Below are 57,671 nucleotides of genomic sequence, written 5' to 3' on the forward strand. Positions count from 1 at the left end.
AAGATCAAATTAAAATGAGTGGTTCTTCTTATATAATCGCGACGTCACAATCTATTTTGACTAATTATTTAAGTAAGCGCATTAAAGAAAATTTCAGGAATTATCAAATATATGTAGAAAATAGTAGTCATTTGCAAAAATTACTGCAGCAACAAAAAGTTGATATGGTCATTACTTATGAGGATTACCCGGACACAGCGTTTAAAAAAGTATTTTCCACTTCAATTTCTATAGGCTTATTAAAAGCGAAAGAAAAGTGTACCATTGACTTTTCAAAGGAACTCTTCTTCGTTAGCAATGACAAAAAGTGCCCTTTTAGAAATAGAACGATACAATTTCTAAAAGAAAATAATCTATCTCAGCATCAACTTCAACAATTAGATTCTTATTCACTCATTGAAGATTTTATAAACGATGGCAATGGAATAGCCTTTTTACCGATTAGAAAGGATAAATTGGAACCAATTGAAGATATTCCAGTTGAGAAATTAGCTGTTTATTTTTTTACAAATCATAACTCTTTAAAACAAATCCCTGATGAACTATTTGATTAATAGAAGAGCTATCAAATTAACTAATTACATACGCCAATAAAAATCCCTCCTTTACGAATCTAAAAGAGGGATTTTCATAATCTATACAATTGATTTTTCACACATTTTGCTCCACTTCTGCACTTTTCTCCTTCTTATTCCGTTTCATACTCTTCAGTCCCTTAACCGTGCCAACTAATCCTTTCGGGAAAACTAGCAATACGATAATGTACAATAAACCGAGAATAATCGTCCATCGTTCAAAAATCGGAAACTCTGTGGCTAGTTCTGATAAATAATATTTCAGTGATTCAATAATTCCAGCTCCAGCAATCGCTCCAATTAACGTTCCAACTCCGCCAATCATCGCCATCAACAATGCATTTAATGTCATTTCAATTGAAAATACTGTCGTATTAACAAAACGCAATGTGATAACAAATAAACCACCGCTAATCGCAGCTACTACTCCTGCAACAATGCTAGCAATAATTTTATAATGAAGCACTTTATATCCTAGAGCTTCAACACGTTGTTCATTTTGTGAAATTGCCTTTAATACTTTTCCAATAGAAGATTTGGTGAAAAGACGTAACAGAATAAAAATGACAATTAAACATATAAGGGTTACATAATAAAAGTTAAAACGATCACGGAATAAGTCTGGTACACCAAATGTAAAACCATCCCCTCCATGAGTAAGCCCGCGCCACTTTTCAGCAAGTACGAAAAATAACTGTGAAATAGCAAGTGTTAACATTGCATAAAAATGACTTTTCAGCCGTAAAGAAAGCAAACCGATTATATAACTAACAATGGCTGAAATGATAATTGCAGCTACTATCCCTATAAAAAAATTCGTTATGGATACTCCTTGCCGATCAAATAAAAGCGCTACGCCATATGCTCCTATTCCAAAGAACATACAGTGACCGAACGATACAATTCCTGTATATCCAAGCAATACATCAAAACTCATTGCAAAAATAGCAAAGATGAAGATTTGAGTGAACAAAATTAACAAGCTCCGTGAATCATTTACGAATGGAAATACACTTAAACAAATGAGCATAAATACTCCGAAGTATACTTTAATTCGATTTGATGTGCTGTTCACCATTTCACCCCTTTTCACCAACAAGACCAGTTGGCTTCACTATTAAGAAAAATAGTAACATTAACATATTGATTGCAAGTGATAAATCCGGTATAAAATACGCTGTAAAAGCACCCGCTAATCCGACAATTAAAGAAGCGATTGCTGAACCTTGTACGCTTCCTAACCCTCCAATGATTACTACTATGAAAGCCAAAATCGCATACTGCATACCCATCTCGGCGAAAATAACGCCTGAATACGGTGCTAATAAGAAGCCTCCCAACGCTGCCATTCCTGCGCCTAATAAAAAGACGAAAGAAAATATCGCTTTTACGTTAATACCGAGGGCTTGAACCATCTCTTTATCCATTACGCCTGCGCGTATCATAAGACCTACCTTTGTTCTTTTGAGCAATAATAGTAAGGCAATATAAATGATAATCCCAATTAAAATAACGAATAGACGGTATTTAATTAATATAACGCCTCCAAATGTAAAACTTCCTTGTAGCCATAACGGTAACTTTGCACCAATTGGATTCGGTCCCCAAAATACTTTAATACATTCACTAAGTACAAGCATTCCTCCAAGCGTAACAAGAAGCTGGCGAACGTGATTTCCATATACCGGTCTAATAAGGAATCTTTCTAAAATGAATCCAAGGAACATTCCCATAGCTATTGCTCCAATTAAAGCTAATACGTAACTACCTGTCATATTGAATAGCCAAACACCTGTAAACGCTCCCCACGCAAATAAACCACCATGTGCGAAGTTTAGAACACTCATCAAACCGAAAATAAGCGAAAGACCTGATGCTAATAAAAAAATGAGCATCCCTGTTGAAATCCCATTTACAAATAAATTGATTAACACATCCATCCTTCTCACCCCGGATTCATGTTAAGAGATCCCTAAATATTTATGACACATTTCCTTATCCTCTTTTAATTCATGCATAAAACCGTTATGAACAATTTTTCCGTTATCCATAATATAAAAGTAATCACCAATTTGACTAGCCATTATAAAATTTTGTTCAACGAGTAAAACTGTTGTTTTCTCCTTCATTTTCAAAATAGCTATCATTAATTTTTCTATCATAATGGGGGACAAGCCTTTACTCGGCTCATCAATAAGTAGTAAACCATCACTATTAATAAATGCTCTTGAAATTGCTAACATTTGCTTTTGTCCTCCACTTAGGAGTCCGCTTTTTTTGTGCCAAAATTGCTTTAAATCTGGAAATAGTTCAAGCATCCATTCTATTTTTTCTTCCGCTTCTTCACCCTTACCTCTAGCAAGAGCGAATGTTTCTTCTACTGTCAGATCGTGAAAAATACCTTGATTTTCTGGTACATACCCTATTCCTTTCCTTGAAATTAAATGTGTAGATAATCCATTTACTTGTGTACTATCGTAATAAATTTCACCATGTGCGATATGATGAAATCCCATAACCGAACGTAATGTCGTAGTCTTCCCTGCCCCATTTCTTCCAAACAGTACAGTAATCGTTCCTTTTTCAACAGCAAGAGATACCCCTTGTAAAATATGAAACTGATCTAAATACGTCTCTATATTATTCACTTGTAATAGTGCCACTATATAATCCCCCTAAATAAGCACTTTGTACACGCTCATCTTTCATCATTTCTTCTGGCAATCCTTCAGCCAATAACTCTCCATGAAATAAAACGATAAGATGGTCTGACAAACCTAGTACCATATCCATTTTGTGTTCAATAAGTACAATTGTACTCTCTGGATGTTTCTTAATGTTTTCAATCACTTGTAAAATAGCCGGTACCTCTTCAACTGATATACCTGCCGTCGGCTCATCAAGTAGTAACACATCCGTTTTTAAAGCTAATAACATCGCAAGCTCTAGCTTTCGTTTTTCTCCATGTGCTAAATCTTTCGCTAATACATGTTCTTTCTCCTGAAGTAATACTGTTTTTAAGAAACGTCTCGCCTCTCCAACTTGTTGCTTAAATTTTGCCGAACTTGGAAAAAAACTATAGTAATCTTGCACGAATGATTGAACACTTAAACGCACATTTTCAAGTACCGTTAACTCTGGAAATATATTTGTAAGTTGAAAAGAACGACCAATTCCTAATCGAGTTCGATCTGAAATTGATAAATTTGTAATCTCTTGTCCTTTAAAATATACTTCACCCTTCGTTGGAGAAATTTGTCCACTTAGTAAATTAAATAACGTTGTCTTTCCTGCACCATTTGGTCCAATAATGGAAATTAGCTTTCCTTTTTGTACTGTCAAATTCACACCCTTAATAACATGATGCTCGCCAAAAGATACGCTAAGATTTTTCGTTTCAAGCAAATGTGTCACAAAATCCCTCCCTTTAAAGCTTTAAGTATGAAAGAAATACGTATAAAGAGGGTGTGCCCCTCTTTATACAAAAACAACAGAAAATTCAGTCTATTTATTTTGAACTGGTGGTTCTGTCTCTTTCATCGTTAATTCTCGCTCTAATACTGGCACTGGATAATCAACACCACCCTGCTTTTTCAATGTGATAGAATACAGTGTCTGCATCGCTTGGTGATCCTTTTCTCTAAACTTCATCTTTCCTTTCGGTGTATCAAATTCCATTCCTTCCATTTTCTTAATTAATGTATCTACATCTGTATCACCTTTTGATTTCTTTAAAGCTTCTACAATAGAAATTGCCGCTGACATTCCTCCTGCTGTAAATAAATCTGGCACCGCACCATTAAATCGTTTTTTATGTTCTTCCACTAACCAATCATTCACCTTATTTTTCGGGAGTGTATGATAATAAACAGAAAAACCTTGCATTCCTACTAACGCATCCATCGTTTTTAATGCCGGTATATCTGGTGCACCTGTAGAAATTTTAATACCTTGCGCTTCCACATTCATATCCTTCAACTGTTTCCAAGGTGAATTTGCCCCTGCCCAAACGATAAATAAATAATCCGGTTTTGAGCTAATGATATTTTGAATATTTGCAGTGAAGTCAGTCGAATTCGTATCAGCATATTGCTCGTTTACAATATTCGCACCTAATTTCTTCGCTCCCGCTTTAAATGCCGCAATTCCCTCACGGCCGTAAGCATTATCTTGTGCTAACGTTGCTATTTTCACATCTTTTTTAGCAATTGCCGCCGCACCAGCGACTGCATCTTGAGATGAATTTCTACCTGTTCTAAAAATATATTTATTCCAGTTCTTCCCGGTAATACTATCAGCTACTGCTGGTTCTACAACCATTATTTTTTCATATTCTTCAGCTAGTGGTAGAACAGCTAATGTATCACTTGAACTAGACGATCCGACTAAAAAATCGACCTTCTCTTCTTCTAATAACTTCGTAGCTTTTTTAACCGCTACATCAGCTTTCGTTTCCGTATCTTCTACAACAAACTTAATCTTCTTCCCTTCAACTTTGCCAGTTCCACCAGTTGCATAGTCTAACCCTAATTCAAATCCGTTCACTGTTTGTTTTCCATATGATTCTAATGGACCTGTTAATGAAGCAAGAACCCCTACCTTAATCGTCTTTTCATCCTCAGTACTTGTTTTCTTTCCTGAACAAGCTGCCGTTATTAATAACGAACCTAACACACAACCAGTAGCCACCATTCTTAGCCATTTACGTTTTTTCATCGACATTGTGATCCTCCCCATACTTTACTTTCTGATAGAGTCAAACACGCCAAAGTTACCCATCCGTAATTATGACTTTTCCTTTAAATCATACAAACAAATCTGTTAAAAAAATTTAGTGAAGTACCTTTACATTCGCCGCCTCTTTCCAAACACCTCCATTTATCATGTATCCATCTAGTATTTTTCACCACCTAATTACAGTCGCTGCCCACGTATACCCAGTCCCTGCACTAACTACTACTGCAATATCTCCGGCCTTTAATTTTCCCTGTTCATTTGCAAAGTGAAGACCAATACAAGGATCAAGCGCTGACATATGTCCATAATGATCTAAATATACAACTTGTTCTTCTTCTAGCCCTAGCCCCTGTATCAATTCTATTAGCATAGAACGTTTTGTATGCAGTGGTAACAATACTTTAATATCTTTAGGAGTAAATCCACTTTTTCTTAACGCCTCCCGAATCACCTTGTCAAAATTAGAGATTGAAACCCGGTCTAGACGTTCTTTCATACTATTAGGATCTATTACATCAATATAATGTTGTCGATTCTCAACTGTCTCATAGCTCGCAACCTGCTTTGATCCACCTGCTGGAATACGTACATCTTCATGAAATGAACCATCTGTTTTAATCGCACTTCCTAATATTTCACCGTTTTTAGCGTCCTTTTTCACTAAAGCTGCGCTTCCGCCATCAGCGAAATTAAACATAAAACGTGAGCGTGGATTATCATAATCTACAATTTGAGATTCTTTACATCCACCTACTAATAATATATTTTCAATTGAGTTATCGGAGTAAAGCATATCTTTTGCGACTTTGAGAGCAATAGGAAAGCAAGAACTAACATTCATAATTTCAAAAGCATAAGCATTTTTCAATCCAAGTTCATGCTGAATTTTTGGGGCACTTGACCATACGTGGTAATCTTTATGTGGACTGCCAAAATAAATGACTACATCAATAGATTGAGGCTCTACTTGTAATAATATTGGCTTTGCAGCAGCAATAGCTAAATCTGATGCATGCATCGTTTCATCTGCGACATGTTTTTCATATAATCCAAACTTTTCTATAATAATATTCTCAGGGATACCTGTTTTTTGAGATAGGTCTGCCGCCGTCTCTACGTCTTTTGGGAAGAAAACACCAGTCGCTTCAATCCCAATATTCATTAGACTACTCCTCCTTCTTTTGGTACCATCATAGTTGCTACACCAGTTAATACTAAAGCTCCTTTTTGGTTATGACACTCCGTTAACAATTTCAAAACTCTCTTTTCTATCATAAATTCTTGTACTGTTGCCGTAGCTGTAACCGTATCTCCTATAAAGACTGGTGCTGTAAATTTAATAGTTTGTTCCATATAAACGGATCCTTTTCCAGGTAAATGAATCCCAAGTAATTGTGATAATAGACTAGAAGTTAGTAAACCATGTGCTATTCTTTGATTAAATCTAGTTTGTTTCGCATACTCATGATCAATATGAATTGGATTAAAATCTCCACTCAAACCTGCAAATAATACAAAATCTGTTTCTGTTATTGTTTTACTACATGATGCCTGTTGACCAGCGCTATACATCGTCATCTCTTCACCTGCTTTTCAATTGATTTGCTAACTGTGCTTTTTGAATTTTACCAGTTGCATTTTTAGGCAATTCCTCTAGAAACACAATTTCTTTTGGAAGTTTATATTTTGCTAGAAATAAACGACAATGTTCAATGACTTCTTTTTCAGTTAATTCACTGCTACTATTTTTCACAATAAAGGCGATTGGAATCTCCCCCCACTTTACATGTTGCCTACCAACGACCGCTACCTCATATACCTCCGAAATCTTATTAATGACCTGCTCTACTTCAAGTGGATAAATATTTTCACCACCGGAAATTATCATATCTTTTTTTCTACCGACAATGTATACAAAACCATCTTCATCAACTTTAGCTAAATCTCCCGTATATAACCAACCATCTTGAATCGTTTCTTCTGTTGCATCTGGCCGATTCCAATACTCTTTCATTACATTCGGCCCTCTTATAAGTAATCCTCCAACTTCACCAACCTCAACTTTATTTTTGTTTTCATCAATAAGTACATACTCACAAAACAGAACTGGTTTCCCAATTGATCCTACTTTACGTCTTGCATCTTCTTCTGAAAGCATAAATACGGTTGGTGATGTCTCAGTCATACCAAAGCCTTGCCCAAATAAAAATCCTCTATCTATAAATTCTCTCATCAACTCTTCTGGACATGGAGCACCACCGTTATAAAACCAGCGAACTGATTGTAAATTTGTAGTTTCAAACTTTGCGCAATTAATTAATGCTTGATGAATTGTAGGTACACCCATCACTACAGTTACTTTATGTTTTTCTATCATGGAAAGAGCTGTGGTTGGTTCGAATTTTCTTGGAATAATGATTACGCCACCTGCAAATAAAGTTGGAAATGCGAATAAACCAATCCCACCAATATGAAATAAAGGTAATAATACAATGGAGCGGTCGTGAATAGTTAAGTCAATCGCAAATGTATTATTAAGCGCATTCCAAAACATATTTTCTTGTGTAAGTACGGCTCCTTTCGGTTTTCCAGTTGTCCCTGATGTATAACATATAATAAAGGATGCGCTTTCATTTATCTCTTCAAAGTTGTCAATTTTTCTATCTTCTATTTCTTTTAAACTTGTAATCGAAATAACTCTTTGTACATACGATACCTTCTGCATTGACAATGCCATATTGTGAAATGTTTCCTCTACAAATAAAACTATAGTTCCACTATCTTTCAACTGAAATATAAGTTCATTTTCTGTTAACCTTATATTTAGTGGAACAGCAATACATTCTACCTTTGCTATAGCAAACAAAAGCACAATATATTCCAAGCTATTTTGCGATAAAATAGCAATCCTTTCTCCTTTTTTCACATTTAATTCGTAAATTAAATATGCGGCTACTTTACTTACATACTCATGTAACTGTTTATATGTCATTTCCTCCTCTTCTGTAATAATGGCAATGCGATCTGGATGTAAATAGGACCGTTTTTCAATCCAATAAGCAATGCCTTGCATATTTTCCCCACTCCCTTATCTCTTTCTCAATCCTTCAAATATTAATGACATCGCTGCTTCAAATACATCTTCCGGAACATCTTTCTCTTCCCAATAACCCCATCGCATTCCGAGAAATTGCCCAATTGACATAAGACAATACGCAATTGTTTCTTTATCAAGTTGTTTAAACTCTCCCGCTTCCATACCCGCGGATAAACTTTTTAAAAATCCATTTGCGAGCTTTGCATAATACCATCTATATAAGTTATCATCAACAACTACTGCCTGTTGTACAATGTTATATAGATTAGGTCGATCTTTCACCCACCGAAAAAAAGCCTGAAAACCTCTTCTTTGTGCCTCTTCATAACTTGATATTCTCTTCATTTCTTCTTTAATAATTAAGCGTAACTCACGGTTCAATCTGCGAATCAATTCATCAAATATATCTTTTTTAGATGGAAAGTAATTATAGAAAGTTCCGTGCGCTACCTTTGCTTCTTGTGTAATATTCACAATAGAAGCCTCGTAATATCCTTTACTACCAAACACCTCTTCTGCAGCACACAATAATTTCTCTCTCGTCTCTAACCCTTTTGTTGTTAGATTTTTTACATCCATTATTATTTTTTCTGACACCTGAATCACCTCTTAGATTTGATTATAAATATATTTCTGAATTTTGCAATTATTGTCGTTAGACAAAATCTGCAAGTGTTTTTCTACACACAAAAAGGCCTAACTTAAAAATAAGTTAGGCCTTTAATCTTAATTAGAATTAAGTTCCACTTTCTCTAACCCTTCAGCTAATTGTTTCTTATCTAGCCCTTCTCCTATTACTACCAAATTCGTCGGGAAACCGAAATCTTGTTCCAGTAAAGTTGGTACCCCAAATGAATATTGGAATAAGTGCGGGTATTTATCTCCATGGAATTTCACAAATCCTTTTACACGATAAATACTATCTGGTAAATTCGAAAGCCATTCGTATAATTTAACTTGATCAATCGATTTCGTAAATTGATATGTCATCGTTTGTATATGTAAATGCTGTTTTACATGTAGTGTCTCATGTTCTCCATCATTCGTAAATTCAGCTTCTTCTATGTCTTCTAAAGATATATTACAATATTTTGTTTCAAACAATTTCGCATGATTATTTATTGCTTTCACTTCTTCAATTACTTTGTTCTTATCCGCATCTGTTAGTAAATCTGATTTATTAATTAAAATGTGGCTACCAAACTTCAGTTGCTCATGCAATAATTGCTGAACGTTTGCACTTAATACACTTCGATTTAACCACCTTACTGCATCTAAAACGACGACAATTGATTTCACTTCTAAGAAAGGTGCTAAAATTGGTGATACACACGCATCTAACACTTCAATTGGATGTGCAACACCTGTCGTTTCTATATAAATGACATCTGGTCTTTCTTGCTGATATAACGAGTGTAATTGTATTTCAAGCTCTTCTTTTAGCGTACAACAAATACATCCTTTCAGAAGTTCCCTTAAAACATTCTCTTTTCCAATAATATCTGTATCTACCGAGTATTCACCAATTTCATTCATTAATACTACAACTTTTCTATTCTTCTTTTTTTCCGCTAACAATAAATTTTGTAATAATGTTGATTTTCCACTTCCTAAAAAGCCACCTAATATATGAATTTCTACTTTTTTCATTTGATCGACCATCCATTTCTTTATTTCAAACGTATTCAAAGCGTAATAATTACGATTTATATTAATCATTTTATAAAAAGAATAGTGATTTGTAAATATATCTTCACTGTTCGTTTACTTCATAAGCAACTCGAATTCCAGACTCTATTGCTCCTTGCATCCATCCATGTGTTAATGTCGTATGCTCTCCTGCAAAGTGTACTTTGCCAGCTGGCGGCGTAATATACGGAAATAACTCTAACTCTTGACCTGGTTCGAAAGCCGTAAATGCGCCGCAAGAATACGGATTTTGGCTCCAGCTAAAAGATGTTCCAGTAACAAACTCACTATAGACGATGTCACCGTATATTTCCGCTAAATTTTTTAATGCGTAACGTATACGATCTCTTTGCGGGAGACTATCCCACGTTAACGCCTCATCTGCCCACGTATAACTCGCTAAAACGATAGCCGCCCCTGGTGTATGAATGCCATAACTCGGATAATATGTAAATCGTATAGGTAAATCTGTAATAGATTTACCGCCACACTGTCTCGCTTTTTCCCAAAATCTACTTTTAAACTCTATCGCAATTTTAGTCGAAGCTATATAGTTTAATTCACGAATTGCCCGTCTTTTAAAATAAGAGAATAAATGATATGGCTGAACTTCTACAAATCGTAACGCTGAAAATGGAATTGTGATAATAGCAATGTCGCCTGTTACCATAAATGGATGTAACGTTTGTCCATTTGTTACTTGCATCATCACTTTACTATCTTCCTGTATAATTTTTTCTACTTTATACGACATAAAAATATTATCTTTTAACTCAGGTAAAAATGAATTTGGTAATGTATCCATTCCGCCCGTTATCTCATAATATTTTGTCGTTGAAGTAAAAAAGATCATTTCACGTAATACTTCAATTAAAGACATTCCCATATATGCTTCCATATCTAGAAGTACCCCAATCATATCTATTGCTCCATCTGAATAATACTCGCTTAAAAATGATCCAAGCGAATATGTTTTATACTTTTTTTCAACGATGATCCAGTTTTTATTAGGATCTTTTTTTATAAAATTAAGTATTGGTTCTATTACTACTAACATTAACTCTTCTGCTGTTTTTCCTTTTTCGTTCTCTACAATGGGATATCCAAGTATACTTGGATTTTTTTCAAACACGCTCAATCTCGTTTTAATATTATTCGTATAAATAATATCTGAAGCGGTTTTATTTATAAAAAGATTTAATGGTAATTTAAATTTACGAATGTAAGCTAAAGTTAACTCGTGTGTTTCAGGAATTCGCATTGGCCCTGCATTAAAATATAAGCCTCTGCTAAACGGTTCACGGATCGTATATATTCTTCCGCCTATTCGGTTATTCGCTTCTAAAATTGTTATGCTATGCCCTGATTCTTTCAATAACGATGCTGCAACTAATCCTGAAATTCCTGCACCAGCAATAATAATTTGCTTTGGATTCTTCGTTTTTACGAGCCCCACATTAATAATATGGAGCATTCTTTCCATCGTTAATGGCTGCATCATGCCCTTTTCCCCTTCGATAAAGGATTTTATTGCATTATATTCGGTTCACTGACTTCCTATGTTTCGTGCAAGAAATTGCACGGATACATTTTCAAATACTTGAATATCTTTTATAAAATGTAATAAACTAGATATGAATCTATAGAAGTAAGACGTATTATCTTACATAATAAAATCAATGAAATTGCGAGGAATTTTAAAATGAAAAAAGGGATTAACCGTGTAGTATTAGTAGGAACAGGAGCAGTTGGATGTAGTTATGCTTACTGCATGATTAACCAAGCTGTAGCTGAAGAATTTGTTTTAGTTGATGTAAACGAGGCAAAAGCTGAAGGAGAAGCAATGGATTTAAGTCATGCTGTTCCATTCGCTCCAGCTCCAACTAGAGTATGGAAAGGTAGCTACGAAGATTGTAAAGATGCTGATCTTGTAGTCATTACGGCTGGATTACCACAAAAACCAGGCGAAACACGTTTAGATTTAGTTGAGAAAAACGCGAAAATCTTTAAACAAATCGTTCGTAGTATTATGGATAGCGGATTTGATGGTATCTTCTTAATCGCAACTAATCCTGTCGATATTTTAACTTACGTAACTTGGAAAGAATCTGGTTTACCAAAAGAACGCGTAATCGGTTCTGGTACAACTCTTGATTCTGCTCGTTTCCGCTATATGTTAGGTGAGTATTTCGATATTGGTCCACACAACATTCATGCTTATATTATCGGTGAACATGGTGATACGGAACTTCCTGTTTGGAGTCACGTATCAGTCGGTATTCAAAAACTACAAACGCTTCTTGATAAAGACAACACATACACGCAAGAAGATTTAGACAAAATCTTCATAAACGTTCGTGATGCAGCTTACCATATTATCGAGCGAAAAGGGGCAACTTACTATGGTATTGGTATGTCACTTCTACGTGTTACAAAGGCGATTTTAAACGACGAAAATAGTGTATTAACAGTATCAGCTTACTTAGAAGGCCAATACGGTCAAAAAGATGTTTATATCGGTGTACCTGCTGTTTTAAATCGCGGCGGTGTTCGTGAAATTTTAGAAGTGGAATTAAGTGAAGAAGAAGAATTAAAATTCGATCACTCTGTTCAAGTATTGAAAGAAACAATGGCACCTGTTCTTTAATCGTGTATGCAAAAAAGCAATCCAATTTATTTTGGATTGCTTTTTCATTGCTCGCTCATTGAAAACATCAGTTATTTTCTATTTTTTAATTGATTCCTCATTATTTACATTAAGTACATCTAATAAGAAGATGAAGATTGGTATACCAATAATAAGCCCCCATATTCCAAGGAAATGCTCTGAAAAGATGAGAATCATAAATGTATAAAAGATTGGTAAATTCGTTTTCGCAGACATGAACTTCGGGTTTAAAAAATAACTTTCAAGAGCATGGATTACTGTAATGAACACAAGTATGTATACAACGTACATAACTCCACCTACGTTATAAGCAATAATACATAGCGGGAACAAGGAAATGATTACACCGGCAACAGGAATCAAACCGAGTAGAAAGACCATGACAGCCAATACAAGAAGCTGAGGAAACCCTAAAATCACAAGTGCAATTACAGTGAGTACACAATTGACAACTGCAATTAAAAACTGTGCTTCAATTACTTTACCGAACGATCTTGCAAACCTTTCGCCAAAATATGCAATCTCCTCATAAAAAACCTTCAGACTACTATCTTTAAATTTCGAAGTAAATGATATTATGCGCTCTTTTTCTAACAAGAAAAATAAACTTAAAATAAGAGAGAGTAGTATTTGCAAACTGACTTTTCCTATATTTGCAATCGATTGATATATGACATCTACACCTTGTTCTATATATTTTGATACTTCCATCCCATTAATTGTTGAGAGTGCATATTTAATGATTTCATTATCAGGTGGATTTTGAAAAAACAACTTAAATTGATAAATTAATTGAGAAATTTGTATCGTTAGCACAGGTAAATATTTATACAATGTCGTGCCAATAAAGGAAACTAATATGATATACAAACATGCGATAACAATTTTCCGATTCACTTTCAACTTCTTTGAAATAAAACGTTGAAACCGATCCATTAAAAACGTCAGTATAAACGTAATCAATATTAAATTAATCATACTTTTTAATCCGTATAATACAAGCGCTACTATTATTAAAACGAGAAACCGTTGAAACCCTCTGCTTCGAAAGAAATTTTTCACTTCATTCATTAAGTTTTAACCTCCCCCTTCAATGGATGGAAATTGAATATATTACATTTTATGAGCTTCTATAGACAATCTTTCTTACTAATTGAGCAGAATCCTTTTTTTCTTTTTATATTGTTAGATTCTTTTTATATTAGCCGATCAACATAATTTAGCGGCGCTCTTTTTTTCGTTTACCCTTTTACAGTTTTGGTGATCTTCTATTTTTAGACTGTTGTTCATACGCATATCCAATATTGAACAGATCCTTTTCACCGAATTGCCTCCCGACAAACACTGCACCTACTGGCTCTCCATTGTTATCATATCCTGCTGGCACAGCTAATTCTGGATAGCCAGCTACAGCTGATAGAAGAACTTCATCGTTGCTAATCATAACTAAAGCATCCAAACCTTTTTCTACTAAATACCTATCTAGCTCTTTTCTAGTATTTTCTTGACTCGTTTGCACTACTTTTTGAACCTCATCTTTTGTTATAGCAGATTTTTCAGATCCCTCAATTAATGTTTGTCCATATTTTATTCGTCTATTACTATCCTTTTTATTAAACGTTATAATCTCTTCTAGCGATTTTACCGGTACATTTTTTTGCTTTGAAAGATAATCGTTAACATTATGTTTGAACTCATATTCTAACGTTTGCAAATTATCTACACCCTCAGCGTTTAACTGAATATCATCAGTCAAGATCGCACCTGCATCTTGAAGGTCTTTTCTAATCTTTTCTACTACTTCTTTTCTATTTTCATCTTGTCGGTCTATTGAAAATAGAACTCCTACTTTTTTCCCTTTCAATCCGTCTATTGATAAGTCCTTCGTATAATCAATTCTTTCTTTATCTTTCATTTTTTCTGTCATAGCATCTTTTTCATCAAAACTTACCATTATGTTAAATAACGTTGCCGCATCCTTTACCGTTTGTACATTATCTTTTACGATAACTGGCATGCCGTATAAGTTCGACTTCTTATTGAAAGATCTTTCTTTATCTAGCTTTCGCGCTTCTTCCATTGCATTTGGATTAATCTCTGTAACAGCATTTAATGATATTCCATTTTGGTCATGTTCTTGTATTCTAAAAAGATAAATACTCGTTAATTCTTCATATGATAATTTCTCATCATCAATCATTTTTTGAAGCTCATCTACAGTCGCATTTACGACTTCTTTTTCTTTTATCTTTACATTTTCTATATTAATTCCTTTCAACTGATTATGTATCGGTTTTAACACTCTATCTTTATCATATACGATACGCTCCGGTTCCTTTGGAAAATAATTTTTATACACGTAATATCCTCCGGCACATGCCAATAGGACAATACCTCCAGCGATCGACAACGTTACCTTTACCCACTTTTTCATGTTGTTTCCTCCACTCTAAAAGTTGCTCCAATGTATTGAAAAAGAGAGTTATCCTCATAACTCTCTCTAATTAGGATGCTAAATGAAAAAATGAAGAATTTCAATTTCATTATTTCTTTTTTTGCATTTGCTTCGCTAATAATTCTTTCACTTGATTATACGATAATCCCGAATTTTCATTTAAACGTTTTACCTCCTCAACATCAGTACCTACCACTGTATATTTTTTCTCATCATTCATTTTTCCACTTCCCTTTCTACTGCATTATTTCTAATATTTTTCCCCTAAACTCTTATAAATTAATACAAATAAGGAAACTGTACGAAATTCAATAGCTAAAAGGGATTCAGTTACATAAGAGGAAAAGATAAAAAAATGTCGAATGTATATACTTGTTAAATTTAAGGGCTTGGAGGATACATTTTGAAAACATATGAGTTTAAACATAACATCCCAACATTAGAAGAGTACAAATATTTGTGTGATTCTGTTGGATGGACTGATTATATGAATTTTGATGTAGCAGATATTTCACTGAAGAATTCTATTCACTGCATCACAGTGAAAGATAATGAACAAATGATCGGCATGGGGAGAATTGTTGGTGATGAATCTATCTATTTCTATATTCAAGATATAGTGGTGCATCCAGAGTATCAGAAACACGGTATCGGGAAAGAAATCATGCATCGTTTAGTTGCATACTTACATGAGAATGCCCCTGATAAGGCGTTTGTCGGTTTGTTTGCATCACAAGATAAAGAATCATTCTATGAAAAATTTGATTTTAAGGATTACTCACCAAACATGACGGGGATGTTTACTGTCATTTCAAAATAATAAACATAATAGATTTTTAATTGTAAGGAAAGACTTCGATTCATATGAAGGAAATCGTTCTTGCAGTAAGAGTTTAACATTGCATACGAAAGGAGAGTACATATATGGCTAATATGTACTCTCCTTTTATTTAACTTTTTACATATTAAATTTCTTAATAAAATTTCACTACATCTTCAGTAGGTAAGAAAGTTCTTTCTCCTGGTTGTTCATTTGGCTCACCAAATGGCATTTGTCCTACTAAGCTCCACTCTGCTGGAATGTTCCAAGTTTCTTTCACTTCAGCATCTACGATTGGATTGTAGTGTTGCAGGGATGCGCCAATTCCTTCAGCCGATAATAACATCCATACAGTATGTTGTAACATTGCATTTCCTTGATGAGACCAGAATGGGAACTGATCTTTATATAATGGTGCATTTTCTTGCATTTTTTCTACTGTTGCTTGATCTTCAAAGAATAACACAGTCCCAACACCTGTATGGAAACCTTTTAATCTTTCTACAGTCGCTTCAAAGTTTTCTGCTGGTACGCGGGCTCTTAGTGTTTCTTTAACAATATCCCAAAACTTTTCATGTTCTCCATCCATTAATACAACCATACGACCACTTTGCATATTGAAAGATGTTGGTGCGTGTAAAGCTGTTTTTAAAACTTCTTCAATTCTTTCTTTCGTAATTGCATCGTTTTTTGTTACTTTACGAATAGAACGACGGTTCACGATTGCTTCTTTTAATTTTGTTGTAGTTGCTGACATTTTAATTCCTCCAAATATTTGTTTTATAATTTATTTTGTTATTTCATAACAAGCGAATTAGCAATATCCATCTGTATTACATTGCATACCTTCAAATGAATTTGTTTTATCCTTTTCAATTTCTTTATCGATGACTCTTTGTAGCGTTTCTTTACTAGCAAGCCCTTGAATGACTTCATCTCCAATCATGACAGTTGGAACAGCCATAATATTTGCTTCATCATATGCATGCTGAATTGCTTCTTGATGCTTTTCTTTATATTTACGAGTTACTAAAGCATCTTTAAATTCAGCTTCAGGAAGACCTACTTCTACCGCTAATTTTGTTAAAACATCAATATCTTCAATGTTTTGCTCTTCTTGGAAAAATGCTGTGAATACGCGGTGATGATACTCATTTCCTAGTCCACGTTCTTTCGCAAATTGACATCCTTCGAAAGCTAAATGTGTATATGGATGCGGTGAAACACGTGGCAAACGCATATCGATTCCTAACTTCTTCGCAGTTGGAAGAATAAAAGCATCCCATGAGCCTAATTTTTCTGGCTCATTCCATGGATCTATTTTTGAATATGGACTTGGACGTAATTCAAATGGCATCCATTCAATTTCTACATCTTTCTCTTTCGCTACTTCATCTAATGGACCTTTTGCTAAAAAACAAAATGGACATATAAAATCTGAGTATACTTTCATTTTTACAGTCATACTTTTACACCTTACCTTTACAGTTGTAATCAAATCAGTTACATTAATAATAAAAAATATAAATATGATTTAAGCATTCATTTTTTCTTGCAAAGTTTCAAACAAATGCCCCATCGTAATATTTCTCAAAATTTCTTCCATCGCGGATTGCGCTTGTATTAATATAACTTCTAACACCGCTTGAATATTTGCTCCGATTGGACAATCTGGATTTGGTTGCTCGTGAATATGAAATAGTTTGTCTTCTTCGACTACATTTACTGCATGGTATACATCTAACAATGTGATTTCATGTAAATCCTTTAATAATCCCGCACCACCTGGACCGCGATTTACATATACAAAACCAGCTTGTTTCAAGTACGACATCATTTTACGAATGACTACTGGATTTGTGTTTACACTTTCAGCTATATAGTCTGAAGTACAAAGTGAAGATGGATTGTTTTTCAAAATAGATAAAATATGAACAGCTATAGAAAAGCGGCTACTAATTTTCATCGTGATCACCACCTCGATGTAATCATTATAGTTACAACAAAAAGATAAGTCAATCCTTTTCATAGATTTTTTATAAGTAAATTAAAAAGTGTCCCATTATGATATATGAGACACCTCTTTTTATTCTGCAAATAGCGCTTGAAATTCTTCAATAAATAGCTGCACAGCGATGGAGGAATCCTTTAATGAAGGAACAGCTAAAGCAATTTCTCTCCATACTTGTGGTTCCAATTCTCTCGTTTGCACATTCTGTGGTAAATTCGTTAAAGATAATTCGGCTAATATTGCAATACCTAGCCCTTCTTGAATCATGTTTAAAGCTGTAGTAACGGTTGATATTACATACTCAGCCCGAAGTGGTACGTTTGCTTGTTTAAACATATCAATAATGGGTGGTTCGTATCCACCCTTACATAATATGATCGGTTCATTCTCTAAATCACTAATTGCAATAGAATCCTTCTTACAAAGAGGATGATCCTCTCTTAAGATAGCAACCATTTTCCCCTTCGTTAATGGGACAATCTCCATATCTTTATTAGGCAAAATAACAATTCCTATATCAACAACCCTCGATACTAACCAATCTTCAACTTCTTTAATCGTTCCTTCACAAAGAACGACTTCTAAGTTCGGATACTTCTCCTTAAAAAGGTTTATCATTTTGGGTAAGAAATGTGCAGAGGCACTCGGAAAACTCCCAATTCGAATCGTCCCAACTTCGTGTCCTTTCTCCATCGCAACTTCTTGTTCAATCTTCTCTACACCGTTCAAAATCTCTCTAATATGCACAAGAATTCTGTTTCCTACATCCGTAACGATTAGCCCTTTTCGTTTATCACGTATAAGAATCGTAACTCCTAACTCTGACTCAATACTTGAAATTGCATGACTTACAGCTGGCTGCGTCATATTTAACACCCGAGCAGCCTTCGTAAAACTACCTAACTCAACAGTTTTTATTAATACTTGCAGTTGTGTAATGGTCATAACTAATCACTTATACTCCTTATAAAAAAGATTCATTTTATTTATTACAGTCGATATCATATCATAGTGAAATGAATAACAACAAGGAGGTCTTACCGTGACACAGCTTTCTCGAACTAAGACGGCCATAATCCTTACCTTTCTCGTTTTCATGTGGGGAATCAATTGGCCTTTATCTAAGTTTGCCCTGCATTATACACCACCCGTTTTATTTGCAGGCGTTCGAACTTTAATTGGAGGTTTCATTTTACTCCTTTTCGCATTACCGAAATACAAAGAGTTACACTTAAAAGAAACTTGGCATTTATACGTTATTTCTTCTTTACTTAACATCATTATATTTTACGGATTACAAACTGTAGGCCTTCAATATATGCCCGCTGGGTTATTTTCCGCCATTGTATTTCTACAACCTGTTTTACTCGGCATTTTCTCATGGATTTGGCTTGAAGAATCTATGTACGGCTTAAAAATTTTTGGGCTTGTTCTTGGATTTATTGGCGTAGGTGTCATTAGCTCTAGTAGTTTAACTGGACATATTTCTATTATTGGAATCCTTCTCGCGATAGGATGCGCTATTGGCTGGGCACTTGGCACAGTATTTATTAAGAAGACTGGGCACCGCGTTAATTCCATTTGGATGGTAACACTTCAGCTTATTATTGGCGGACTTTGCTTAATTGGATTTGGTTCAGAGTTTGAAAGCTGGTCTAGTATCGCTTGGAGTATACCATTTGTTAGTGTACTACTCTTTATTTCATTCTTTGTTATTGCAATGGGATGGCTTGCATACTTCACTCTTGTTGGAGCTGGTGAAGCAAGTAAAGTTGGGGCTTATACATTTCTTATTCCACTAATCGCTATTATTGTAAGTTCAATTTTCTTACATGAGGCCATTACTATTAGCTTATTCATCGGACTATTATTTATTGTGGTGAGTATTTGTTTCGTAAATATAAAGCCGAAAACACTTACTGTAAGGCAGCAGGTTGAAGTGAAATAAAAATGAAAAAGAGCCTGCTGTGTGTAGGCTCTTTCTTATATCTTACTTTTTACGACGCACTACAAAAACACACGCCCCTACCGACGATACAATCGCCAAAATAGATAAGACAATCGCTATTACTTGCATATTACTAGTACCTTTATTCTGTTCTACACTAGACACTTCACCATGTTCTCCTGTTAATGACGTACCTTTTGCAATTGTAGTAAGTGAATGTGGTTTTTCAGCTTTTTCATCGCCTGTCCATTCAACAATTTCTCCGCCTTTATATTGTTGATATGCATCCCAAGCTATTTTTTGTTCTTTATCCGGATTTTTAGCGACGAAAGTAAATCGCTGGAACTGGCCAGGTAAAATCCCTTCTCCTGTTGCTTCCCATACTACAGTTTTCACTTTTCCAGCATTATCTTTTTGCTCTTCCACTTTCCATCCTGGTACTGGTTCATACTGTTGGAATTCCACTCCAGACGGTATTTTCAATGTAACTTTTGTCGTTGCTACATTCTTTTCAACTGGTACTTTTATCGTGTAAGTCTCCCAAGAATTAACGTCCGAAGTTGCTGGTTTCACAGTGACGTGCGCACTAACAGGTAACGAAAAAATGCCCATTGCAATAATTGTTGCGATCATTGTTGTGCCAATTTTTTTTATACGTTTCATTTTCTATTAACTCCTTTTTATTTATACCTTCTCTTTATCTGCCGCCTACTATAAATTTATAATCCGCATCAAAGCTATCAAGAAATTTTGTTAATCCGTGCACTTGTATATTCCAGTTTCCTGTCATGTTAATATACATACCTTCCGCTTCATATTCTCCTGGTGACACGGCCGAAACTTTAAATGAACCTTTCCCCATGTTCATATCCAATGATTGCGTAGTTAAAATAATTTGCTCCATATCAGTAACAGGTTGGCCATTTTCATCCCTTAAAGTAATATGGAATGTATTTTGTCCTACTTTATTAGGACTTACATGTAAAGTAAGTTCATACCCATTATCTAATTGCTTACTCTCTGTAAAAGGTCCAGTAGGAGGCATCGGTGGTGTTTGTACGTTTGTCATAAAAGCTACGATGACAAAGATGATAATTCCTATGATAAACTCTACTTTCACCGTAGCGCCTAATCCTTGCTCCGCTCTCATTTTCCCTTTCACATAGTGAACAATTCCCAATATCCCCATGAAAATGAATAAAAGTATCTTCGCTAATAAAGCTAAACCATACTTCGTATCAAATAACGAATGAATTGTTGGTATAAAGAATGTACTGTTAAAAAGACCTGTTATTAAAATCACGATGACAGCACCTGTTGCCCACGGTGAAAAACGCTTAATCATATCCCAATACATATTCCACTTGTCTTCCTCTTTACGTAAAAGAAGAATAATGGATGATAGACCTCCAACCCATAACGAAGCTGCGAATAAATGTAGAAAGTCCATAACGACCGCAATCTCTTTAAACTTTAAACCAAATGCATGACTATTAAAGGCTTTCATAACAAGTATCCCGATAAACAATAGTATTGGAATGCTCCATACTTTAAACGACGACAGCTTCTCACACTTCATCGCAAAATAAGTAACAATGATAAGCGAACTAATAAGAACCATTTGAGTAATCCACACATATCCAAAAACAGAAAGCTGTAATGTTTCTTTTAATAGTAATGGATCGAATGCTTCTAACCATGAAACATCAGCATTTATTTTCGCTTGCAATGGCAGATTGAATAATAAGCTAATCAATATACCCAATAATGAGATCCATATTATGTTCTTACTCCTTGATCGAACCGAGGTTGCATTCCCTTTATACATAATAAGATTAAAGAATAGCACTCCTATAAATAGTGAGAAACTTGTATATAAAACTCCACGTTCCATAATCATATCTATTTTCGGGACATACCCCATCTCTTCTACTTGTATATCGTCTGCTCCCGCTTCTGCTGACCCAATTCGGAACGGAATCACTCCTTGAATGGGATGCCCATCAGCAGAAATCACTTTCCACTGAATAGAGTAGAGTCCGTTTTTTAAATTTTCTTTTAACCCTACTTCTAATAATTTTTTATTTTCTTTATCAATATGAGCATCTTTTAAATCTACTCTTGTACCTGAGGTATCTCTTACAAACAATGTATTAAAATGCGAAACTTGTATATCCTCATCAAATTCAATTTTCACTGCAGATGGTGCTTTCTTCAACGTTTCATTTTCAGTAGGGTTTGATTTCACAATGTACGCATGAGCAGATGCGCTTTTCGGCATCGATATAATAAGCATACATACAATTAATAACCATGCCCCTAACCTTCTCATTACTTTCACACTCATTTCACTTCTTTCTTCCTCATCGCTCTATTTTCATTACATCTACTTACCAAGTCGATTACTTGAATAAATATTAACCTGATTAAATATAAACTTCTATACAGTAAAACTCTTTATTTCTCTTCCACCTCAAAACTTCTAATATAATAGTAACTACCTTCACAGATACAACTTACATTTTTAAAGTCGATTGTTATTATATCATAAAATATATTTATGTAAGTTCCTAAAGAAGAAAGGTTATCGTGAATTATTTGTGAAGAAAGTGTGAAATACATAAATAAAAAAGGCATTACGTTATTACGTAATACCCTTCTTCAATCATAAAATTTCTTTACTTCTCTTCTGGATAATCACAATACTCAATGATTGTTCCCTCTGTATCCGCTGGGTTAAGATATATTAATCTTCTACCGTGCTTATTAATCCGAAGTGTGTGCTCTAATGTCCGAATACCTTGTTCTTTTAAATCTTCTAGAGCCACATCTAAATCATCGACACGATACGCAACGTGATGAACACCTTTACCTTTTTGTTTAATAAAACGGGCAATTGGAGATGTCTTATTATTCGTCGGTGCAAGTAATTCAATTCTATCTCCATCCACTTCAAGAATGGCTACTTCGCTTTCCACACCAGGAGCTTCACTTACGTAACGATCTATTAAAGTTCCTAGTAACACATTTTCATAAAAACGTATCGTACTATCTATATCTCGAACTGCGATGCCGATATGATCAATTGTTTTTTTCATTTTATTTCCCCTACTACTTTATTTTTTCTATCCTTATCAATAGTAACAAAAAAAGTTATAGAAACAAGTTCTATAACTTTTTTATTTAACCTATTTTCTTATTCGCACTAGCTGGTTGAACTTGATTTTTTGCTTTTAAAACGCTACTGCCATATCCGATAAATCCACCGATAATCGCTGGGAAAATCCATCCTAATCCTACTTCTTGCATCGGAAGGAATTTAGTGAACACTCGGCTTACTACTTCAATGTTAACTCCAGCTGCACTTAATCCATCGAATAAGCTGATGATAAATGTTACGATTAAGCTCACTTGATAAACTTCAGCTCTTCCTTTGAATAATGAATGGAAGAATGTTAAGAAAATCAATACGATTGCTAGTGGATAAATTGCTGTTAGTACTGGAACAGAAACTGCGATTAATTGTGTTAATCCTACGTTTGCAACAATTGCACTAAATACACATAGCGTGATGGCAATCGCTTTGTAAGGAACATTTGGGAATAACTTATGGAAGAATGAAGAACATGCTGATACAAGTCCCACACTAGTTGTTAAACACGCTACTGTAATCATTAATCCTAATAATATTCCGCCATATGATCCAAAATAATAGTTAGAAACTTTCGCTAATACTTCTCCACCATTCTCTAAATGTCCAAGCTTTGCAACACTTGAAGCACCCATATAAGAAAGAGCTGTATAGATAATTGCTAAAATAGATGCTGCAATGATTGTCGCTTTTGCACAAACGACCATAATTTGCGTTTTCGTTTTCGCACCTTTTTCTTTAATTGCATTAATGATGATGATTCCGAATACGAATGATGCAAGCGTGTCCATCGTTAAGTATCCTTCTTGGAACCCTTTAAAGAATGCGTGTGATGTATAAGCTTCAACTGGTGCTTGCATTTCTCCAATCGGGTGAATAAAAGCAACGATTACTAAAATACCGATGAATGTTAATTTAATTGGCGTTAAGATTTTTCCAACAATATCGACAATTTTCGCGGGATTTAGCGAAAAAAAACAAGTGATGCTAAAGAATACAATTGTGAAAAGAATTAAAGGTGTAGAACCTAATCCTTCTGGCATAAACGGTTTAAGACCAATTTCATAAGAAACATTTCCTGTTCTTGGTATTGCAAATAACGGGCCAATCGCTAAGTATAAAACTGTTGTAAACACAATCCCGAATACTGGGTGAGCACGACTTGCTAATGACTGTAAATCATCTTTACCCGAAAAACCAAATGCTAGTACACCTAGTAGTGGTAATCCAACACCCGTTACTAAAAATCCAGCGTTAGCAATCCATACATTCTCTCCTGCCGATTGACCGAGCATTGCCGGGAATATTAAATTTCCTGCTCCAAAAAATAGTGCAAATAACATTAATCCAATAACTACTATGAACGAAAACGGTACTTTATTCGCCATAATATAACCCCCATTCAAATTTCCTTATCTCATTTTCCATTTTTAACTAATTGAATTTTCTGAATATTAAATTCGACTATCAACTATTCTTGAACTTATTATAATTTGTCATATAATATTTTGCAATACTATTTTCAAACTTTTCATTCATTTTATAAATATACATTTTTTAACATAGAAATAGACTAAAAAACCAACATGGTCATCCATGTTGGTTTTTTACATTTACTATCAATTAAAATTTCGCCGCTACTTTCTTAACGTTCTCTAAACCTTCTTCAACAATTTGTTGTGAACGATCTGGATATTGATTGTGCCCTTCAATTACAACAGTCTCTGGATTTGTAATTCCCCAGAACCCAAGCACATTCGTTACATAATTAACCGCCATTTCCATAGGAGCCATTTGTTCTGAAGAATAATCCGAACCACGCGCCCCTAATACAACGACTTTCTTATCACCAACTAAACCTACTGGGCCATTTGCTGTATATTTAAATGTTTTTCCAGCTTGAGATAAGTATGAAATATATGTGATTAATGGTGCTGGTACTGTGAAGTTCCAAAGTGGGAACGCAAATACAACTTTATCAGCTTCTAAAAACTGATTTAAATATTGATCTACTGTTGCTACAGCCTTCTCTTCTTCTGCTGTTAATTCCATTCCTTGACTACGTTTGTATCCACCTGAAATAGCGATGTTTCCGTAGTACGGAAGATCTAATGCAAATAAATCTAACTCTGTAATTTCTGTATTTGGGTTCGCTTCTCTATAAGTACTTACAAATGTTTCATACATTTTTGAACTAATTGCTTGCTCCGCTGGACGATCGTTTGCTTTTACAAATAATACTTTTGACATTGTTTTATTCCCCTCTACTTTTGTATTTTCTTCTTTTTTACCAAATAACGAGCTAAATAATCCCACTTTCTTCACCTAAACTTTCTTATCATATTCATTATTCATCATCATAAAAATTCTTATTCTAGTAAAAAGTTCCAATAGATACCTTAAGTAAAAACATAAAAAACTTTTTGTTATTTAATTACCTTATGTAAGTGATTGTAATACAGTAACTTACTTTAGTCAAGTAACTTTAAATAAAAAATAATATCTCAAATTAAAAATAATATCCCCAATACAATTAAAACACCCATTATAACTTTATTATTTGTATAATGGATTTAGAGAGGGCAATTCATATTTAGAAAGGATTTACTCATGAGCACTATAGAAAAGATTCAAACTTTTATTATTCTTTTTGCTGTTACATGCGGCATCGTACTCGGACAATTTAATTTGATACATATGTATTCAGAGCACTTTATTGTCCCCTTCTTATTTTTCATGCTGTACGGATTATTCCTCATCATCCCATTGAAAGAGATAAAAAATGGATTCCGTAATTTAAAATTTGCTGGAACGAGTCTTACTATTAATTTTTTATGGACACCTTTACTCGCTTGGGGATTAGGTGCACTATTTTTTTCAGATCATCCAGCACTTTGGGTTGGATTTATTATGTTAATGGTTACTCCATGTACAGACTGGTACTTAATCTTTACTGAAATAGCGAAAGGAAATGTAGCACTTTCTACTGCAATTTTGCCTGTAAATTTAATTTTGCAAGTACTACTCCTTCCCATTTATTTATTTTTATTTGCTGGTGTCATGAAGACTGTAGCGGTTTCTGTTTTAGTAAAAAGTATTGTTATTGTAATCGTCTTGCCATTTGTACTTGCACACGCTACAAAATTCATTATGTATAAAATGAAAGAAGCTGAAACACTTGAGAATAAACTCATTCCGTTTTTCAACTCTGCGCAAATTGTATTTTTAAGTTTAGCGATAGTAGCGATGTTTGCATCACAAGGTAAATATTTACTACAAAATATGAATGTCGTTTTACTATTACTCATTCCTGTTCTATTGTTCTTCATCATTAATTTCGTACTCGGACAATTTATCGGACGCATTATGCGTTTATCTTATAAAGATACAGTAAGTTTAAACTTAACAACATTAGCAAGAAACTCACCTGTTGCACTTGCTATTGCTGTAACAGCTTTTCCAGACGAGCCTCTTATCGCACTTGCACTCGTTATTGGACCGTTGATTGAACTGCCAGTACTTGCTTGTGTTTCACAAGTGTTGTTACTTATTAAGACAAAACGGCAATACACATAATAAAAAACGTCCTATTTTAGGACGTTTTTTATTTTTGAAAAATCTCATACAACACTTATTTCTTATTTATCATTACAAATGAAATAACCGAAACTAAAAACGTAATAATACCAATTATAATAAATAAAATAGAAGCTGAAATTGACTCTAAGAAATATCCTGTTATTGCAATTCCAACTGGAGTAGATACTAATAATAACGAACTTAAAAAACCGAAAAATCTTCCTTACACTTCATTTGGAATTAACTTTCTATACAACACTCCAAAATATACATTACTTACCCCAAATGCAATTCCTGACAGAAAATAATAAACTGAAAATAATACCGGATTTAACGTCGTACCCATTGCAGCATTAAAAATCCCCATAATAGCAGTACATATAAAAGCAGTCGTAATCGTTTTATATGTACGAATCTTTTTCGTAATAAATGCTCCTATTAAAATCCCTATCGGTGATGCCGCAAAAACTATACTATACCACTGCATAGATAGATCCATCTCTCTAACAACGATTACTTGCAGTGATAGCATACACGCCGCTCCAAGCAAATTAATGATTGCAGCGTAAGCAACATTTTCAATGATTGATTACTTTTTAAAAGTGAGAACCCCTCTTTAAATTCTTCATAAAAAGGCTTTTTCTTTTCTATTTTCAGTTCACGTGGAAATTTAATTTTCATTAAAATTAAAAACGATATAAAGAATGTAAGTGCATCTAACATAAATACTCCATGAAAATTAAAAATACTAATTAAAAAGCTAGCCATTAAAGGAATGGCTACCGATATGATTTGTATTGAGATTTGTCTCAGCGTAATCGCCTGTTGAACATGCTTTTCTTCCACATATGTTACTAATGCTGCATTTGAAGCTGGAGTAAATAAAGCACTCCCAATTGAACGTATAATAAGTAACAGTAGTAACGGAATGTACAACATTTTATTATAAAATGCTATTACCGCGATTGATAATCATAACGATACATCTCATAACATCCGCCATTATCATAAGCTTTCTTCGCGACATTCGATCTGCTAACGTTCCTGTTACAGGTGCAAACAGAATTGCCGTCGTTGCTATTGCAATGTTTACCCCAGAAACAAGTATTGGAGAATTCGTTAATTTCATTACCCATAACGGTAAAACGAGCGTAGCCATTGAATTGCCTATCAAAGAAATACAACTTGCTAAGAAAAAATACGAAAAAACTTTATTGCTCCAAATACTATCACTAGTGCTATCCTCTTTTAAACTTCCAACTTGATTATTCACTACGCCCTCCGGTTTCTTCTTCTATATTTTCTTTAATTCTTTCGCTTCTGTATCACCACCTTTCTAATTCTCCATTTATATGACAAAAAACCTTCTTCAAAATCAGAAGAAGGTTTACTTATACCCATTTTCTTATCTATTAGGACTTTTAGATCCTACAGGATTTAGCACCTTTATATAACATTAGGTTGCTGAGGTTTCAAAGGGCCAGTCCCTCCACCTCTCTTAATAAGAAGTTTTTATTAAAATATCTGAATTTATTATATATTACATCAAAATAATTTCAATATGTTTTTCTATACAGTTAAAAGAGGATGACATCCATCATCCTCTTTTAACAAATTTATCATTACATTAACAAAGCCTTCCTAATTAAAAATTATCGGAAACGTAAATATAACGAAAGCTGCCCAAAGTCCGTAGATTGGTAAATACTTCGTAACGGCATTTTGGATAGCTATTGGTCCTGATTTGTTTTGCAAGAAACGCATATAGGAAAACATAATCCAAATTAGATTTGCCCAGATCAGTATGTTTACCCCTAACACAGCAAGTCTATTAGGTGTAATCCCGTAAGAAGAAAGTCTGAATATGATGGCTGACAAAGCCACAGTGTCAATAATAAGCGCCAGAACAATTAAGGCAAAATTTATATAATCTGAAATGTTCTTTTTCTCATCTGAGTCACTCTCAACAATAGAAAATATAGTAACAGCCAATACACCAAGGAGTATTCCGTTGAAGACCATTAAGAAATTGCGGTCCAAGAACGGATTTTTTCCGACCCATATAACTGTTATAAGATAGATCAACAATGTGATCAGGACAAGAGGACTAAAAATTTTAGATATGTATGGTGTAATATTTTTAGCAAGTTTAAGATTCATTGATACTAAATATGCAGCCACAATAGCGAGAGCAGCAGCACCAAATAACACAACATTACTAAAATAGAATTCTCCTATATCCAAGTCAACGAAGCTAAATAACTTCATGGTGAATACTGCTAATACCATTCCGCTCACTGCCATACTCGCGTAGAGAAGACAATATTCTAAATTAAATTTAATATAAGCTAATCTTGTACTACCTTTTGAATATTCATTTCCTGTAAACGCAATCCCTACTAAAACCCATAACATTATAGGAAAATGTAAATAAGCAAGGATACTGCTGTCTTTATAATTTAATGGCAACATATTAAGATACAATCCGGAAATTAGTAACAACGCCGCAAGGAAATAAATAATACTTTTTTTCGGAGTATTATTGTAAATAAAATAAGCAACAATAAAAGGAATTACACCAAAAGCTAGGTTAATGGGAGCAATTGCTTCCTGCTCGACAAAGTGGAAAATGATTCTGGTGCTTAGTCCAGCTAGAATAGCTAACATACCCATGAATAAGAAACCTTTTTGAAACAGCGATATTTTTTCTTTATTTGCCGTCTCCTTGAAATGCAATCTTTCGTACCAAGCAGCTAGTACCTGAGAATCAGGTTTTTCATCCCATGCTTGTGAGAATGACTTTTTAAAAACTTTCGGGTCTTTTCTATACATTCTCTCCAACTCATGAGGGTTATCCATATTTTCAATAATCAAATTGTTAATGTCCATATTTATACCTCCTCTAATTAAAAAAACAACATTTTTATCTTTTTCATAAAAAGCACCACACTTATTTATTCTGATTTCGATTTTATTATAAATCTTATCGTTTTACAATAATTTTTTATTATTTTAGGTGATATTTTTATTGTGCATTTTTACAAACACCAGTGTAAGTAATTTTGTTTTTTATTGACATGAGTAAATTAATAATTTCTTAAGAATCTATTAAGAAATAAGTGAGTTTTAGGAAATAGAATAGATTTGTGAGAAGAGAATTGATGATTCAAACAGATGCTCTTAGAACATGTCAAAAAACTAATAAAAGAATCAATTTAATAATTGTTTCTTTTCCTCAGTTGAAGTGGCAGAATTTTAGAAGTATGTTTTTGAAAGTGGGAGCGAAGTGTCCCTCAAACCCAAGAAACTCTCCTTCGTTTCGCTTGTTATAGGCAATGATTTCTTTAGCTTTCACACGATAAAGTTGTGTATAAATTGCTTCATAATCGTAGCCCGCATCCAATGTACCATATTGAATCGTCAATGACGAAAGCCACTCTTGAAAGCCCTTTAATAAAGGAATCGCGGCTTTTCCATCGTTTAAACTTGAGGATTATGAAATTGATTCAAATAAATATTTTAGGAGGTTTTTATGAAAAAAATGACTACTACAATTCCTACGTCTACTATATTATCGACTAATTTTACAGAAAATACTTATGTAGCTTCAGACACAGAAGTTTCCTTTACAAGTCCCTACAATATTAATCCAATAGCCAAATGGTTAGAAGAGCATGCAAAGCCTTTAAAAACAACTAATCCAACTGCATCTCTTAATGATTTAAAACCACTGAAGGATATGGTAGGATCAGCTTCAATCGTGGGTTTAGGTGAAACTACGCATGGGGCTCATGAAGTTTTTACAATGAAACATCGCATTGTTCATTATTTAGTATCTGAAAAAGGCTTTACCAACTTAGTTTTAGAAGAGGGGTGGGACAGAGCTTTAAAACTTGATCGTTATGTTCTTACTGGTAAAGGGAACCCAAACCAACATCTATCACCTGAATTTAACACGAAAGAGATAGTAGATCTTATTAATTGGATACAAGAATATAATGCTGATCCAAAACATAAATCCAAAGTGCGTGTCATTGGGATGGATATACAATCAGTAAGCAAAAATATTTATAATAATATAATAGAATATGTACGCAGAAACAATCAAAAGCTTTTGCCTAGTTTAGAAGAGAAGATAAAAGACCTTATTCCTGTAACAAAGGATATTAATATCTTTAGCGGCCTTACGAAAGAAAATAAAGAAAAATATATTTCAAATGCTAAACAAATCAATGCTTTATTAGAACAAAATAAAAATACTCTAAATGGAAATTCCAAAGAGTTTGCATGGATAAAACAAACTGCCCGTATTATCGAGCAGTTTACTACAATGGCAGCATCATTTCCTGATAACCCATCGGATTTTTTTTTGAAACATGATATTGCAATGTATGAAAATGTGAAGTGGACAGAAGAACACCTAGGAAAAACAATTGTATGGGCACATAATGGACACGTTTCGAAAACAAATATGATACCTTTTATATACCCTAAAGTAGCAGGGCAACATTTAGCAGAACATTATAGAAAACGGTATGTATCTATTGGAACCTCTGTTTCTGAAGGCCGATATAATGTTTATAATAGTAACCGTGAATTTGGTCCATATGGAATATTAAAATCAGATGATCCAAACAGCTATAACTATACCTTTGGACAAGTAAAAAATGACCAATTTTTACTTGATTTACGTAAAGCAAACGGAATAACAAATACTTGGTTAAACGAAAAACATCCAATTTTTTCCGGAATAACTACCGAAGGCCCTGACATACCGAAAACTGTTGATATATCATTAGGTAAATCGTTTGACATACTTGTTCAAATTCAAAAAGTGAGTCCATCTCAACTAAATCATTAAATCTTTAATAATGTGGCTCACAAGGTATAGTATCGATGGTAGTGTGAGTGACAATCAAGTCATTTAAAACATACTAGCGTTGTTTAAAAATGTCAGTCACGTTATTTCATTAAGGGGTCACTTAATGGAATAACGGTTACAAAGCTAATCAAACATTTTTATAAAAAATGATTCAGTTGAATATATTAAAAGCGTGTTTTAATCAATCTTTTTTCAAAACACACTTTTCTATTTGCTCTTTTATCATCGTTTATAGAGTTAGTTTAATTAAACTTTATTTCAGGGCTACATCAAAAAAGCACCCCCTTCTAGCAAGGCGACTGAAAAAGTGAAAGCTTTGAAAAAATATCATATATCTTTTCAATATATCTAAAAAGAAAAAGAGGTAACCGCCTGTATATAGTAGATGGTTACCTTCTTTTTCTTATGAAGTGGACTTTTTCAGTGCCCTCCTTCTAACTAAGGAGTTTTTTATCCGCAAAGGTTCATTTTTTCGAATAATCGAATCTTTTATGTTAATAGGAAATTGTATTGTACAAGAAAATACATTTTTTTCAGGAATATAAATATTAATATCTTATATCCCCTTATCTATCATTCATAGAGGAAAAATAATCTGATAATCCTATTTCATTTTTTAAATCTAAATATATTAACTCTAATTGTTCCATAGCAGAATTTCCACATACACTTATATAATATTCTTCATTTATTTTTGATGATGTAACAAATGCCTCTTTTGATTCTTTTTCATACAACGTTTTAACAAAATTCTCATTTTCAGATATCGGTACACTAAATGATTCTAACGGAATTACCATACCTAACCCCTTATATTTTATATAACTCTCTTTCGCTGTCCAAATTCTAAAAAACTCCATCTCAAGAACCTTTGAATCCAATTTTGTTAAATATTCTTTTTCTTCCTTACTAAAATAGCTAGCAATATTTAAGAAATCCAAAGATTCTATTTTTTCAACATCTACACCTATTTCAGATTCTGCAATACCTATAAATACCCATTCTCCTGAATGAGAAATGTTAAAACAATACCCAACATGATTTACTATTTTTTTCTTACCAAATTCATCTTCCTCTAATTTTATATCTTCTATATTGGCATTTACTTTTTTTGCGATAAAATATTTCACAAGGAAATTTCCTAATACTGTCCTCTGTCTATCCTCATACTTTCTCATTTCATCCACTTTTACCTTTATAAAATCATCCATAACAGAATATAACCTTTGGTAATTTGCTTTGTTCATATTTAATATATTTGCTAAATAAAGTTCTAACATGTTTTATAAACCTTTCATTAATTATATTCTTACTCAAAAGTTTTACGTATATATCATTCTTCAAAAATTAAGATCATACCATCTCCTCAAAGTGCAAAGAGAATAGTATGACCTTAAATTCATGTTACTAACCATGATAGATGATAAAATACATTCTACTATGTTTTAAAAATAATAGAATCCCTCTACTTCAATTTAATAAACTCAGCAATCATCTATTTAGCGGTCTCATATTATCATTTTTTAATGTTTAATTACTACTTTTTCAAATTGCTCACTTTCAACTTTCTTATTTAGTAAGTCTTCCAATTGATTTAATTCATTTTGAATAACTTCTTCTATATCTCCTGAACAACCACTAAAAATTGGATACGACAAGATTAAATAATTAGAATAGCTATTTACAAAAACTTCTGTACTCTTATTATAATCATCATTTTTTAGTATCTCTTGCATCTCCTCATACTCAATACTAAACCCACCTTGATAATTGATTGAAAGAACTGATGCCATCATATTTCTCATCTCGACTGTGCTGTAGTTTAATAGTTCAACTAAACTATAATGGTTTTCTTTTTTTACATTTTGAATTTCATTAACCTTTTGTTGCCAGTCTAGCAACTCATTCTCTTTAGATCCCTCAATTAGCAATGGTAACCAATCTAAAAACTCTCCAAGTGTATTACTATAATCATTTGTCATATATCTTCTATCTTCTTGTAAAATAAGTATTGGTAAAGGTTCAGTATGGACATTTGTTAATTTATTTTCTCTAGCAAGTATGTTCAAAATATACGCGAATAGTGACCAAGGTTTGTCGTTATAAAGCTTTTCTGTAGCCGAACCCATTTTAAATAATGAAACAACTGACTTTTCTAACACATTATTTATATTACGCTTTACATACTCATCCGTTTTCTCTTTAAATTTTTCTAAGTTCGATAAGTTATGGGTTTCCGCATATATTTTACTAGTTGTTACTTCATTTACATATTGTTTATACGTTTCATTTGTTTTTACATATTTTGCTTTTAAATTCAAAATGTCTATAATTTTCTCTTTAAAAATCTGATTACTTGCCTTATCCCAAATACTATGATGAATAATCACATAAATGCAATATTCTCTTTCGGTCTTTTGTGTAATTACAATATTGCTTAACATATTATTTTCAGTTAATATACTTGTACTCATTTTTCTCCGCATTCCATGAATTAAATCATATACTGCAGTAATATAAGTAGAAGTAGCATATCTTAGATCAAAGTAATTTGGCTTCCAAAACGTATTGTAACCATGTTCACAAATAATATATCTATCCGCTATTTTTTGATAAGTACTTCTTAAAATAGATTGTTCTTGAACAACTTTTTCTATAGCGGCTATAACGCTGTCTTTATCATAATCCCCTTCTATTATAATCTTTTCCTCTATCATAGTATTCGGTGTTGATAAAAACAATTCTTGCATGATTGAAGGTGTATATCCCTCTATAACTTCACCCATTTCACCATCTTTAGTAATTTTCGGTAACGATATATTATTTGTATTCTCTAACTCACTGCACAAGCTTATAAATTGTTCCTCCTCCATATTCCCTGAAACTAATGGATACTTATTCATATCAACGATATAATCTGGAACCTGTAAAAATGATAATTTATTGATTATTTCTCCCTTAATCTCGCCTCTCTTTTCACTACTTAAATCTGTCACAAACAGAACTGAGTGCTCTTTTTTCTCAACAGTTATAGATTTCAATATACTGTCTAATCCAAATTCTTCCCATATTACTTGAGTGATAGCTTCATCTCTGTTTAAATGACTTCTAGTATTTTCTATATACTTTTCATTCTTTCTCTTTTCAATACAGTGCTCAATAATAACTAACAATTGTTTTTTAAACTCATCATTCAATGCTTGCATAAATTTTTCACTATAATTTGAGCCATTATAAATTATAACCATTCGAAGTTTTTTATTAGTTACAGCTCCATTTATAGAAAGACCAGTACTAAATTCATTCTCTATTGCAATCTCTTCACCACGTGGTATATCACTCATATTAAAATAATCTGATCCACTTTCTTGATCTAATTCTCCTAAGTAATTAAAGGTAATATCAGGCTTAACATTTTCCAAAACATTTTCTCCCAATGCCTTTAACACTCCATATCCTAGACCTTTGTTTGGAATTGAGCTTAATGCCTCTTTTGTTTTTTGTATATCATTTGTAATAGAATCTCCTATCCCTGTTACAGCTACTGGATATACACTTGTAAACCAACCAACCGTTCGATCAATCACTATATCCTGATCTAGCATTTCTCTTCCATGTCCTTCAAGATTCAATGCCACAGTTTCTTTACCATCCAATTTATTAACAGCCCTACATACCGCTGTTAAAAGTAAATCATTAATTTCAGTATTGTAGGCTCTCCCTGCTTGGTACAGTAAATAACTTGTCTCGGATTCTGATAAATGCATCACTAATTCTCTAGGTAAATATTTCTCTCCTAATTGATTTGTAGGTAACTTACTTTCCTTAACTAACCTCTCGACTTTTTGCCAATATGGTATCTCTTTTTTTAGCGATTCACTTTCTCTATATTTAGTTAAAGCCTCACTCCAAAGTTTGAACGACATAGTTTTTCTAGGAAGAATTACCTCATTTCCTTGTTTAGAAAGAGTATACCCTTTATTCAAGTCTTCAATAATAATTCTCCATGATACTCCGTCTACTACCAAATGATGCATAGAAATTAGCAAGTAATCTTTTTCTTTTGTTCGGAATAATACAACTTTAACTAAAGGTCCTTCAGAAATTTCAAAGCTGGCCTGTATACTATTAGAACTATTATTAATTTTCTCATATAACTCCTCTTTATTTTGAATATGAGAATAATCATAGGAGTGATAATCATACAATGCACTTTCTTTTATCGACTGAACAACCTGTTCTCCACTTCTAAATACAGTCCTTAATGTATCATGATGCTCTACAATAGCAGTAATTGCTTTATTAAGATGTTCTTCATTCACTCTTTCACTGCTTTCCAACATAAATGATTGGTTAAAATGATTTGGCTTTTCTAATTGACTATTAAAGAAATCAATTTGGATTGGCGTTAATGCTGCAACTCCCGTTACTTCACTTTGATCAATTATTATGTTTCTCGCTTTACTTATACCTAGACATATTTTACGAATAGTTTTATTTTGCAAAATATTACGAACATCCGTTCCGTACCCGTTCTCACGTAGCTTTGAAACAATTCTAATCGCCTTAATTGAGTCTCCTCCTAATTCAAAGAAACTATCATCGATTCCTATACGTTCAATACCAAGAATTTCCTCAAACACTCTTGCTACACATAATTCAATTTCATCTCTTGGACCAACATAATGATTCGAATTATCAAAATCAGGAATAGGCAATTCCTTTTTATTCACTTTCCTATTTTGTGTCATCGGTAAAGCGCTTAGTTGCATAATATATGTTGGAACCATATATTGTGGAAGAGTTTTTCCTAATTGATTCTTAATTTCTTCGGTTATGATTTTTTGTTTACTAACTACATAACCACATAAATATTTGTCATTATTCTTTTCTATTAAAGTAACAGCTACATCTTGAATATAAGGTATCTCTCTAAGTTTACTTTCAATTTCCCCAAGTTCAATTCTAAACCCTCTAATTTTAACTTGTTCATCAATTCTTCCTAAATATTCTATATTCCCATCTTCAAGCCAGCGTGCCAAATCCCCTGTACGATAGATTTTTTCTTCAGGAACCAGTGGATTTACAACAAATTTTTCAGCTGTTAATTCCGCTTTATTTAAATATCCCCTTGCTACACCGGCACCCCCGACACATAATTCTCCTGGAATACCAATTCCACATAAATTATGTCCATTTAAGATATGAACTGTTGTGTTAGATATCGGCTTCCCAATTGGAGTTTTTTCTACTAACTCTTCTGAACAAATAGGATAATGTGTTGTAAATGTCGTATTTTCAGTCGGCCCATACACATTTGAAAGTTTTAATTTTTTATTGCTCTTAACTAATTTTTTAACATGTTCTTCTGATGTAGTTTCTCCACCAAAGAGCAACTGATCTAACGAATCAAAAATTGTACAATCTGTAATAACTAATTGATTAAATAAAGCAGTTGTAATAAACATCGTGTTAATTCGATATTTAGCTAACATTTGTTTTAATGCTTCTACATCCATTAATACATCTTGTTCAACAAGGTATAATCTTCCACCGTTTAATAAAGAACCCCAAATTTCAAATGTGGATGCATCAAAAGCTAATGATCCCGTTTGTAGAATCCCCACATCATGGAAATTAACATAATTTGTATTTTTAACCAAACGAATTACATTTCTATGTTCTACCATAACTCCTTTAGGTTCACCTGTAGTCCCAGAAGTATAGATCAAATATGCTAAGTCAGTTGTTTGATTCATGACTGTAGGATTTTCGCAAGACATATCATAAATATTTTCTTGTTTTAAATTAAGTACAGTTAAAGAACCATCAAGCAGCTCTGGTAAATTCTCAACTTCCGTAAGAAGCACTTTTGCACGACTATCTCTAAGCATATAACGAGTTCTATCTATAGGTTGTTTCGGATCAATTGGTAGATAAGCTCCACCTGCTTTTAATATTGCTAAAATCCCTATTATAGTTTCAATTTTACGTGTAGCCCATATCCCTACAAAATCATTTGGTTGTACTTGTAACTTTTGAAGCTGGTGTGCTAATTGATTTGATCTTTTATTCAAATAACCAAACGTATATTCAAGACCATTAGAAATAACAGCTACTTTTTCAGGTGTCTTTTCAACCTGTTTTTCAAAGAGCTCAACAATTGTACTCTCACCAGGAAATTCAGTTGTCGTTATATTAAATTCTTCAAGTACTTTTTTATACTCAGAATAACCCATTAATGGAATATCATAAATATTTCTTTTTGGATTTTCCACTGCATTTTTTAATAACTCGGAATAGTGTAATCCCATTCGTTCTATTGTTGATTGTTTAAATAAGTCTGTACAATATTCCCATAACAGCTCATAGCCACTTTCAATTTCTGTCATACTAACTGTCAAGTCAAATTTAGATATTTCACTTTCTGATTCAATTTGCTCTAATTTAGTATTTCCTAATTTCAAATGACTTTCCTCATTATTTTGCAATGCAAACATAACATCAAATAAAGGATTTCTTGAAATATCTCTCTCTAAATCTAAATTCTCAATTAATTCTTCAAATGGATATTCCTGATTATCATACGCTTTCAAACATTTCTCTTTTAACTGCTCTATTAATTGTAGATAAGTAAGATTTGGCTGCATATCTCCTTTAATCGCTAATGTATTGACAAACATTCCAAGCATATTTTGTGTTTCAGGGTGGGTTCTTCCAGCGATAGGTGTTCCAACAATAATCTCTTCTGTTCTAGCATATCGACTAAGCAATAACATAAATGTTGATAATAAAACCATATATTCTGTAGCCCCAGTTTCCTTACTTATCAACTTTACTGCTTCTCTTGTATTACTACTCAATTTCGTTTTAATAGAGTTACCTTTAAAACTTTGTTTTTGTGGCCTTGGATAGTCTGTTTGTAAATTTAGCAATGGCAATTCACCAGAAAATTCATCTAACCAATATTTCTTTTGCTCTTTCATAACATTAGAATTTTGCCATACACTATAGTCTTTGTACTGTACTTTTAATTCCGGCAAATCCTCGCCATTATATATTTTCGAAAATTCTTCAAACCACACACCAATTGAACCACCATCACAAATAATATGATGAATATCTAACATTAATATCGATTCATTTTCTGAAATTCCTACTACTTGCACTCTCATCAATGGAGCTTTATTTAAATCGAACGGTCGCACAAAATCCTTATAGATCTTATCAATATTTAACTTATTCCCTTTTCTGTATCCAACAGAAAGTTCAACATTGTCTTCAATTATTTGGACTGGTTGTCCATTCTTCATAGTAAAATGTGTTCTTAATACTTCTTGGCGCTTAATCAGAGCATTGACCGTTTGCTGCAACTTCTCCAAATCAAGACTACCTTGTACTCTCATCATTCCCGGCATATTGTATGTGATATTCTCACCTTGGATTTGATCAATAGCATATAATCTTTTTTGAGCTGAGCTCATTCCATAACTTGGTTTTTTAGGCTGTTTTTCAATAGGCTTATTCTTTTCTAAATCGGTAGATTGCTGTAATTTCTGAGAAATTCTACGCACGGTCTTCTCTTCCATCACATCTCTCAATGGAATTCTAGTCCCTAATTTTTGCTCTATTTTGTTTACTAATCTAGTTGCTCTTAATGAATGTCCTCCTAATCTAAAGAAACTATCATCAATGCCAACCTGTTCAATTCCTAAAATTTCTTGAAATGCTTCTGCAATAACTAACTCAATTTTGTTTCTAGGTGAAATGTATTGCTCTGTCCCTTTATGTTCTGGCATTGGTAAAGCTCTTCTATCTAACTTTCCATTCCTAGTTATAGGTAATTTTTCAAGTTGAACAATATATGTCGGTATCATATATTCTGGTAGACTACCTTTTAAATAATTCAATATATCTCTGGATTCTATTCCATCATCGTAGCAAACATACGCACATAAATACTTTTCATGTTTCTCTTCATTTACAATCACCGACACATCACGAATACCTTCTATTTTTCTTATAGTATTCTCTATTTCACCAAGTTCAATTCGGAAACCTCTAATTTTAACCTGTTCATCTATTCTTCCCAGATATTCCAAATTACCATCTTCTAACCATCTTACCAAATCACCGGTTTTATATATAATTTCACTTGAATTATATGGATTATTAATAAATTTTTCTTTCATCAACTCTGGTCTGTTTAAATATCCTTTTGATAATCCATCTCCACCAACACATAGTTCTCCAGGCATTCCAATGCCACATATTTTATTATTGTCTAAAACATAAACCTGCGTATTAGATATCGGCTTTCCAATTGGAATGTTGCCTCCATCAAAATCATTACTTATTGGATAACAAGCTGTAAATGTTGTATTTTCAGTTGGGCCATAACCATTGCATAATTTAATTTTCTTATTTCGAGCAATCAATTGTCGAACATGTTCTGCTGATGCCGCTTCTCCACCAAATAGAACTTGGTCTAACGAATCGAAAATCTTATAATTAGAACTAATTAAATGATTAAATAGAGTAGTTGTAAACCACATCGTATTTATTGCAAATTCAGATATCATTTGTTGCAGTAGCTTAGGATTCATTACTACTTCATCATCAACTAAATAGAGACTACCTCCATTTAACAAAGCTCCCCAAATTTCAAACGTAGATGCGTCAAAAGCAAGGGATCCCGTCTGTAAGATTCGAACATTTTCAAAATCTACATAATCCGCATTTCTCACTAAACGATTTATATTTCGATGTTCTACCATTACCCCTTTAGGAGTTCCTGTAGTACCAGATGTATAAATTAAATACGCTAAATCCCTAGATGTATTTACTATATTTAAATTTGACGATAATTCATCTTTAAGTGCTGCTTTCTGTAAACTAATTTTTTCTAAAGATAAATTATTAAACAATGAAGCATTTATATCAGTTGCTAAAATGAATTGTGCATCACTATCTTTAAGAATGTATTTTACTCTTTCAATTGGTTGTTTCGGATCTATCGGTAAATAAGCACCACCCGCTTTTAATATACCTAAAATTCCAATAATAGTTTCTATTTTTCTTTCAGCCATAATTGCAACAAATTGGTTTTGTTCCATTCCGAGCTTTTTGAGCTTTCTTGCCACTTGATTCGCTCGTTCATTCAAATAATGATAAGTAATTCTTTGATCTTCTGAACCAATAGCAATTTCATTAGGAATTTTTTGTACTTGCTCTTCAAATAGTTCGACAACTGTTTTATTGTCAGGATACTCTGTCTTAGTTGAATTGAATCCATTCAACACCAATATTTTTTCTTCCTCATTTAATAATTCAATGTTATTTACCTTTATCTCTGGATTCTCTATAACACTTTTCAGAATCAAAGATAATCTATTAAGAATTCTTTTCACTTCATGTATTCCAAATAACTCAGTATCAAAGATCATGCCTAAATTTAATACTTCCGTTTGATTTACACTTAAAGTCAAAGCATAATTCGTTTGCTCTCTTCCGTCTACCATCATTAAATTCAATCTCGTATTTAAATTACGCTCTTCTGAATGATAATTTTCAAACGCAATCATAGTTTGAATTAAATCATTACCTAATATGCTACAATTTTGTATCTCTGCTAATGAACTATAGTCATATTGTGAGGTTTGTAAAGCTTGTTCTTGTAAGGTTGATACTATGCTTGAAAAGCTATCGTCTCCTTGATTTTTCACTCTCACAGGTACCATATTAATAAAGAGACCTACCATTTCTTCAATTCCATTTAAATTAACGTTTCTTCCTGATACTACTTTCCCAAAAATTACATCCTGTGTGTTGTTATATCTCTGTAAAATTATTCCCCATGCAGTTTCTATTACAGTGTTAACAGTAACCCCAAGCTTATTACTCATTTTCTCTAGCTTTTGAGTTTCTTCTTTAGATAAACTTATTTCAATTCTTTGAACTTCTTCGCTAGCTTCTTCATTCTTTCTATTGCCTATCGGCTTTATACCTGCCGGTTCTTCATAATCTTCTAAAAGCCTTGTCCAATATTTAAGAGCTATTTCCTTATCTTTATTTTGTGTTAATCGGATATAATCTTCGTAACTAGATGTTTTTTGAATAGACTCTTTCAAATCACTCTTTGTTTTTTTCATGTATAACTGTTCATAAAACCAAATCAAATCATTCATTAATATGGATAGACACCATCCATCCATAATGATATGGTGAAAACTTATAATCAGTCGATAATCTTCTTCATCCAATTTAACTAAAATTACTCGAAGGAAGCTTTCTTTTTCAAAATCAAAACCTCTTCTTACATCCATTTCCCTTATTTTACCTAATTCTACTTGCCTATTTTCTATTTCTGTTAAATCAATTTGTGTAAATTCAATTTCTTTATCTTTTAATAGCACTTGTCTAGGGTCACTTACATCTTTGAAAACTATATTTGTTCGTAAAACTTCATGTTTTGCTACAAGTAACTCAAAAGATTCTTTCAAAATCTTTTCATTTATAGCGATATTGGACTGGAATACAGTCTGAACTACATAACTTGTTGAATCTTCATTGTGTAATTTATGATATAGCATTCCTTCTTGCATTTGTGTCATAGGATAAATTCTCTCTATATCATATCCTTGCTCTTGAAGCTTATTCTTCACTAAAGCAAATTCATTATCACTCCAATTCAATTCTCCAAAATCGGATGCTGTATGTTCACATTGCTCAACCATAATACAATGCTCTATAACTTCTATTAGCTCTTTTTTAAAGCTTTCTTTCATTAACTCCATATTTTCAGTATTAAATTTTGATTTATCATAACTTATTATCATGTGGAATACATTATTAGAAATTGCTCCATTAAAGGAGATTGGTGTCCCAAGATCATTATCGTCTGAAACATTCTTTCCACACGGTAAATCACTCATTACAAAATTCCCATGGCTATTTTCTTGAACAAATTCTCCAAGATAATTAAAAGTAATATCTGGTGTAACACCTTCTATGACACTTTCTCCCAACCTTTTTAATACACCATATCCCATTCCACGATTAGGTACTTTTCGCAATGTTTCTTTTGTATTCCGAATATCCTCTCGAATACTTTTACCAATATCACTTATTGCAACAGGATATACACTAGTAAACCACCCTACGGTCCTGTCAATTTCTGAAACACCCTCTATCGTTTCTCTTCCATGCCCCTCCATATTGACAGCTACTGTACTTTTTCCTGTTACGTTATTTACCGCTCTAGATAAAGCTGTTAGTAATAAATCATTAATCTCTGTATTATAAGCCTTACTAACTTTATATAACATTTTATTTGTTAATTCTTGTGTTAAAGCTAGCTCTATATGCTCCATGTTAAATTTATCTTCGTTTGATATTTTTTCTATTAAACTCTCTTTTACGTTCTCTTCAATTTGTTTCCAATAAGGAATTTCTTTCTTTAAAATATGGCTATTACGATATTCTCGCAATAAATTACTCCACTCTTTATATGACATTGTCTTTGATGGTAATGTAGGAGTACCATCTTTACTATTGTACCCTATATTTATATCCTCTATAAGAATTCTCCACGATACGCCGTCTACTACTAAATGATGGGCACAAAGAAACAAATAATCATTTTTCTCAGTTTTAATTACTGCTGCTTTTAATAACGGTCCCTTTTCTAAATCCATACTCATTTGAAGCTTATTTACTTGATCATTAATTCTTGAATATACGTCTTCCTTTCCTCTGATTTCCAATAAATCAATGTATTGTAATTCATATAATTCACTATCTGTAATGGTTTTTATTTTTTGCTTTCCATCTTGAAATACTGCTCTTAACATATCATGGTGCTTAACAATTGTAGCTAGTGTATTTTCAATTTTCTTTCGATCAATTCTTTGTTTACTTTCTAGCATAATTGATTGATTAAAATGTTCAGGATGAGCTAGATTGCTATGGAAGAAATCCATTTGAATCGGTGTTAGCTCTATATCACCAACGACTTCTTGTTGATCTACCACTTTTATTTCCGCTTTATTTACTCTCGTACTAATATTACGTATAGTTCTATTTTGCATAATTGTTCGAACATTTATTTCGTATCCATATTCTCGTAATCTAGATACTATACGAATTGCCTTAATCGAATCACCACCCAATTCAAAGAAACTATCATCAATACCTACACGCTCTGTTCCTAAAATTTCTTGAAATACCTTAGCGATATCTAGCTCTATCTCATCTCTTGGAGGAACATAACTTTCGGAACTTGTAATATTAGGTTCAGGCAATCCTTTTTTATCAATTTTCCCACTTCTTGTTACTGGTAATCGTTCTAACTGCGTAATGAATGCTGGAATCATATATTCAGGCAAGTTCTCGCCTAACTTCTTCTTAATGTTAGCGACATCTATATTTTGGGTAGTTATTACATATCCACATAAATATTTATCACCATTGTTTTCTTTAATTATAACAACGGCATCACTGATTCCTTCTACATCCCTAATTCTTTCTTCAATCTCTCCCAATTCAATTCTAAACCCTCTAATTTTAACTTGTTCATCTATTCTACCTAAATATTCAATATTTCCATCTTCATTCCAACGAGCTAAATCTCCCGTTCGATAGATTCTCTCATTTGGTCTGTAAGGATTAACTACAAATTTTTCAGCCGTCAGTTCTGCTCTGTTTAAATACCCTCTAGAAACACCTGAACCACCAATACATAATTCTCCCGGCATACCAATTCCACATATACTCTTGTTATTCAAAATATATATTTGAGTATTGGCAATTGGCTTTCCTATCGGAATGATTTCTCTATTATCTTTCCCGTTAAATCGATATGAAGTAGCTACAACCGTAGCTTCAGTTGGACCATATAAATTGTTTATATTGTCTATACTTGCCCCTGTTATCTCCTCATACTTCGCTATCAGATCACTAGTAAGTGGTTCAGCTCCTAAATATAGTCTTTCAAACTGCTTTAATTCATCCGCTTTTCCATTTTTTTCTGCATATTCCAACAACATTCTGAACATTGATGGTACTAACAGAGCTTGCTTTTTCTCTAAAAGAGTTAATAACTCTCTAGGTTCTTTGTTTTGTACTTCAGAAATAATTAACAGTTTTCCTCCTGATAAAGTAACAGGGAAAATTTCCCAAACTGAGCCATCGAAGATATAGTTTAAATTTTGAAGAACAACCGTATCTTCTCCATACTTCCCTTCATCGATTTGCCAATTAGATAGATTCATTACATTCCTATTTTCAACCATTACACCTTTCGGTGTTCCTGTTGTACCAGAAGTATAAATGACATATGCCAAACTATCTGGTTGAGAGATAGGAACTGGGTTTATCTGATCCTCTTCACAATTTGTAAGATTAACAAGTATAGTTGAAGCATCTATATGATCTACTATACTTTGATTACCTTCACCCACTAACAATACTTTTGCCTTACTATCGTTCAACATAAAATTAATTCTCTCTACCGGATATTCTGAATCAATTGGTAAATACGCCCCACCTGCTTTTAGTACACCATAAATCCCAACAATCATTTCTAGCGAACGCTTTGTTACAATTCCGACAATGGATTCTGTATGTACTCCCTTGTCTCTTAAATTTTTCCCAATGGTGTTTGCCTTTGCATTCAATTGTCTATAGGTAAGGCTCTCCCCTTCATATTCTACAGCTATTTTATCTGGAGTTTTTTCCACCTGTTCTTCAAATCTTTCAATAATCGTCTTATCGTTTTGATATTCAATATGTGTCCTATTGAATTCATAAATAACTTTTTCTTTTTCTGTATCAGTTAATAATTCAATTTCACACAGTTTCTTTTGTGGGTCTTTCAAAGCATTTTTCAATAATTGGACAAATTGTTCATTCATACGAGCAATTGTTTTTTCTTTAAATAAGTCCGTACAATACTCCCATTCTACATCGTATCCGTCACTTGTTTCTATAACAGTAACAGTAATATCAAACTTTGCTACCTTACTATCAACTTTCACACCATTTACCTTATAATCTCCCATGCTCAACGAGTTCATTTCTTTGTTTTCAAATGTAAACATAATGTCGAAAATAGGGTTTCGAGAAGGCTCCCTTTCCACGCCAAGCTGGTCTACTAACTCTTCAAATGGATATTCTTGATTATCAAACGCATTTAAGCATTTTTCTCGTAATTGTGCCACCAAATCTATAAATCTTTGTGAAGATTGCAAATTCCCTTTAATCGCCAAAGTATTTACAAACATACCTAACATATTTTGGATTGCTGGATGAGTACGTCCTGAAACAGGTGTACCTAAAACAATCTCACCTTGTCTCGTATATTTACTTAGCAGCATCATAAGGTTCGCCATCAATATCATATATTCTGTTGCCCCTGTTTCTTTACTAAAGAGTTTAACAGCATTACTAGTTTTATGATCTATTTTTATGGTATTACTACTACCTTTATAACTCTGTTGCTTAGGTCTAGTAAAATCTGTAATTAGATCTAAAACCGGTACTTCTTCAGAAAACTCGTCAAGCCAATAATTTTTCTGTTCCGTCATATCTCTCGAATTTTGCCAAGCACTGTAGTCTTTATATTGCATACCCACTGGAGAGAGTTCCTCTCCATTATACAATCTACACATTTCTTCTATTAAAAGACCTGTTGAACCACCATCACAAATTATGTGATGGATATCCAACATCAAAATCGTATTTTCACCTTTTATTTCAAGTATTTTTATTCTCATTAAAGGTGCTTCACTTAAATCAAAAGGTCGAATGAATTCTTTGAAAACTCGTTGTACATGTTCTGGTATGCTTTTTTCATGCTCTAACTCTATATCAACTGTATCCTCAATAATTTGGAGAAATTTATCTTTCACATGTGCAAAATGAGTTCTTAATAACTCATGACGCACGCATAGCTGTTTTACAGCTATGCGTAAGCGTTCTTTATCAATTTCCCCCTCGACTTCTAACATGATTGGGATATTATAAGTGATATTTGATTCTTGCATTTGATCAATTACATATAAACTTTTTTGGACAGAACTCATTTTATATTTTCTATTCATTGGTACTTATACCTCCTCTTCTACTGCTACTATCAATTCTGGATAGGCAATAGTATCACTATTTGATTTCACTTCTGTATTTCTTACTTTTTCAGCTATTTTTCTAATTGTTTTTTCTGTTAATATCGTACTTAGCGGAACTCTAACTTTAAACTTTTCTTCTAATGCATTTACCAATTTAGTCGCTTTTAATGAGTGTCCTCCTAGTTCAAAGAAACTATCATCTATACCAATCACTTCAAATTCTAAAATCTCTTTGAAAATCCCCATAATACCTTCCTCTACATTATCTCTAGGTGCAACAAAATCTTCTCTATCTGTAATTTGTGGATCTGGAAAAGATTTTCTATCTAATTTACCGTTTTTTGTCAATGGGAAATTATCTAATTGCATGATATACGTCGGAATCATGTATTCCGGTAAATTTCCCCTTAATTTCTCTTTAATGTATTTAATATCGATAGATTCACTACTTATTACATATCCACATAAATATTTATCACCATTGTTTTCTTTAACAATAACAACGGCATCACTGATTCCTTCTACATCCCTAATTCTTTCTTCAATCTCTCCCAATTCAATTCTAAACCCTCTAATTTTAACTTGTTCATCTATTCTACCTAAATATTCAATATTTCCATCTTCATTCCAACGAGCTAAATCTCCCGTTCGATAGATTCTCTCATTTGGTCTGTAAGGATTAACTACAAATTTTTCAGCCGTCAGTTCTGCTCTGTTTAAATACCCTCTAGAAACACCTGAACCACCAATACATAATTCTCCCGGCATACCAATTCCACATATACTCTTGTTATTCAAAATATATATTTGAGTATTGGCAATTGGCTTTCCTATCGGAATGATTTCTCTATTATCTTTCCCGTTAAATCGATATGAAGTAGCTACAACCGTAGCTTCAGTTGGACCATATAAATTGTTTATATTGTCTATACTTGCCCCTGTTATCTCCTCATACTTCGCTATCAGATCACTAGTAAGTGGTTCAGCTCCTAAATATAGTCTTTCAAACTGCTTTAATTCATCCGCTTTTCCATTTTTTTCTGCATATTCCAACAACATTCTGAACATTGATGGTACTAACAGAGCTTGCTTTTTCTCTAAAAGAGTTAATAACTCTCTAGGTTCTTTGTTTTGTATTTCAGAAATAATTAACAGTTTTCCTCCTGATAAAGTAACAGGGAAAATTTCCCAAACCGAGCCATCGAAGATATAGTTTAAATTTTGAAGAACAACCGTATCTTCTCCATACTTCCCTTCATCGATTTGCCAATTAGATAGATTCATTACATTCCTATTTTCAACCATTACACCTTTCGGTGTTCCTGTTGTACCAGAAGTATAAATGACATATGCCAAACTATCTGGTTGAGAGATAGGAACTGGGTTTATCTGATCCTCTTCACAATTTGTAAGATTAACAAGTATAGTTGAAGCATCTATATGATCTACTATACTTTGATTACCTTCACCCACTAACAATACTTTTGCCTTACTATCGTTCAACATAAAATTAATTCTCTCTACCGGATATTCTGAATCAATTGGTAAATACGCCCCACCTGCTTTTAGTACACCATAAATCCCAACAATCATTTCTAGCGAACGCTTTGTTACAATTCCGACAATGGATTCTGTATGTACTCCCTTGTCTCTTAAATTTTTCCCAATGGTGTTTGCCTTTGCATTCAATTGTCTATAGGTAAGGCTCTCCCCTTCATATTCTACAGCTATTTTATCTGGAGTTTTTTCCACCTGTTCCTCAAATCTTTCAATAATCGTCTTATCGTTTTGATATTCAATATGTGTCCTATTGAATTCATAAATAACTTTTTCTTTTTCTGTATCAGTTAACAATTCAATTTCACACAGTTTCTTTTGTGGGTCTTTCAAAACATTTTTCAATAATTGGACAAATTGTTCATTCATACGAGCAATTGTTTTTTCTTTAAATAAGTCCGTACAATACTCCCAATTCAACTCATATCCATCTTCAATACCTTCAATGTTCATTGTTAAGTCAAACTTTGATACATTATTTGGTGTTGGCAATAAAACAACATCAGCTTCTCCAAATGTTATCTTTTCATTCTCATTATTTTGAAATGCAAACATGACATCAAAAATTGGATTTCGAGAAGGATCCCCTTCAACACTAAGTTGATCTACTAACTCTTCAAATGGATATTCTTGATTATCAAACGCATTTAAGCATTTTTCTCGTAATTGTGCCACCAAATCTATAAATCTTTGTGAAGATTGTATATTCCCTTTAATCGCCAAAGTATTTACAAACATACCCAGCATATCAATTGTATCCGAGTGAGTTCTGCCAGATATAGGACTTCCCACAACAATCTCTTCTTGTCTGCTATATCTACTTAGGAATAACATGAAGGTTGACAACAATACCATATATTCTGTTGCCCCTGTTTCTTTTTCTAGCTGTTTTATAGCATTCTTATATTTTAGTCCTAATTTAGTTATAATATTTTGTCCTTTAAAACTTTTCTTCTGAGTTCTTGGATTATCTGTAATTAAATCAAGTACCGGTATTTCTTCTGCGAATTCATTTAACCAATAATTCTTTTGTCCAAACAATTCCCTATTATTTTCCCATACACTATAGTCTTTATATTGAATTTCTGGAGTTGCTAAATATTTCCCTTCATAGAACTTCGATAAATCTCCCAATAGAGTCTTCTTTGAAACTCCATCACAAATAATATGATGAATATCAATTATTAAAATTGATTTATTTTCTGTAATCTGTACAACTTTTGCTCTTAATAATGGCGATTCACTTAAGTTAAATGGTTCTACAAATTCATTTAATAATTGCTGAATATCTAGTTCCTTATTTATCACTTCAAACTCTAGCAAAAATTCAATACTGTCAGTTATTTTTTGAATTGGTGTTCCATTTTCCATAATAAAATGAGTTCTTAAAATATCATGACGTTGTATCAACTTTTGAAATGCCTTTTCCAACCTATTCAAATCAAGGTAACCATTCACTTCTAAAATTTGAGGGGTATTATAAATAATATTTTCCCCTTGCATTTGATCAATGATGTACAGCCTTTTTTGAGCTGAAGTCAGTTCAAAACTATGACGATCTACTTGCTTTTCAATTGGCGAATATAGTTTATATCCATCCACCTCTTTAATTTCTTCAGCTAAATTCCGAACAGTTTTTAATTCCATTACTTTACGTAATGGAATTCTCATTCCAAATTTTCGTTCTATACTATTCACTAAAACTGTCGCTTTTAATGAATGCCCACCTAATTCGAAGAAATCATTATCTATTCCAACTTGTTCTATATGCAAAATTTCTTTATACATTTCTATAATAGCTGATTCAATTTTATTTCTTGGCGCGACGTAATTTTCTGCTAATACAAATTCAGGGCATGGTAACGCCTTCTTATCCAGCTTCCCATTTCTAGTAATTGGAAGCTTATCTATCTGCATAATGTATGTTGGTACCATATAATCAGGTAACATACTTTTAAGTTTCATTTTAATTTCAGAAACATTCCATTCTGCTTTACACACTAAATAACCACACAAATATTTTTCATCATTATTTTCTTTTACAACTACAACAGCATCTTGGATTCCTGGTAGAGTTCTTATTTTCTCCTCAATCTCTCCAAGTTCAATTCTAAATCCTCTAATCTTAACTTGATCATCAATTCTACCTAAATATTCAATATTACCATCCTCTAGCCAACAAGCTAAATCTCCAGTACGATAAATTTTCTCTCCTAGTTTATACGGATTTTCTACAAATTTTTCAGCAGTTAACATAGGATTATTTAAATAACCTCTCGATACACCTGCTCCCGCTATACATAATTCGCCTGGTACTCCAATTCCACATAAGGTATTTCCATTCATTATATAAACTTGTGTATTAGATATTGGCTTTCCAATTGGAACTTTTTCTATATTTGCCTGATTACTAAAATGATAAGAAGTTGCAGTAACTGTAGTTTCTGTAGGTCCATACAAATTACATAAGTTACCGAATCTTCCCCCCATCAATTCTCTTAATCTTTCCAATAAATCTTTTGATATTGGCTCTGCAGCTAAATATAATTTATTAATTAATTGAAATACCTCAGCTTGATCATGGTCCTCTATATATTCTAATATCATCCTCAACATTGATGGTGTGAGAGCTATCTGATTATGAGGTAAAAACTTTATAAGTTCCCCTGGATCCTTATTTTGATCCTCATTAAGTATGCTCAGTTTACATCCAGCTACTGAACAAGGGAAAATTTCCCAAGCTGAACCATCGAAGAAAAATGCTGTTTTCTGAACAATAACTGATTTTTCAGTGTAATTACCGTTCTCTATTTGCCAAAATACTTGATTGACAATATTTCTATTTTCAATCATTACTCCTTTAGGCATACCTGTAGTCCCAGACGTATAAATTACATACGCTAAATGATTCGGTTTTGATATCACCTTTAAGTTACTTTCTCTTTCTTCATTACATTCTGTAATATCAACAATCACAATATCAGATAAACCATTTAACAAGTCCTTACTACCAGGACCACCTAACATTATTTTAATATTAGAATCTTCAATTATGAATTCCATTCTGTTTCTTGGACTCTTTGGATCAATTGGTAAATATGCTGCTCCAGATTTTAAAATTCCGTATATTCCGATAACCATTTCCAGAGATCTTTCTGAAGTTATTCCCACAACAGAGTCTGGTTTCACCCCTGTTTTTCTCAACACCTCTCCTAAATAATTAGCTTTAGAATTAAGTTCTCTATAAGTAAGAGATATTTGTCCAAATTCTAATGCTATATTATCAGGCGTTCTCTCCACTTGCTCTTCGAATAACTCAATAATCGTTTTGTCTTGAGAGTATGTAACCTCTGTATCATTAAATTCAATTAGTACTTTTTGTCGCTCTTCCTCACTCAACAACTCAAATTCACATAGTTCCTTTTGTGGATTTTTCAAAGTATTAGTCAATAACTGTGAAAAATGTTGGCTCATACGTTCAATCGTTTCATCTTTAAATAAATCCGTGCTATATTCCCAAATGAGCTCATACCCATCTTCACTTTCCGTCATACTAACTGTTAAATCAAATTTTGCCGTGTTATTATCCATTTCTATTGCTTGTGCTTTTTGTTTTCCAAATGTTAGCTCGGTAGATTCATTATTTTGCAACACAAACATAACATCAAAAATAGGGTTTCTTGATGCATCTCTTTCGACCCTTATATTCTCTACTAATTCTTCAAATGGATAATCTTGATTTTCAAGTGCTCTTAAACATTTTTCTTTGAGTTGTTGTATTAACTCAATATATTTCATATCAGGATGTAAATTACCTTTAATAGCCAATGTATTTACGAACATCCCTAATATATCTTGAGTATCTACATGAGTCCTTCCAGCTACTGGACTACCTATTACAATTTCTTCTTGTCGACTATACCGGTTAAGCAACAACATAAAAGTAGACAATACAATCATATATTCCGTAGCACCTGTTTTTACTTGAACGCCTCTTACTAATTCTTTTATATGTTTGCTTAGTTTTGTAATAGCTCTTTTCCCAGAATAACTTTGATACTGCGGCCTCGGAAAATCAGTTTTCAAATTAAGTAAAGGTATTTCATCAGAAAACTCATTTAACCAATATTGCTTTTGCTCATTTAAATCTCTAGCATTCTCCCATACACTATAGTCCTTATACTGGATATTAAATTCTAGTAATTTTTTTCCGTTATAAAAGTTAGCTAAATCATTTAATAATATTTGAGCTGATCCCTCATCATAAATAATATGATGGATATCAATTAATAGAATGCTTTCATTTTTTTCAGTTTCAATAACCATCGTTCTCATCAAAGGTGCCTTTTTTAAATCAAAAGGCTTGATAAACTTCTTATAAACATTTAATATTTCTGTATTTTTTTCCTCTATATGACTAAAATCGATTTCTACTCGATCTTCTACAACCTGAATAAATTTGTTATTTATCTGCTCAAAATGCGTTCTTAATAATTCGTGCCGTTCTGTAAGTTTAGTTAACGCATTATATAGCTGCTTAGTATTAATCTTCTCATCAAATTTAATCATTAGTGGAATATTATATGTAATATTCGGTTCTTGCATCTGATCAATTACATACAACCTTTTTTGCGCCGAACTCATTTCATAGTAATTTTTTTCAGGTTGTTTTTTAATCGGTACATGCTGTTCTCGATTTGCATCCCTCTTTACTTCTTCGCTTAGCTTTCGCACTGTACTATTTTCTAAAATTTTTCTTAGAGGAATCCGTGTCCCATACTTTTGTTCAAGCATGTTCACAAGTCTTATCGCTCTTAGAGAATGCCCTCCCAGTTCAAAGAAACTGTCATCAATTCCCACTCGATTTACCCTTAAGATTTCTTGAAATATCCCTGAAATATATCGTTCCGTTTCATCTCTTGGTGCAACATATTTCTCATAAGAAATATGTTTGGGATTTGGTAGGACATTCTTATCCAATTTCCCATTTCTTGTTACCGGCAAACTTTCCATTTGGATAATATATGTTGGAATCATATATTCTGGTAAATTTTTTTCTAATTGAACTTTTACTTTCTTTACATTCATCTTTCTGTCAGCAACTATATAACCACATAAATATTTTTCGCCATCTAGTTCTTTCAGTACAACTGCAGCATTTTGAATACCTTCAATTTCTCTTATTTTTGTTTTTATTTCCCCAAGCTCTATTCGGTATCCCCTTACTTTTACTTGATCATCAATTCTACCTAAGTATTCAATATCTCCACTTTCTAACCAACGACCTAAGTCACCTGTTCTATATACTGTATCTCTAGGTTTAAACGGATTCTCTACAAATTTTTCCGCTGTAAGCTGAGGTTTATTTAAATAACCTCTCGTTACTCCTTCACCACCAATATATATTTCACCAACCATCCCAACACCACAAAGGTGTTCGTTATTCATAATATATATTTGGGTGTTTGCGATAGGCTTTCCTATATGAATTCCTTTTTGTTTCTCATTTATCGGAACCATATGTGAAGTAGCAAATACTGTCGTTTCAGTTGGACCGTATGAATTTACAAGATTTGCGCCAACACAATAGTTTTCATTATATTTATTTGCTAGTTCTATAGGAAGCGCCTCACCTGATAACTGTATTCTTTTTAGTGAAGTCAATTTATTCACATCTGTATAAAAAAGGAATTCCTCTAATACTGATGGTACAAAGGATAATCTCGTAACATTATGCTTCTTGATTTTCTCTGCAATTTTTTGAAAATCTCTCTCATCCTCTTTAGGCAAAAGAAATAATTTTGCACCTCTTATACACCATAAGAACATTTCCCAAATCGATAAATCAAATGCATATGTTGTTTTTTGCATAATCACTTCTGTTTCATTAAAGTCATCTTTAAGCATCCAATAAATTAAATTCATTAAATTCCTGTTTTCGACCATAACCCCTTTAGGATTCCCAGTAGTACCTGATGTATATATGACGTAAGCCAAATGATTTTGTTTTGATATATGTTCTAGATTCGTTGCTATCTCTTCCTTACAACCAATTAAGTCGATAATAGCTACATTGTTAATAATATTATTAATTACATTGTCAGCACCATGCCCTGATAACAAAATATCTGTACCACTATCTTCAAGAATATAATTTATCCTATCAATTGGTTGAGAAGGATCTATAGGTAAATAAGCACCTCCAGCTTTTAAGACTGCAAAAATCCCCAAGATCATTTCAATCGATCTATCTGTTATTATAGCTACAATCTTATCAGGTCCTACCCCCTTCTCTCTCAGTAACTTACCTAAATAGTTAGTTCTAGCGTTGAACTGTTGATAAGTTAGTTCTTGTCCTGCAAATTCTATAGCGATAGCATTAGGGGTTTTATTTACTTGCTCCTCAAACAATTCAATGATTGTTTTATTGTTTGGATATTCAGAATACGTTTCATTATATTTTATTAAAACTTGTTGTTTTTCTAATTCATGTAATATTTCTATATCTTTTAGTAAGATTGCTTGCCTTGACATAACTTGTTTACATATCATTTCTATTCTATTATGTAAAAGCTTTAGCATCATACTACTAATAGAATCTGTATCAAAATTATAAACTATCTTCAGTTTACCCTCTGTTTGCTGCAAACCAATTTCTAATTGAAAGTCCCCTTTGTTGACTGAATTTCTGTTTTTTTCCAACTGGTATAAAACTACACCTGAAAAATCATTATATCCAAAATTCCCAAAATTCAATTCAGTTAATTTTGTAGAAGATTTATCCTTTTTGCTATTAATTAAGTCTATAATTGTTTGCTCCATATTTATCTCATAACTTTTATAATTAAATGAATTCTCAATATCAAAGTTACCTATGGTTACAATATCGTTCCCCATCGACTTACCAGTTTGAAAAGCCCATAATGCAGAAAAAAATTGTAGTAGTTTAACATTATTTTTATCACAAAAATTTACAATTGATTGATACACATGTTCATCAAATAAAAAAGTTTCTATTGCCTTCCCCCTAAAATTACCATCTTTTTGAAATTTGACATCCGCATTATTTTTCAGCATATTCTCCCACCTAAAATTAAATAATATTTGTTTATAAGTACTTAAGTTCCATTAATAACGTATCATTTATTTCTTTTGCCAATTCTTTTATATGAGTATTAATAAAGAAATGATTCCCCTTCATTTTTTTATAATTACAAAATCTTGCAGTATACTTTGCCCATTTAAAAATATTATCATCTACATTATCTTCCTCAGAATAAATAATTGATATGTTAGACAAACATTTTTCTTCTTTTTTAGTGTATTTATATTCTTTATATAGTTTAAAATCAACTTCAAAATTTTTCACACACAAATCTAATAGTTCTTTATCTTCTAACAAAAAATCATAACCATCTAGACTTCTTATATTTTCAACTACTCTATCAGATGACATATTAGATACTTTTAAATTATTATCTTTTTCTTCCGGAGGACCATTTGCTACAAAATAAAGATGAAGTGGCTTTCTCCCTGTACGCTTAAGTATTTCATAGTAAACTTCAAAAGCTACTAAACTTCCCATACTATAACCTAAAATAGAAAACGGATCATCATCCAAATAATCAATTATCTTACTTGCTATATCGTCTACCATATTTTTGAAACTCGCATAATAATTTTCTGAAATACGTTCTCCATGCCCTGAATATTCAATTGGGATTACATCTACTATTTTATGCATATATCCTTTTAGTTGATAATACATAGATGCTGATCCACCTGCATATGGCAGACAAAACAACTTAATTTTTTCCATACTCTCCCCCCTTTTTTCTTTGTTAATTTACAACTCTTATCTCTCCTAAATTTGCTTTTAAATTGAATTGATAAAGTTGCTCTCCTGATAATCTAGCCTTTACTGCACACTTTCTAATCCCACTTTTATTTATTTGTACATTTGCCCTGGGTGGAATCTTAATATAAGCCCCTGCTGCACCAGGTGAACAATTCAAATCCCCACCTACTTCAGCCATCTCTAGTTTAATTTTCCCTGAAATAGACTGTACATTAGTATGTCGAATTTTTCTTAATAATTGAATATCTGCCGGACGACTGCCAACCTTTAAATCTAAAGAATCACATAAGACATCTTTTACATTCAACTTGGCAGCCTTCGTTTTAGCTTCTATTTTTTCACCTCGCAGTCCCTCAAGGGTCAGTTCACCAATATCTTGATTAATAACTAGATAATCGATCATATCCTCTGGAATACCTATGTCTAAATAAACCGATTTAGGAAATCCAACCATAAGAATTGGAGTAAAGCGAACTTTTTGTTTTAAAATTAAACAATTCGATAGTTGATTTATTTCCATTCCCTTACAATGCCGTCCTAACGATCCATTTATAACTAATTTTGTTCCTTTTATTGCATGACAAAAAATAATTCCTCCTTTAATATGAATCTCTATTTTACGTCTCCCATTCAATTCAACTATTTCCTGGTAATTATCCATTAGTTTCCCTCCTCAATTAATCTATTTCCATCCGATTTACTCTCTGCATCAATTCAAGAGCAACTAAGATTCCAATAGCAGCAATTATTACTAATATAATGACACCTAACATAGGCTTATCATAGCCAGATGCCACAGTATTCCCTAAAAGTGCAATTAATCCGAAAGCAGAAATAATTGTAATTGGAACTGATTTTTTAATAAAACCTATTCTCATAGCAATAAGGGCTACCATACTTGTTATAAAAGCAGTAATTACAATCATTAACAATGTAGAAAAAATATCTTGCTGTGAAAGAGTGTCTGGAACAATAGGAGAAATTTTTTCTGTTAAACTAAAAATAATGATAGGTATAGCAGTGCAAATAATCATAGACACCGTAGTAAAACCAAGTACAATAAGTAACTTTGCAAATAAAACTTTCTTTCGATTAATAGGATAAGAAAATAACAATGTCATTTGTTTACCTTTATATTCTTCAATAATAAAGCGAGTATACATTACAGATGATATACATGAAAAAACAATCATCCCCATTAAAGTAGTAAATTTATAGATATTAGTATAGTTCTGAAATTGAACTTCATTCGTTTGTTGTGCAACAAATGCAATAAAATAGATAAAAGCAAGTAAACCAATACTAGAAATAACACTCGCCAAAATAAACGTATTTATTTTATTTTTTCTAATTTCAAGTTGTATTATATTAAACACATACTTTTCCTCCCGACATAATTTTAAAGAAATATTCTTCTAATCCTTTCGGAGATTTTGTCTTTACTTCTTCTAAAAGTGCTTCTTCTACAACCACTCCATTTACAATGACTCCAATTGAATCTACAATATGTTCAAGTTCA

The 57,671-nt window shown here is 32.8% G+C and carries 37 protein-coding genes, 2 pseudogenes and 1 riboswitch (2 of these 40 only partly in view); of the genes and pseudogenes, 6 read left to right on the forward strand and 33 right to left on the reverse strand.

All coding sequences use genetic code 11. The features are described from left to right. Positions 1-554: the 3' portion of a LysR family transcriptional regulator gene (locus tag QEP67_RS18345; RefSeq protein ID WP_000405014.1), read on the forward strand. 235 nt of this gene lie to the left of the window's left edge; only the last 554 of its 789 coding nucleotides appear in the window; its start codon lies off the left edge, out of view; its stop codon occupies positions 552-554. Between the two features lie 97 nt (positions 555-651). On the opposite strand, the gene QEP67_RS18350 is transcribed toward QEP67_RS18345, so the two are convergent. The 11 genes from QEP67_RS18350 to QEP67_RS18400 form a co-directional block, all read right to left on the reverse strand. Next, positions 652-1,605: a branched-chain amino acid ABC transporter permease gene (locus QEP67_RS18350; protein WP_002108516.1), complete on the reverse strand. Its 954-nt coding sequence runs from the start codon at positions 1,603-1,605 to the stop codon at positions 652-654. Between the two features lie 49 nt (positions 1,606-1,654). Next, positions 1,655-2,515, reverse strand: a complete 861-nt coding sequence (locus QEP67_RS18355; RefSeq protein ID WP_000382794.1) for a branched-chain amino acid ABC transporter permease — start codon at positions 2,513-2,515, stop codon at positions 1,655-1,657. A gap of 21 nt (positions 2,516-2,536) precedes the next feature. Beyond that, the gene (locus tag QEP67_RS18360; RefSeq protein WP_001196691.1) at positions 2,537-3,238 is read right to left on the reverse strand and encodes an ABC transporter ATP-binding protein; all 702 of its coding nucleotides are present in this window, start codon (positions 3,236-3,238) and stop codon (positions 2,537-2,539) included. After that, complete coding sequence (locus tag QEP67_RS18365; protein WP_064459874.1) at positions 3,216-3,989, reverse strand: ABC transporter ATP-binding protein; 774 nt, start codon at positions 3,987-3,989, stop codon at positions 3,216-3,218. Before QEP67_RS18365 ends, QEP67_RS18360 begins: the two co-directional genes overlap by 23 nt. 90 nt (positions 3,990-4,079) lie before the next feature. Continuing rightward, entirely contained in the window at positions 4,080-5,297 is a 1,218-nt protein-coding gene (locus QEP67_RS18370; RefSeq protein WP_000062026.1) for a substrate-binding domain-containing protein, read from the reverse strand. Positions 5,298-5,478: 181 nt separating this feature from the next. Further along, a complete protein-coding gene (locus QEP67_RS18375; RefSeq protein WP_001020498.1) occupies positions 5,479-6,474 on the reverse strand; it encodes a 3-oxoacyl-ACP synthase in 996 nt (331 codons plus the stop codon). After that, complete coding sequence (locus QEP67_RS18380; RefSeq protein ID WP_000180111.1) at positions 6,474-6,890, reverse strand: MaoC family dehydratase; 417 nt, start codon at positions 6,888-6,890, stop codon at positions 6,474-6,476. Before QEP67_RS18380 ends, QEP67_RS18375 begins: the two co-directional genes overlap by 1 nt. Before the next feature lie 4 nt (positions 6,891-6,894). After that, positions 6,895-8,385: an o-succinylbenzoate--CoA ligase gene (locus QEP67_RS18385; protein ID WP_353706359.1), complete on the reverse strand. Its 1,491-nt coding sequence runs from the start codon at positions 8,383-8,385 to the stop codon at positions 6,895-6,897. A 15-nt stretch (positions 8,386-8,400) separates the two neighbouring features. Next, positions 8,401-9,006 carry a TetR/AcrR family transcriptional regulator gene (locus tag QEP67_RS18390; RefSeq protein WP_001290802.1) on the reverse strand — a complete coding sequence of 202 codons (606 nt, stop codon included), beginning with the start codon at positions 9,004-9,006 and terminating at the stop codon, positions 8,401-8,403. A gap of 129 nt (positions 9,007-9,135) precedes the next feature. Beyond that, positions 9,136-10,059, reverse strand: coding sequence for a GTP-binding protein (locus QEP67_RS18395; RefSeq protein WP_000754945.1), 924 nt, complete (start codon positions 10,057-10,059; stop codon positions 9,136-9,138). A gap of 103 nt (positions 10,060-10,162) precedes the next feature. Next, positions 10,163-11,599 carry an FAD-dependent oxidoreductase gene (locus QEP67_RS18400; protein WP_000983554.1) on the reverse strand — a complete coding sequence of 479 codons (1,437 nt, stop codon included), beginning with the start codon at positions 11,597-11,599 and terminating at the stop codon, positions 10,163-10,165. A gap of 201 nt (positions 11,600-11,800) precedes the next feature. Between QEP67_RS18400 and QEP67_RS18405 the strand changes: the two genes are divergently transcribed. Continuing rightward, a complete protein-coding gene (locus QEP67_RS18405) occupies positions 11,801-12,745 on the forward strand; it encodes an L-lactate dehydrogenase (RefSeq protein ID WP_000715320.1) in 945 nt (314 codons plus the stop codon). A 78-nt stretch (positions 12,746-12,823) separates the two neighbouring features. On the opposite strand, the gene QEP67_RS18410 is transcribed toward QEP67_RS18405, so the two are convergent. The 3 genes from QEP67_RS18410 to QEP67_RS18420 all read right to left on the reverse strand — a co-directional run bounded on the left by QEP67_RS18410 (position 12,824) and on the right by QEP67_RS18420 (position 15,441). Beyond that, positions 12,824-13,837, reverse strand: a complete 1,014-nt coding sequence (locus QEP67_RS18410; protein ID WP_001006582.1) for an AI-2E family transporter — start codon at positions 13,835-13,837, stop codon at positions 12,824-12,826. 178 nt (positions 13,838-14,015) lie between these two features. Beyond that, positions 14,016-15,200: an amidase family protein gene (locus tag QEP67_RS18415; RefSeq protein ID WP_000759443.1), complete on the reverse strand. Its 1,185-nt coding sequence runs from the start codon at positions 15,198-15,200 to the stop codon at positions 14,016-14,018. 109 nt (positions 15,201-15,309) lie between these two features. After that, on the reverse strand, positions 15,310-15,441 hold the full coding sequence (locus tag QEP67_RS18420; RefSeq protein WP_000997338.1) for a hypothetical protein: 132 nt from the start codon (positions 15,439-15,441) through the stop codon (positions 15,310-15,312). A 183-nt stretch (positions 15,442-15,624) separates the two neighbouring features. Here QEP67_RS18420 and QEP67_RS18425 point away from each other — a divergent pair, with 183 nt between their 5' ends. Then, positions 15,625-16,041 (forward strand): GNAT family N-acetyltransferase, encoded by a 417-nt coding sequence (locus QEP67_RS18425; protein ID WP_000860617.1) that lies wholly within the window; start codon positions 15,625-15,627, stop codon positions 16,039-16,041. Between the two features lie 154 nt (positions 16,042-16,195). Here the strand turns inward: QEP67_RS18425 and QEP67_RS18430 are convergent, their stop codons facing one another. The 4 genes from QEP67_RS18430 to QEP67_RS18445 form a co-directional block, all read right to left on the reverse strand. Further along, entirely contained in the window at positions 16,196-16,798 is a 603-nt protein-coding gene (locus tag QEP67_RS18430) for a nitroreductase family protein (protein ID WP_001277006.1), read from the reverse strand. A gap of 57 nt (positions 16,799-16,855) precedes the next feature. After that, entirely contained in the window at positions 16,856-17,506 is a 651-nt protein-coding gene (locus QEP67_RS18435) for a DsbA family oxidoreductase (RefSeq protein WP_000216675.1), read from the reverse strand. 69 nt (positions 17,507-17,575) lie between these two features. Beyond that, complete coding sequence (locus QEP67_RS18440) at positions 17,576-18,007, reverse strand: Rrf2 family transcriptional regulator (RefSeq protein WP_000704066.1); 432 nt, start codon at positions 18,005-18,007, stop codon at positions 17,576-17,578. A gap of 120 nt (positions 18,008-18,127) precedes the next feature. Further along, positions 18,128-18,997, reverse strand: a complete 870-nt coding sequence (locus QEP67_RS18445; RefSeq protein WP_000156765.1) for a LysR family transcriptional regulator — start codon at positions 18,995-18,997, stop codon at positions 18,128-18,130. 97 nt (positions 18,998-19,094) lie between these two features. On the opposite strand from QEP67_RS18445, the gene QEP67_RS18450 reads away from it, so the two are divergent. Then, a complete protein-coding gene (locus tag QEP67_RS18450; RefSeq protein ID WP_000192803.1) occupies positions 19,095-20,000 on the forward strand; it encodes a DMT family transporter in 906 nt (301 codons plus the stop codon). A gap of 42 nt (positions 20,001-20,042) precedes the next feature. Here the strand turns inward: QEP67_RS18450 and QEP67_RS18455 are convergent, their stop codons facing one another. The 5 genes from QEP67_RS18455 to QEP67_RS18475 form a co-directional block, all read right to left on the reverse strand. Beyond that, positions 20,043-20,663 carry a DUF1775 domain-containing protein gene (locus tag QEP67_RS18455; protein WP_000821377.1) on the reverse strand — a complete coding sequence of 207 codons (621 nt, stop codon included), beginning with the start codon at positions 20,661-20,663 and terminating at the stop codon, positions 20,043-20,045. Positions 20,664-20,697: 34 nt separating this feature from the next. After that, entirely contained in the window at positions 20,698-22,347 is a 1,650-nt protein-coding gene (locus QEP67_RS18460) for a copper resistance CopC/CopD family protein (RefSeq protein WP_000114314.1), read from the reverse strand. Positions 22,348-22,678: 331 nt separating this feature from the next. Continuing rightward, positions 22,679-23,098, reverse strand: coding sequence for a VOC family protein (locus QEP67_RS18465; RefSeq protein WP_000750847.1), 420 nt, complete (start codon positions 23,096-23,098; stop codon positions 22,679-22,681). A gap of 85 nt (positions 23,099-23,183) precedes the next feature. Then, entirely contained in the window at positions 23,184-24,539 is a 1,356-nt protein-coding gene (gene brnQ, locus QEP67_RS18470) for a branched-chain amino acid transport system II carrier protein (protein WP_001284771.1), read from the reverse strand. 235 nt (positions 24,540-24,774) lie between these two features. Continuing rightward, positions 24,775-25,467 (reverse strand): FMN-dependent NADH-azoreductase, encoded by a 693-nt coding sequence (locus tag QEP67_RS18475; RefSeq protein WP_000522522.1) that lies wholly within the window; start codon positions 25,465-25,467, stop codon positions 24,775-24,777. 294 nt (positions 25,468-25,761) lie between these two features. Between QEP67_RS18475 and QEP67_RS18480 the strand changes: the two genes are divergently transcribed. After that, entirely contained in the window at positions 25,762-26,727 is a 966-nt protein-coding gene (locus QEP67_RS18480) for a bile acid:sodium symporter (protein WP_353706360.1), read from the forward strand. Positions 26,728-26,782: 55 nt separating this feature from the next. Here the strand turns inward: QEP67_RS18480 and QEP67_RS18485 are convergent. The 3 genes and pseudogenes from QEP67_RS18485 to QEP67_RS18495 all read right to left on the reverse strand — a co-directional run. Next, positions 26,783-28,003, reverse strand: a pseudogene (locus QEP67_RS18485) (MFS transporter). 129 nt (positions 28,004-28,132) lie between these two features. Continuing rightward, a riboswitch (SAM riboswitch) is annotated at positions 28,133-28,238 on the reverse strand. 133 nt (positions 28,239-28,371) lie between these two features. Further along, positions 28,372-29,619, reverse strand: coding sequence for a DUF4153 domain-containing protein (locus QEP67_RS18490; protein ID WP_000354057.1), 1,248 nt, complete (start codon positions 29,617-29,619; stop codon positions 28,372-28,374). Positions 29,620-30,004: 385 nt separating this feature from the next. Further along, a pseudogene (locus QEP67_RS18495) lies at positions 30,005-30,250 on the reverse strand (IS5/IS1182 family transposase); the annotation flags it as partial. 12 nt (positions 30,251-30,262) lie between these two features. Here QEP67_RS18495 and QEP67_RS18500 point away from each other — a divergent pair. Further along, a complete protein-coding gene (locus QEP67_RS18500) occupies positions 30,263-31,591 on the forward strand; it encodes an erythromycin esterase family protein (protein WP_353706361.1) in 1,329 nt (442 codons plus the stop codon). A 587-nt stretch (positions 31,592-32,178) separates the two neighbouring features. Here QEP67_RS18500 and QEP67_RS18505 read toward each other — a convergent pair. The 7 genes from QEP67_RS18505 to QEP67_RS18535 form a co-directional block, all read right to left on the reverse strand. Further along, positions 32,179-32,892, reverse strand: coding sequence for a 4'-phosphopantetheinyl transferase superfamily protein (locus tag QEP67_RS18505; protein ID WP_000891975.1), 714 nt, complete (start codon positions 32,890-32,892; stop codon positions 32,179-32,181). 243 nt (positions 32,893-33,135) lie between these two features. Next, entirely contained in the window at positions 33,136-46,713 is a 13,578-nt protein-coding gene (locus QEP67_RS18510; RefSeq protein WP_353706362.1) for an amino acid adenylation domain-containing protein, read from the reverse strand. A 6-nt stretch (positions 46,714-46,719) separates the two neighbouring features. After that, positions 46,720-55,371: an amino acid adenylation domain-containing protein gene (locus tag QEP67_RS18515; RefSeq protein WP_341056145.1), complete on the reverse strand. Its 8,652-nt coding sequence runs from the start codon at positions 55,369-55,371 to the stop codon at positions 46,720-46,722. 31 nt (positions 55,372-55,402) lie between these two features. Next, positions 55,403-56,113 (reverse strand): thioesterase domain-containing protein, encoded by a 711-nt coding sequence (locus tag QEP67_RS18520; RefSeq protein WP_048566920.1) that lies wholly within the window; start codon positions 56,111-56,113, stop codon positions 55,403-55,405. 22 nt (positions 56,114-56,135) lie between these two features. After that, positions 56,136-56,813 (reverse strand): hypothetical protein, encoded by a 678-nt coding sequence (locus tag QEP67_RS18525; protein ID WP_000371059.1) that lies wholly within the window; start codon positions 56,811-56,813, stop codon positions 56,136-56,138. 16 nt (positions 56,814-56,829) lie between these two features. After that, the gene (locus QEP67_RS18530) at positions 56,830-57,528 is read right to left on the reverse strand and encodes an ABC transporter permease (RefSeq protein WP_000481846.1); all 699 of its coding nucleotides are present in this window, start codon (positions 57,526-57,528) and stop codon (positions 56,830-56,832) included. Further along, positions 57,521-57,671 carry the final stretch of an ATP-binding cassette domain-containing protein gene (locus QEP67_RS18535; protein ID WP_001083811.1) on the reverse strand. The gene runs 581 nt beyond the window's last position, so only the last 151 of its 732 coding nucleotides appear in the window; the start codon falls outside the window, past its right edge — the gene reads right to left on this strand; it ends in the stop codon at positions 57,521-57,523. Before QEP67_RS18535 ends, QEP67_RS18530 begins: the two co-directional genes overlap by 8 nt.

Origin of the sequence: Bacillus cereus group sp. MS39, from assembly GCF_040448665.1 — a bacterium.
Lineage (GTDB): Bacteria > Bacillota > Bacilli > Bacillales > Bacillaceae_G > Bacillus_A > Bacillus_A wiedmannii.

Bases quoted from the DNA above. Each gene is read 5' to 3' on its own strand.
- QEP67_RS18355 (WP_000382794.1), bottom strand. From the start codon at position 2,515: ATGGATGTGTTAATCAATTTATTTGTAAATGGGATTTCAACAGGGATG.
- QEP67_RS18465 (WP_000750847.1), bottom strand. From the start codon at position 23,098: ATGAAAAAAACAATTGATCATATCGGCATCGCAGTTCGAGATATAGAT.
- QEP67_RS18415 (WP_000759443.1), bottom strand. From the start codon at position 15,200: ATGAAAAAGTGGGTAAAGGTAACGTTGTCGATCGCTGGAGGTATTGTC.
- QEP67_RS18455 (WP_000821377.1), bottom strand. From the start codon at position 20,663: ATGAAACGTATAAAAAAAATTGGCACAACAATGATCGCAACAATTATT.
- QEP67_RS18430 (WP_001277006.1), bottom strand. From the start codon at position 16,798: ATGTCAGCAACTACAACAAAATTAAAAGAAGCAATCGTGAACCGTCGT.
- QEP67_RS18520 (WP_048566920.1), bottom strand. From the start codon at position 56,113: ATGGAAAAAATTAAGTTGTTTTGTCTGCCATATGCAGGTGGATCAGCA.
- QEP67_RS18370 (WP_000062026.1), bottom strand. From the start codon at position 5,297: ATGTCGATGAAAAAACGTAAATGGCTAAGAATGGTGGCTACTGGTTGT.
- QEP67_RS18405 (WP_000715320.1), top strand. From the start codon at position 11,801: ATGAAAAAAGGGATTAACCGTGTAGTATTAGTAGGAACAGGAGCAGTT.
- QEP67_RS18375 (WP_001020498.1), bottom strand. From the start codon at position 6,474: ATGAATATTGGGATTGAAGCGACTGGTGTTTTCTTCCCAAAAGACGTA.
- QEP67_RS18480 (WP_353706360.1), top strand. From the start codon at position 25,762: ATGAGCACTATAGAAAAGATTCAAACTTTTATTATTCTTTTTGCTGTT.
- QEP67_RS18525 (WP_000371059.1), bottom strand. From the start codon at position 56,813: ATGGATAATTACCAGGAAATAGTTGAATTGAATGGGAGACGTAAAATA.
- QEP67_RS18385 (WP_353706359.1), bottom strand. From the start codon at position 8,385: ATGCAAGGCATTGCTTATTGGATTGAAAAACGGTCCTATTTACATCCA.
- QEP67_RS18500 (WP_353706361.1), top strand. From the start codon at position 30,263: ATGAAAAAAATGACTACTACAATTCCTACGTCTACTATATTATCGACT.
- QEP67_RS18490 (WP_000354057.1), bottom strand. From the start codon at position 29,619: ATGGACATTAACAATTTGATTATTGAAAATATGGATAACCCTCATGAG.
- QEP67_RS18440 (WP_000704066.1), bottom strand. From the start codon at position 18,007: ATGAAAATTAGTAGCCGCTTTTCTATAGCTGTTCATATTTTATCTATT.
- QEP67_RS18380 (WP_000180111.1), bottom strand. From the start codon at position 6,890: ATGACGATGTATAGCGCTGGTCAACAGGCATCATGTAGTAAAACAATA.
- QEP67_RS18395 (WP_000754945.1), bottom strand. From the start codon at position 10,059: ATGAAAAAAGTAGAAATTCATATATTAGGTGGCTTTTTAGGAAGTGGA.
- QEP67_RS18420 (WP_000997338.1), bottom strand. From the start codon at position 15,441: ATGAATGATGAGAAAAAATATACAGTGGTAGGTACTGATGTTGAGGAG.
- QEP67_RS18510 (WP_353706362.1), bottom strand. From the start codon at position 46,713: ATGAATAGAAAATATAAAATGAGTTCTGTCCAAAAAAGTTTATATGTA.
- QEP67_RS18505 (WP_000891975.1), bottom strand. From the start codon at position 32,892: ATGTTAGAACTTTATTTAGCAAATATATTAAATATGAACAAAGCAAAT.
- QEP67_RS18350 (WP_002108516.1), bottom strand. From the start codon at position 1,605: ATGCTCATTTGTTTAAGTGTATTTCCATTCGTAAATGATTCACGGAGC.
- brnQ (WP_001284771.1), bottom strand. From the start codon at position 24,539: ATGGCGAATAAAGTACCGTTTTCGTTCATAGTAGTTATTGGATTAATG.
- QEP67_RS18400 (WP_000983554.1), bottom strand. From the start codon at position 11,599: ATGATGCAGCCATTAACGATGGAAAGAATGCTCCATATTATTAATGTG.
- QEP67_RS18460 (WP_000114314.1), bottom strand. From the start codon at position 22,347: ATGAGTGTGAAAGTAATGAGAAGGTTAGGGGCATGGTTATTAATTGTA.
- QEP67_RS18445 (WP_000156765.1), bottom strand. From the start codon at position 18,997: ATGACCATTACACAACTGCAAGTATTAATAAAAACTGTTGAGTTAGGT.
- QEP67_RS18515 (WP_341056145.1), bottom strand. From the start codon at position 55,371: ATGCTGAAAAATAATGCGGATGTCAAATTTCAAAAAGATGGTAATTTT.
- QEP67_RS18435 (WP_000216675.1), bottom strand. From the start codon at position 17,506: ATGACTGTAAAAATGAAAGTATACTCAGATTTTATATGTCCATTTTGT.
- QEP67_RS18410 (WP_001006582.1), bottom strand. From the start codon at position 13,837: ATGAATGAAGTGAAAAATTTCTTTCGAAGCAGAGGGTTTCAACGGTTT.